This is a genomic window from Vibrio kagoshimensis, from assembly GCF_050337535.1.
GTDB lineage: Bacteria > Pseudomonadota > Gammaproteobacteria > Enterobacterales > Vibrionaceae > Vibrio > Vibrio gallaecicus.
Genome location: NZ_JAKJSZ010000010.1, coordinates 57,672 through 115,342, shown reverse-complemented (window position 1 = coordinate 115,342; position 57,671 = coordinate 57,672). Strand labels below are relative to the sequence as shown.

At 41.0% G+C, this 57,671-nt stretch carries 47 protein-coding genes, 1 other RNA gene, 1 pseudogene and 1 riboswitch (2 of these 50 cut by a window edge); of the genes and pseudogenes, 28 read left to right on the top strand and 21 right to left on the bottom strand.

The annotated features are described in order from the left end of the window. Nucleotides 1–288: the end of a chitinase gene (locus L4C37_RS11515; protein ID WP_429768657.1), read on the top strand. Its footprint begins 1,443 nt before the window's first position; 288 of the gene's 1,731 nt are visible here — the last part of the coding sequence; its start codon lies beyond the left edge, outside the window; its stop codon occupies nt 286–288. Between the two features lie 52 nt (nt 289–340). Here the strand turns inward: L4C37_RS11515 and L4C37_RS11510 are convergent, their stop codons facing one another. Further along, on the bottom strand, nt 341–1,315 hold the full coding sequence (locus L4C37_RS11510; RefSeq protein ID WP_429768656.1) for an ABC transporter substrate-binding protein: 975 nt from the start codon (nt 1,313–1,315) through the stop codon (nt 341–343). 98 nt (nt 1,316–1,413) lie between these two features. Between L4C37_RS11510 and L4C37_RS11505 the strand changes: the two genes are divergently transcribed. Beyond that, the gene (locus tag L4C37_RS11505) at nt 1,414–3,366 is read left to right on the top strand and encodes a PAS domain-containing sensor histidine kinase (protein WP_429768655.1); all 1,953 of its coding nucleotides are present in this window, start codon (nt 1,414–1,416) and stop codon (nt 3,364–3,366) included. A 31-nt stretch (nt 3,367–3,397) separates the two neighbouring features. On the opposite strand, the gene L4C37_RS11500 is transcribed toward L4C37_RS11505, so the two are convergent. Further along, nucleotides 3,398–4,942, bottom strand: a complete 1,545-nt coding sequence (locus L4C37_RS11500; protein WP_429768654.1) for a DUF3369 domain-containing protein — start codon at nt 4,940–4,942, stop codon at nt 3,398–3,400. A gap of 299 nt (nt 4,943–5,241) precedes the next feature. On the opposite strand from L4C37_RS11500, the gene L4C37_RS11495 reads away from it, so the two are divergent. Then, nucleotides 5,242–5,838, top strand: coding sequence for an acetate uptake transporter (locus L4C37_RS11495; RefSeq protein WP_137374946.1), 597 nt, complete (start codon nt 5,242–5,244; stop codon nt 5,836–5,838). Nucleotides 5,839–5,995: 157 nt separating this feature from the next. Here L4C37_RS11495 and L4C37_RS11490 read toward each other — a convergent pair whose 3' ends face one another. Together L4C37_RS11490 and L4C37_RS11485 are read right to left on the bottom strand one after the other, a co-directional pair. Next, entirely contained in the window at nt 5,996–7,543 is a 1,548-nt protein-coding gene (locus tag L4C37_RS11490; protein WP_137374945.1) for an alanine/glycine:cation symporter family protein, read from the bottom strand. A gap of 300 nt (nt 7,544–7,843) precedes the next feature. Further along, entirely contained in the window at nt 7,844–9,097 is a 1,254-nt protein-coding gene (locus tag L4C37_RS11485; RefSeq protein WP_429768652.1) for a D-amino acid dehydrogenase, read from the bottom strand. A gap of 135 nt (nt 9,098–9,232) precedes the next feature. Here L4C37_RS11485 and L4C37_RS11480 point away from each other — a divergent pair, with 135 nt between their 5' ends. The 3 genes from L4C37_RS11480 to L4C37_RS11470 all read left to right on the top strand — a co-directional run bounded on the left by L4C37_RS11480 (nt 9,233) and on the right by L4C37_RS11470 (nt 12,600). Next, nucleotides 9,233–10,120 carry a LysR substrate-binding domain-containing protein gene (locus L4C37_RS11480; protein WP_429768651.1) on the top strand — a complete coding sequence of 296 codons (888 nt, stop codon included), beginning with the start codon at nt 9,233–9,235 and terminating at the stop codon, nt 10,118–10,120. A gap of 88 nt (nt 10,121–10,208) precedes the next feature. Then, nucleotides 10,209–11,180, top strand: a complete 972-nt coding sequence (locus L4C37_RS11475) for an ion channel (RefSeq protein WP_429768650.1) — start codon at nt 10,209–10,211, stop codon at nt 11,178–11,180. Between the two features lie 643 nt (nt 11,181–11,823). Beyond that, a complete protein-coding gene (locus L4C37_RS11470; protein WP_429768649.1) occupies nt 11,824–12,600 on the top strand; it encodes a carbohydrate-binding protein in 777 nt (258 codons plus the stop codon). A gap of 201 nt (nt 12,601–12,801) precedes the next feature. Here the strand turns inward: L4C37_RS11470 and L4C37_RS11465 are convergent, their stop codons facing one another. The 3 genes from L4C37_RS11465 to L4C37_RS11455 form a co-directional block, all read right to left on the bottom strand. After that, nucleotides 12,802–13,749 carry a DUF1848 domain-containing protein gene (locus L4C37_RS11465; RefSeq protein WP_429768648.1) on the bottom strand — a complete coding sequence of 316 codons (948 nt, stop codon included), beginning with the start codon at nt 13,747–13,749 and terminating at the stop codon, nt 12,802–12,804. Then, entirely contained in the window at nt 13,746–14,549 is an 804-nt protein-coding gene (locus tag L4C37_RS11460) for a hypothetical protein (protein WP_429768647.1), read from the bottom strand. The genes L4C37_RS11465 and L4C37_RS11460 overlap by 4 nt, the downstream gene beginning before the upstream one ends. 304 nt (nt 14,550–14,853) lie before the next feature. Continuing rightward, complete coding sequence (locus L4C37_RS11455) at nt 14,854–15,372, bottom strand: hypothetical protein (protein ID WP_429768646.1); 519 nt, start codon at nt 15,370–15,372, stop codon at nt 14,854–14,856. A gap of 256 nt (nt 15,373–15,628) precedes the next feature. Between L4C37_RS11455 and L4C37_RS11450 the strand changes: the two genes are divergently transcribed. The 4 genes from L4C37_RS11450 to L4C37_RS11435 all read left to right on the top strand — a co-directional run bounded on the left by L4C37_RS11450 (nt 15,629) and on the right by L4C37_RS11435 (nt 19,104). After that, entirely contained in the window at nt 15,629–15,853 is a 225-nt protein-coding gene (locus L4C37_RS11450) for a helix-turn-helix transcriptional regulator (RefSeq protein WP_429768645.1), read from the top strand. Further along, nucleotides 15,843–16,688: a hypothetical protein gene (locus L4C37_RS11445; RefSeq protein WP_429768644.1), complete on the top strand. Its 846-nt coding sequence runs from the start codon at nt 15,843–15,845 to the stop codon at nt 16,686–16,688. The genes L4C37_RS11450 and L4C37_RS11445 overlap by 11 nt, the downstream gene beginning before the upstream one ends. A 296-nt stretch (nt 16,689–16,984) precedes the next feature. Next, nucleotides 16,985–17,926, top strand: a complete 942-nt coding sequence (gene gapS4a / locus L4C37_RS11440; RefSeq protein WP_429768643.1) for a GapS4a family protein — start codon at nt 16,985–16,987, stop codon at nt 17,924–17,926. Further along, a complete protein-coding gene (locus L4C37_RS11435) occupies nt 17,926–19,104 on the top strand; it encodes a GapS4b family protein (RefSeq protein WP_429768642.1) in 1,179 nt (392 codons plus the stop codon). The genes gapS4a and L4C37_RS11435 overlap by 1 nt, the downstream gene beginning before the upstream one ends. A gap of 256 nt (nt 19,105–19,360) precedes the next feature. On the opposite strand, the gene L4C37_RS11430 is transcribed toward L4C37_RS11435, so the two are convergent. From L4C37_RS11430 to smpB, 3 genes are all read right to left on the bottom strand, one after another. After that, the gene (locus tag L4C37_RS11430) at nt 19,361–20,584 is read right to left on the bottom strand and encodes an integrase domain-containing protein (RefSeq protein ID WP_429768641.1); all 1,224 of its coding nucleotides are present in this window, start codon (nt 20,582–20,584) and stop codon (nt 19,361–19,363) included. Between the two features lie 190 nt (nt 20,585–20,774). Next, nucleotides 20,775–21,141: a transfer-messenger RNA gene (gene ssrA, locus L4C37_RS11425) on the bottom strand. A 66-nt stretch (nt 21,142–21,207) separates the two neighbouring features. Then, nucleotides 21,208–21,693, bottom strand: coding sequence for an SsrA-binding protein SmpB (gene smpB, locus L4C37_RS11420; RefSeq protein ID WP_137374932.1), 486 nt, complete (start codon nt 21,691–21,693; stop codon nt 21,208–21,210). Between the two features lie 119 nt (nt 21,694–21,812). Here smpB and L4C37_RS11415 point away from each other — a divergent pair, with 119 nt between their 5' ends. Together L4C37_RS11415 and L4C37_RS11410 are read left to right on the top strand one after the other, a co-directional pair. Next, nucleotides 21,813–22,241 (top strand): SRPBCC family protein, encoded by a 429-nt coding sequence (locus L4C37_RS11415; RefSeq protein ID WP_372266649.1) that lies wholly within the window; start codon nt 21,813–21,815, stop codon nt 22,239–22,241. A gap of 3 nt (nt 22,242–22,244) precedes the next feature. Further along, nucleotides 22,245–22,553 carry an RnfH family protein gene (locus L4C37_RS11410; protein ID WP_273296484.1) on the top strand — a complete coding sequence of 103 codons (309 nt, stop codon included), beginning with the start codon at nt 22,245–22,247 and terminating at the stop codon, nt 22,551–22,553. A gap of 53 nt (nt 22,554–22,606) precedes the next feature. On the opposite strand, the gene bamE is transcribed toward L4C37_RS11410, so the two are convergent. The 3 genes from bamE to nadK form a co-directional block, all read right to left on the bottom strand. Next, nucleotides 22,607–22,966, bottom strand: a complete 360-nt coding sequence (gene bamE, locus L4C37_RS11405; protein ID WP_137374929.1) for an outer membrane protein assembly factor BamE — start codon at nt 22,964–22,966, stop codon at nt 22,607–22,609. Between the two features lie 166 nt (nt 22,967–23,132). Then, nucleotides 23,133–24,797 carry a DNA repair protein RecN gene (gene recN, locus L4C37_RS11400; RefSeq protein ID WP_429768640.1) on the bottom strand — a complete coding sequence of 555 codons (1,665 nt, stop codon included), beginning with the start codon at nt 24,795–24,797 and terminating at the stop codon, nt 23,133–23,135. A gap of 291 nt (nt 24,798–25,088) precedes the next feature. Next, entirely contained in the window at nt 25,089–25,973 is an 885-nt protein-coding gene (nadK, locus tag L4C37_RS11395) for an NAD(+) kinase (protein ID WP_137374927.1), read from the bottom strand. Between the two features lie 143 nt (nt 25,974–26,116). On the opposite strand from nadK, the gene grpE reads away from it, so the two are divergent. The 5 genes and pseudogenes from grpE (at nt 26,117) to dnaJ (ending at nt 32,181) form a co-directional block, all read left to right on the top strand. Further along, on the top strand, nt 26,117–26,698 hold the full coding sequence (gene grpE, locus L4C37_RS11390; protein ID WP_429768639.1) for a nucleotide exchange factor GrpE: 582 nt from the start codon (nt 26,117–26,119) through the stop codon (nt 26,696–26,698). Nucleotides 26,699–27,021: 323 nt separating this feature from the next. After that, nucleotides 27,022–28,296 (top strand): dicarboxylate/amino acid:cation symporter, encoded by a 1,275-nt coding sequence (locus L4C37_RS11385; protein WP_137374925.1) that lies wholly within the window; start codon nt 27,022–27,024, stop codon nt 28,294–28,296. A 159-nt stretch (nt 28,297–28,455) separates the two neighbouring features. Beyond that, nucleotides 28,456–28,584, top strand: a pseudogene (locus L4C37_RS11380) (polysaccharide lyase family 7 protein); the annotation flags it as partial. Between the two features lie 295 nt (nt 28,585–28,879). Next, nucleotides 28,880–30,793 carry a molecular chaperone DnaK gene (gene dnaK, locus L4C37_RS11375; protein WP_137374924.1) on the top strand — a complete coding sequence of 638 codons (1,914 nt, stop codon included), beginning with the start codon at nt 28,880–28,882 and terminating at the stop codon, nt 30,791–30,793. A 242-nt stretch (nt 30,794–31,035) separates the two neighbouring features. Further along, nucleotides 31,036–32,181, top strand: a complete 1,146-nt coding sequence (dnaJ, locus tag L4C37_RS11370; protein ID WP_429768638.1) for a molecular chaperone DnaJ — start codon at nt 31,036–31,038, stop codon at nt 32,179–32,181. A 128-nt stretch (nt 32,182–32,309) separates the two neighbouring features. Here dnaJ and L4C37_RS11365 read toward each other — a convergent pair whose 3' ends face one another. Then, nucleotides 32,310–32,741, bottom strand: coding sequence for a type IV pilin protein (locus L4C37_RS11365; protein WP_137375006.1), 432 nt, complete (start codon nt 32,739–32,741; stop codon nt 32,310–32,312). A gap of 102 nt (nt 32,742–32,843) precedes the next feature. Between L4C37_RS11365 and L4C37_RS11360 the strand changes: the two genes are divergently transcribed. From L4C37_RS11360 to tadA, 6 genes are all read left to right on the top strand, one after another. Next, nucleotides 32,844–33,344: a GspH/FimT family pseudopilin gene (locus L4C37_RS11360; protein WP_429768637.1), complete on the top strand. Its 501-nt coding sequence runs from the start codon at nt 32,844–32,846 to the stop codon at nt 33,342–33,344. Then, on the top strand, nt 33,322–33,924 hold the full coding sequence (locus L4C37_RS11355; RefSeq protein WP_429768635.1) for a PilW family protein: 603 nt from the start codon (nt 33,322–33,324) through the stop codon (nt 33,922–33,924). Before L4C37_RS11360 ends, L4C37_RS11355 begins: the two co-directional genes overlap by 23 nt. Next, nucleotides 33,921–35,216, top strand: coding sequence for a hypothetical protein (locus tag L4C37_RS11350; protein WP_429768634.1), 1,296 nt, complete (start codon nt 33,921–33,923; stop codon nt 35,214–35,216). The genes L4C37_RS11355 and L4C37_RS11350 overlap by 4 nt, the downstream gene beginning before the upstream one ends. Continuing rightward, nucleotides 35,206–35,616 carry a type IV pilus modification PilV family protein gene (locus tag L4C37_RS11345; protein ID WP_273295482.1) on the top strand — a complete coding sequence of 137 codons (411 nt, stop codon included), beginning with the start codon at nt 35,206–35,208 and terminating at the stop codon, nt 35,614–35,616. The genes L4C37_RS11350 and L4C37_RS11345 overlap by 11 nt, the downstream gene beginning before the upstream one ends. A 274-nt stretch (nt 35,617–35,890) precedes the next feature. Next, nucleotides 35,891–37,453, top strand: coding sequence for an AbgT family transporter (locus tag L4C37_RS11340; protein ID WP_429768633.1), 1,563 nt, complete (start codon nt 35,891–35,893; stop codon nt 37,451–37,453). A gap of 147 nt (nt 37,454–37,600) precedes the next feature. Continuing rightward, nucleotides 37,601–38,128 (top strand): tRNA adenosine(34) deaminase TadA, encoded by a 528-nt coding sequence (gene tadA, locus L4C37_RS11335; protein ID WP_137374917.1) that lies wholly within the window; start codon nt 37,601–37,603, stop codon nt 38,126–38,128. Between the two features lie 363 nt (nt 38,129–38,491). Here tadA and mltF read toward each other — a convergent pair whose 3' ends face one another. After that, a complete protein-coding gene (gene mltF, locus L4C37_RS11330) occupies nt 38,492–40,111 on the bottom strand; it encodes a membrane-bound lytic murein transglycosylase MltF (RefSeq protein WP_429768632.1) in 1,620 nt (539 codons plus the stop codon). Nucleotides 40,112–40,439: 328 nt separating this feature from the next. Here mltF and purL point away from each other — a divergent pair, with 328 nt between their 5' ends. Continuing rightward, on the top strand, nt 40,440–44,348 hold the full coding sequence (purL, locus tag L4C37_RS11325) for a phosphoribosylformylglycinamidine synthase (protein WP_429768630.1): 3,909 nt from the start codon (nt 40,440–40,442) through the stop codon (nt 44,346–44,348). A gap of 301 nt (nt 44,349–44,649) precedes the next feature. Here purL and cspE read toward each other — a convergent pair whose 3' ends face one another. Together cspE and dapD are read right to left on the bottom strand one after the other, a co-directional pair. Then, the gene (gene cspE / locus L4C37_RS11320; RefSeq protein ID WP_137374914.1) at nt 44,650–44,862 is read right to left on the bottom strand and encodes a transcription antiterminator/RNA stability regulator CspE; all 213 of its coding nucleotides are present in this window, start codon (nt 44,860–44,862) and stop codon (nt 44,650–44,652) included. Between the two features lie 423 nt (nt 44,863–45,285). After that, entirely contained in the window at nt 45,286–46,317 is a 1,032-nt protein-coding gene (dapD, locus tag L4C37_RS11315) for a 2,3,4,5-tetrahydropyridine-2,6-dicarboxylate N-succinyltransferase (RefSeq protein ID WP_429768629.1), read from the bottom strand. Nucleotides 46,318–46,831: 514 nt separating this feature from the next. On the opposite strand from dapD, the gene ushA reads away from it, so the two are divergent. Beyond that, complete coding sequence (gene ushA, locus L4C37_RS11310) at nt 46,832–48,532, top strand: bifunctional UDP-sugar hydrolase/5'-nucleotidase UshA (RefSeq protein WP_372266833.1); 1,701 nt, start codon at nt 46,832–46,834, stop codon at nt 48,530–48,532. A gap of 94 nt (nt 48,533–48,626) precedes the next feature. Here ushA and L4C37_RS11305 read toward each other — a convergent pair whose 3' ends face one another. The 4 genes from L4C37_RS11305 to L4C37_RS11290 all read right to left on the bottom strand — a co-directional run bounded on the left by L4C37_RS11305 (nt 48,627) and on the right by L4C37_RS11290 (nt 52,018). After that, the gene (locus tag L4C37_RS11305) at nt 48,627–49,604 is read right to left on the bottom strand and encodes a GGGtGRT protein (RefSeq protein WP_372266830.1); all 978 of its coding nucleotides are present in this window, start codon (nt 49,602–49,604) and stop codon (nt 48,627–48,629) included. An 11-nt stretch (nt 49,605–49,615) separates the two neighbouring features. Then, the gene (locus L4C37_RS11300; RefSeq protein ID WP_429768628.1) at nt 49,616–50,308 is read right to left on the bottom strand and encodes an iron-sulfur cluster assembly scaffold protein; all 693 of its coding nucleotides are present in this window, start codon (nt 50,306–50,308) and stop codon (nt 49,616–49,618) included. A 180-nt stretch (nt 50,309–50,488) separates the two neighbouring features. After that, nucleotides 50,489–50,573, bottom strand: a riboswitch (Fluoride riboswitch). 154 nt (nt 50,574–50,727) lie between these two features. Next, nucleotides 50,728–51,021, bottom strand: coding sequence for a YebG family protein (locus tag L4C37_RS11295; protein ID WP_137374909.1), 294 nt, complete (start codon nt 51,019–51,021; stop codon nt 50,728–50,730). A gap of 100 nt (nt 51,022–51,121) precedes the next feature. After that, nucleotides 51,122–52,018, bottom strand: coding sequence for a LysR family transcriptional regulator (locus tag L4C37_RS11290; RefSeq protein WP_273294159.1), 897 nt, complete (start codon nt 52,016–52,018; stop codon nt 51,122–51,124). A 252-nt stretch (nt 52,019–52,270) separates the two neighbouring features. On the opposite strand from L4C37_RS11290, the gene L4C37_RS11285 reads away from it, so the two are divergent. The 3 genes from L4C37_RS11285 to recB all read left to right on the top strand — a co-directional run. Beyond that, nucleotides 52,271–53,254, top strand: coding sequence for a TDT family transporter (locus tag L4C37_RS11285; RefSeq protein ID WP_273294160.1), 984 nt, complete (start codon nt 52,271–52,273; stop codon nt 53,252–53,254). A gap of 140 nt (nt 53,255–53,394) precedes the next feature. Next, a complete protein-coding gene (gene recC / locus L4C37_RS11280) occupies nt 53,395–56,874 on the top strand; it encodes an exodeoxyribonuclease V subunit gamma (protein ID WP_429768627.1) in 3,480 nt (1,159 codons plus the stop codon). 527 nt (nt 56,875–57,401) lie between these two features. Then, nucleotides 57,402–57,671, top strand: the start of a protein-coding gene (recB, locus tag L4C37_RS11275; protein WP_429768626.1) for an exodeoxyribonuclease V subunit beta. 3,489 nt of this gene lie beyond the right edge of the window; the window shows 270 of its 3,759 coding nt (coding positions 1–270); its start codon is at nt 57,402–57,404; the stop codon falls past the right edge of the window.

Here is a 57,671-nt window from a genome sequence, read left to right as displayed (position 1 = left end):
ATTTCTGGTGAGCCTGTTCCACCAGTTGTGACCGACCCTACGCCTGTAGACCCACCGGTTACCGAGCCGCCAGTCACTGAACCGCCGGTTGTTGAACCACCTGTCATTGAGCCACCTGTTGTCGTTGACCCATCAGAATTCATTACGTGGGTGCCAGGTGCTAGCCAGGTGAGCAACGGTGATAAAGTGACTTATAACAGCAAGTGTTTTGTTGCGAAAAATGGTCCAGGAACATGGGAAACCCCAACCCAATCTAATTGGTTCTGGGATGAGATTAGTTGTCAGTAATGATGTCTAATTTTTAAAGTAGAATAGGGAGTGTTTTGTCACTCCCTTTTTTTTATTCGTTAATTGCTTGCCAGTGAGGTGGCGGTGTTAATCCCCATCTTTCTATTTCTTCTTTGCTGTAAATAGCCTTACCCTGTTTACCAATCCGGATTGGTATCTGGTCAGTGTTCTTCCCCGACAGGATTTGATTGAGAATCTTCCCTGTTTCCATTCCTTGGCTTTGCCCAAATAGAACAACTCCTCCTAGAGCTTTACCTTTTCCAATGGAAAAATCCCAAAACCCGAATAAAGGCACAGGTGTATGTTGATGCGTCCATGCCATTAGCTCGTCTGCGTTAACATGGTGTCCTTTCTTATCAATTAAGGTGTGATATAACCCCATCACAATCGCAGAGTAGCCTTTTTCTTTGCTTTCACTGACGAGGTGTCTCCAACTACTTAAGGTTGTCACGTTTTCGATATCGACAGTGACAGATAACGAGTTTCTAATCGATTGATACTGCTTTGAAATATATTTTTCTGCAATTTTTGAAGTTGTACCTGAGTCGAATAAGACCAATATTTTCGAGTTCTTATTGTTAATTACATCGCCAATCTCATTGATGCTTTTTATCAATAATGGCTGTTCTAATATCCCTGTTATTTGCGCTTGCCCTTGATAACGAGCAAGGAGTTTTCTCGGGTTAGAATTGATACCCAAAAAGACGATGCTAATAGGCTCGTTATAAAGCTTTGGTAACATAAACTTCAGTGCGTTATCGTCGCCCAATACCACGACATCAGGCTTGAGTTCTTGATAGTGTAAAAAGGCTTTGTGGGCCATTTCTGAAAATTGGTGTTGTGGTAAACGCTTGGTGTCCATTTGGAAGGTCGTTACAGAATGCTCTTCATCTAATGTGTTCCGTATACCTTTTACGTAGTCTTTATCCCATGGATATTCAGAGTGATAACTTTCAATGATCAGCACATCTTCAGCGGAAACTGAAGGTGCAAGTAAAGTAAATAGAAACACCAAGAACAACTTCATCCCTGCTCTCCTTCAATAATCCATCTATTTAGTATAGCTAAGCTATTCGCTTCTATACTGAAAAGTATGCCACCAAGTGGGCATTGGAGTGCAAGGTTATGAGTCGTACTAAAAAATTTGAAGATAGTGATAGCAACCCCATTTATAGCCGTATAGGTCGCCGCATAATTCTGATTATGGTGCTTCTCAGTGGCATAGTGACGTTACTTGGTACTACTATTCAGCTGTATTGGGATTACAACCGAGAATTTAACGGTGTTGAACAAAGACAGCAGGAAATTAAATCTGTTCACGCTGAGTTACTCGCAGCCTCCTTGTGGAGTTATGATTTAGTTCTGCTTCAGCAAAAATTAGAAGGGCTAGTCAACCTCCCTAAGGTTAATTATTTGGAAATTCGTTCTGGCAGTTATACCTTTACTGCGGGAAAGAAAGTTACTAAGTACCCGATTCATGCTGAGTTTGTATTGCAATACCAGCCTCAGGTTGATGCTCCAATAGAAGCTCTTGGCAGTTTGTATATGGAATCCAATGGAGATGAAATCTACAGTTATTTACTTCGCCAGTTCTTGGTTACTTTAGTGATTAACGCTATCAAAACGACAATTGTTTGTTACCTGATCCTCATGGTTTTCCATAAAAATGTAAATCGACGTATTTTTGCTGTGGCAACCTATCTACGTAAGTTCAATCCAAGGCACCCAAGTGACCCATTAAAGCTGGCTTATCATCCATGGGTAATGGAACAGGATGATGAGTTGAATTGGTTGGCTGACGAAACCAATAAAATTACGGGTAATATTCGAACCCTTTACAACAATATTCGATTCGAACAAGAACGATTTGTCGATTTTGCCAATGTGTCTTCAGATTGGCTTTGGGAGACTGATGAAATTGGCAGGTTAGTGTTTGTATCTGAAGCTATGCAGAAAGCTCTGAATATTGATATTCATCAGCATCCTTTTATTAATGATGTCGATGGAATACATGATGCCTACAGCTTGATCTACCACCTAAGTAAGCAAGAAGACTTTTCAATGTGCGAAGTGAATCTAGAAATTGATGGGCAGCATTTTTATATGATCTTTCAAGGGATGAGCGTTCTTAAAAATAATAAATTCAAAGGGTACCGAGGCAGTTCTATTGATGTAACAGCGTTAAAAGATGCACAGTTTAGGCTTGAAGATTTAAATCAAAACCTAGAAATTAAAGTGGCAGAACGTACGTGTGACCTTGAGCGAAGTATGCAGTGTTTAGAAGAGACCCAAGAACAACTTGTTGAGTCAGAAAAGCTGGCGGCATTAGGCGGATTAGTTGCAGGTGTCGCTCATGAAGTTAATACACCGCTTGGTATTGCTGTCACGGCTTCTTCTCTGATTAAAGAGTCGTGTAATGAATTGAACAATGCGTTTACTTCACAAACATTAACGAGCCTGCAATTTGAACAAATCATGCAGCAGATGAACCAAGCAAGCGTTTTACTAGAAGATAATTTAAATCGTGGCGCTAAATTGATCAGAGATTTCAAGCAAACTGCAGTGGACCAAGTATCAGAAAGTCGCAGTCAATTTAACGTAAAACAAAGCTTAGATGCGCTTATTGCCAGTATTCATCCTGAAACGAGAAAAGTACCAGTAACTCCATGCTTAGACGGCGACCCCAGTATCACAATGAACAGTTTACCTGGCGTATTAACGCAAGTGGTATCTAACCTCATTTTGAACAGCGTGAATCATGCTTTCTATGAGAAACAAGATGCGGAGATAACACTGAACTTTCATGTCGAGGGTGATTTCATTATTTTTATTTATAGAGATAACGGCTGTGGCGTAGACAGAACCTTACATCAGAAAATTTTTGAACCCTTTTTCACAAGTAAAAGAGGGCAAGGTGGTTCTGGGCTTGGTTTGAACTTGGTTTTTAATTTGATTCATCAGAAACTTGCTGGGCAACTCAGCTTTGAATCTGAATTAGGGAGTGGAGTGACTTTTACTTTTTCATTACCTAGAAACTTACCGATGAACGATGAGAAACAAATGAGCCCTAAACCATGAATTATGAACATCGATGATGGATGCTGAAAGTCTAATCAGGGTGTGACTCTCTAATCTCAATAAATTCATTCCAATGTTCAACAAGTAGATCTACAAGTTTAGGTTCAAAGTGCTTACCTCTTTGAGCGAGGACTTCATTTTTAATGTCATCATCTGACCATGCTTTTTTATAACTGCGAATTGACCCTAGCGCATCAAATACATCTGCTAACGCAGTAATTCGACCACTAATAGGAATATCAAATTGGCTTAGTTGGGCAGGGTAGCCATTACCGTCCCATTTTTCATGGTGGTTTTGAGCGATCTCTTTAGCGACAGAAATGAGTTTTCGTTTTGATTTACTAAGAATGTCGACACCATATTCAACATGCTTTTGCATGGTTGCCCATTCCTCAGCATCTAGTTTTCCTGGTTTATGCAAAATGCTATCAGGTATGGCGACCTTTCCCACATCATGCAAAGGCGAGGCATGCTTTATCATCTGAACTTCTTGTGGAGGCAATCCATAAAGCTGTGCTAGCTTTTCACTAAAAAGTGAAACTCTTTGTACATGAGCACCAGTTTCTTTGCTTCTTGCCTCTACCGCATTTGCTAAGTTATAGACCAACTCCTTAGATGTTTCGCGTAGGTCGACAAGTAGGTTTAGGTTTTCAAAAGTTAGCCCAATATTGTGCATATAGATTTCGAGTAATTGCTTATCTAATTCACTCAGTTTATGGGATATATTGATATAGAGAAGGCTGTCTACTCCGGATTCATCAGTCATATGAAAAACATAGGCATCATCATAGCTTTGGCTACTTTGTTGGGTAAGCGCAAACTGACAACGGGCTGAGACAACCTCGGGTAATACTTCAAAGAGACATTCAGAGTAAGAATCTACATAATCCCCCGTCGCGGCTAATGTTAACGCTCGTGACTCTTCACCATCAGGTCGAGGTTTGACTAAGCAATAAAAGGCAGAGGCGTCTAATTGAATCAACGATGTTAATTGGCTCAAAACAGAAGAGGCATAATCTTTTAAAGTAGTTGTATTTTGGACGTTTGCTGAAGCTTGAATCACCTTGCTCAGCCCTTCTTTTTGGACTTCAATGGTGGTCAGATCTCGGTAGGCACGAAGCATTGAATAGAGGAGAGTCTTGAGTTTCTGTGTCGTCAACTCGGTTTTTTCTTTGTAGTCATCAATTTCATACTCTTGAATAACAAAATCTTCAGGCGCTTGCCCGGCTTGTCCCGTTCTAAGGACTAAACGAATTTTAGTATTTCTCAGCTCTTCCCTTATGTATTTGACCACATCTAACCCTGCATGATCATGCTCCATCACCACGTCTACTAACGCAAGAGCAATGTCTTTATGTTGAGCCAAAATGCTTTTGGCTTCAGCCGCAGAGTAAGCAGAGATAAGGTCTAAACCTTTCCCTTGGAATGTAAAGTTAGCTAGTACCAACTTAGTCACTTGGTGCATCTGCTCATCGTCATCGATTAACAATACTTTCCACTGTGCCACATCTAAAGGAGGTGGCACGGGTGTACTGGGAGATGAAGAGAGTTCCCTGTGATCGGTAAACAAATCCATATGCAATCTCGATTCAACATTAATAGCCCCTTTTATAGGTTTAGCATAGTTCAATGCTTCACGTATGGATTGGCACTGTGAAATCCCATCAAAGGATGTAAATACGAAAAATTTAAAATGCGTTATCACAGAATGTTATAAGAATGAATATTATCTAGTTCACATTTGTATATGTGATCATTTGTACAACCTTAGTTTTCGATAACTTAATTTTTGTTACTGAAGTTTATAGATTAAAATTTTCTTACAATTTGTATCGTTTTTTTTGATAATAAACACTTTAGTAAGGTAAATCTGCAATGTCGACCAAACTAGCTAACCCTGCGCCACTTGGCCTAATGGGGTTCGGTATGACCACTATTCTTCTTAATATCCACAATGCTGGGTTTTTCCCAATTGATTCAATGATTCTTGCGATGGGTATTTTCTACGGTGGTATTAGCCAGGTGCTTGTTGGCATGATGTGCTTTAAGCGTGGTGATACGTTTGGTACAACCGCATTTACTTCTTACGGTCTATTCTGGTTAACATTGGTTGGGCTTATTGTTATGCCTTACATGGGTTTACCAGCAAGCCCAGCAAGCTTTATGGGTTGGTACTTACTATTGTGGGGTATCTTCACTGGCTTTATGTTCATTGGTTCACTTTGTTACCCAGTGGCAAAGCAAGTGGTATTTGGTTCACTGACGATTCTATTCTTCTTGCTTGCTGCTCGTGATTTTACTGGCAGCGAATTAATCGGCACTATCGCGGGGTTTGAAGGTATCTTCTGTGGTGCATCTGCAATCTACTTTGCAATGGCTCAAGTAATCAATAATGAGTACGGTCGTACGGTGTTACCTGTTGGAGAAAAGAAACCAGCAGAACAATTAATGACTCAAGAGATTGCTGCTTAATAGCAATTTGCTTAACTGAAAGTCATGCTAGTGCTGCTTTAAAGCCTGGGTGACTTTGATACAAAAGAAAAGGGTTAGCATTTGCTAACCCTTTTTCATATCCACTGCTTATTTTAAATAAGTCATTTTATGTTTTTAAGTGCTTTCAAACTCACCATTATGTTGATGGTTGTTCTACAGCATCAGCTTGCTTAACTTCAGATTTTGGATCTATACCTGTTTTGCGTTTGTATTTTTCTTCCCAGTAAGTAGCACCTTTGATGCCAAGTTTTACTGGGTTAAAAGTAAACTCAGTCACGCCAGCTCGTTGCTGTTCTTCGTAATCATGTAAAGCTTTAATTGCAGGCTTCGCCATGAAGAAGATGATAAGAATACCAACAATGTTCAACCAAGCCATCAAGCCAACACCTACATCACCCATAGCCCAAGCAAGGTTTGCTGCTTTTACTGTACCGTAGAAAACAGCAGTGATAAGTACAAGCTTAAGTGCGAACATCATTCCAGGGATCTTAACGGTGCGTCTTAGGTACGCAATGTTAGTTTCTGCGATGTAGTAGTAAGCAAGAATGGTTGTAAATGCGAAGAAGAATAGAGCAAATGCGATGAACGGTTTGCCGATTCCTGGTAGCGCACTTTCGATCGCCATTTGAGTAAATACAGGGCCATTAGCACCGATATTTGCGGCTAAGTTCTGAACAAGGAAAACACCTTCAGCACCACCATGTACGTTATAAGCACCAGTGATGATGATCATGAATGCAGTCGCTGAACAAACAAGTAGCGTATCAATGTAGATAGAGAATGCTTGTACTAAACCTTGTTGAGCTGGGTGATCAACACTTGCAGCTGCAGCTGCGTGAGGACCAGTACCTTGACCAGCTTCGTTTGAGTAGACACCACGTTTCACACCCCAACCAATTGCAGCACCAAAGCCTGCCATAGGAGTGAATGCGTCGCCAATGATCATAGAGAAAACAACAGGTACTTGACCGATGTTCAATAGGATAATAACGAAGGCAACAATGATGTAAGCCAGCGCCATAAATGGAACAACGATTTGAGTAAAGTTTGCAATACGCTTAACACCACCAAAGATGATGAATGCTAGGATGACGGCGATGATTGTACCGGTTAAAATTTTGGCAAAACTAAAGGTACCGATAGCTGTTTCAATCATGTCACCAGAACCGAATGCGGCTTCTACTGCATTACCAATACTGTTCGATTGAACGCCCGGAAGTAAAATACCACAAGCGAAAATTGTCGAGATAGCAAAGATCCAAGCATACCATTTCTGACCCATTGCTTTTTCAATATAGTAAGCTGGACCACCACGGAATTGACCTTCATCTTCTTCTTTATAGATTTGAGCCAGTGTTGATTCTGCATATGCAGTTGCTGCACCGAAGAAAGCAACGACCCACATCCAAAATACTGCACCAGGACCACCAAAGCCAATCGCGGCAGCAACACCAGCAATGTTACCAGTACCAACACGACCAGATAGCGATACTGCTAATGCTTGGAAAGAAGAGATTCCTTTTTCAGAACTTTTACCATTAAGAAGCAAGCGCCACATTTCAAAGAAGTGACGAATTTGTACGAATCGAGTCATTATGGAGTAGAACAAACCTGCGCCTAAGCACAAGTAAATCAGCACTGGGCTCCATATAATTCCATTCAAAAAATCAACGAGTGACTGCATGAGTATTTTCCCTGTTATTAACTATTATGTTTATTTTTCGTTCGATATATTAATCTTTTTGTAACTTATTTGTTAATTTATTTATCTGCTTTTATCTTAATGCGTGATGCCAAGCACGAAATGCTAATTAAGTGTTAAAATTTAGTATTGGCATACCGATGCCCTTAATATCTGCATATATATGCGTCCATTCTGCAAAATGTCAGGATTAACGTCGGTTTTAAGTTTTTTGATATGCAACGAATTTAATTCTAAATGATGTTCACTATGTAACCTGTTGTGCTGGTGGTTTTATAAGCTCTAAAGGTACCTAGAAACAGAAAGATCTGAGTAATCAATATCAGGTTTGCGTTTTGACACTATGTCTGCGAGCAACTTTCCAGAGCCACAAGCCATAGTCCAACCTAATGTGCCGTGACCTGTATTCGTGAATAAGTTTTCTATCGGTGTTGCGCCGATGATAGGGGTCCCATCAGGTGTCATAGGTCTTAGCCCTGTCCAAAACTCCGCTTGCTGTAAATCCCCCGCATTTGGGAATAAATCTTGGATAACAAGTTCTATTGTTTTTCTTCTTTTTTCAGGAAGTTCTAAATTAAAACCGCTCAATTCAGCGGTACCAGCAACCCTTAACCTGTCATCAAAACGAGTGAGGGCAACTTTATACGTTTCATCCATCACGGTTGAGCGTGGTGCTTGTTCACTATTTTTGATGGGTAAGGTTAGCGAGTAGCCTTTTACTGGGTAGGTCGGAAGTGTGATACCTAAAGGGGCAAGAAGCTGCGCGGAATAGCTTCCACATGCCACCACATAACTGTCTGCGGTTAGCTCTCCTTTATCGGTGAGCACAGATGTAATGCGATTATTGTGGGTAGTTAGACTTTTGATTTGTGTATTGAACATAAAGTTCACACCTAATGAAGACGCTAACTTTTTCAGTTGCTGACAAAATAAAAAGCAGTCGCCAGTTTCATCTTCCGGCAGATGCAGCCCTCCTAGTATTTTATCTTTAACGCCTTTCAGAGCTGGTTCTTTATCAATACAGCCAGTTTGGTCTAAGAGCTCAAAAGCAGTATTCGCTTGCTTAAGAAGCTTCATGTCTTTTTGAACGGCATGTAATTGTTTGGCTGTTCTGAATACTTGAAGCGTTCCTAAGCGACGGCCCTGATATTCAATATTCGTTTGAGCGTTAAGGTCGTTTAAACATTGCTTGCTGTAGTTAGCAACACGCAGCATACGAGCTTTATTTTGGTCGTAACGCTGTGTGGTACAGTTGCTTACCATTTTTGAAGCCCACTTGATGGTCGCGAAAGAGAGTGGGGGCGTGATCTTTAAAGGAGCATGTTGTTGCGTGAGCCACTTTACCGCTTTTAGGGGGACTCCTGGAGCTGCCCAAGGTGACGAATACCCATAGGAAATTTGCCCTGCGTTAGCAAAGCTGGTTTCATTTGCTGCGACATCTTGCCTGTCAATAACTGTGACTTGGTGCCCTTGCTGAGCAAGATACCATGCACTTGTTAAACCAATCACGCCACTGCCTAACACAATAATTTTCATATTATCCCCTAAATTCTGTAGAGATAGAGTGTCTTGTTTACAAATTGCTAACAATCGATATAAATTAACAGCAGGTTATAGTTTTACTAAAGGCTGAGTGTGAAGTATTTGAAAAGTAATATGGCGGTGTCTCTGATGACATTCATAGAAGTTGGTCAGCACTCTAGCCTGACTAGTGCTGCTAAATCTATGTGTTTAACAACAGGAGCAATAAGCCAGCAGCTATTGCAGTTAGAGCAAAAGCTTGGGCTGACGCTAGTGGAAAGGCATTCTAGAGGAATACGCTTAACGGAAGTTGGTTCCCGTTTGCATCAAGTCGCTAAATCGAGCCTTGAGGATATAGATGCAGTATTAGCTCAGCTCGATTTTACAAGTCAGCAGAGTACAGAGATTCGCTTAAAACTCACTCCTTCTTTTGCGTTTAAATGGTTGGTCCCAAGACTTGAGGCTTTTCACAGGCTTTACCCTGATATCCAAGTTCAAACCTTTGCCGAAGGTGCCATTGTTGATAAATCAGGGGGAGACTTTGATATTGCGATTGATTATGGCGAATTACCTTATTTGGACTCACATGCAAGTTTGTTATTTGAAGAGTATTTAGTGCCAGTCGCCAGCCCACATTATTTGAAAACTCTATTAGCTAAAGGCTCGACTGAAAATTCTGCAGGGATTGTTGTCGACATTGATTGGACGAATGTCACCTTGTTGCACGATGCCCAACCTTGGCTAGGTTCTAACAGGGATCAAGAGTGGTCTTATTGGGCAAATAAAATGAATTTAGAGTTCGATACAAATCGAGGTCATTTTTTTAATCGAACAGATATGGCAATGGCAGCTGCGGAAGCTAGTGTAGGGGTTGCGCTTGCCAGAAAAGCATTGATTAAAGATGAGTTAGAGACTGGACGCTTAGTGGCATTATCGGTAGAGATTAAAGCAGACGCTGGATATTTTGCGTTAACCCATTCCTCTAGCAGAGCCGTTCAATCATTTTTGGAATGGTTATCGCAGCAAATTGAATATTAGTAATCGGTTTTTAAATCATATTTTTTTGCTCTGCCATACAACCTTGCTAGATAACTTCTACAATTATCAATAACTGTAAGGAGGAGCCATGGAAGAAGAAAAAATAACATGTGGTTACGTAAATCCCGACGGTTGGCATTGTGAAGAAGAATGTGGAGATTCAGGGCTCTGTTACTGGCATGATCCTAAAGTCGACAAAAGTAATGATGACGTAAAAGAAAAAATAGAACGATGGGCCATAGCTGGCAAACCACTTGATGGATTCCAATTAGCTAAAACGAACTTGCGTGATATCGACTTGGTTAATCGTGGGTGCAAGAAAGGTTATTCTTGCCGAAATGTTGATTTTTACAGAGCCGATTTAAGAGACGCGCATTTCTTTGGGCTTGATCTACGTGGCTCTTCACTGATGAAAGCAAAAATGGTGAATGCTAATTTACACTGCGCTCACTTGGACAATTGTAACTTACTTGGCTCTGATTTAGGGCGAGCGAGATTGGATAACATCAATTGGGGAAATTCATTAAAACAAGAGACTGAAGCTAAGAAATCAGAAAAACGCAAAGAGAGAAGTAAAGCCAGATCGTTGTATCAAGAAGCAGAAGAGGTATGTAGAAATATACGTAAGCAATGTGAAAAACAAGGGTTGTTCGAGACAGCGGGGATGTTTTTCACTAAAGAAATGCGATTTCGTCGTTACCAGTTACCTCGGTATAGTTTTCATCGTTTTATTTCTAAGCTGGTGGATTATTTTTGTGGCTATGGCGAGTCCCCATTGCGTGTTGTCCTTTTTTCTATCGTTCTTATTATTACTTGTGCAGTTGCGTATTTTTTCCTAGATACGACCATTACTTCCAATTCAGACACCAGTGCACCTTACTTTCTTCTTTTAGAGTTTTTTAATGCTCTTTATTTTAGCGTTGTGACGTTTACAACCCTTGGGTATGGAGATATATCGCCTGTTGGGATTGCTCGGTTTATTGCTGCAGTTGAAGCCTTTATGGGGAGTTTTATCATGGCATTGTTTGTTGTTGTATTTGTAAAGAAAATGACTCGATGAAAAATATATTACTTATTTATTAAGCCGGTTTTGTAGCTGAAGCTAATATGTAACAAATTTGTATGGCAATTGTCCATTTGGTCTTTTGTTATAGATACTTACATTATATTTGTCTTGTGTTTTAACCATGTACTGGGAGAATGTAAACTCGTACATTGGGTTATGGTTGAGGCATAAGTGAAATCATCAGGAAGTCAAAATCATAGCAAGAAAAAAACAAGTAATAAGAAAAAAAAGAAGAGCCTCGTTAGAGCTTGGGTTGAAGTTATGCTTTGGCTAATGCCAGTGACGGTTGGTGTCCTAACTGCCTATGCATTAAGTAAGTAAGAAAGACACTCTTCAAGCTTTAATACATTTATGAGCTGCTTAATCACATCCCCTCACACCATCCATAAACACTTTGTTTATATCATTCCTTTTACTTCGGACTCGGCCTCCACAGTATTGCATTTTTTGTGTTTGATTTTAGCTACACCTCAACTCTCATTTTTGGTGTAATTCACTGCTAGCAAGTCATTCAAATTAGATGAACAGGTCCATCTTTTGTTTTCCTGAATAAACATCATCCTAACTTACCTTCAAACTGCTCATACGATTTGTTTTGTGAGTAAACACTTTGAAACTAAAAAAACTATTGTTGATTATGAGTTGGTTTTTAAGCTTTTATGCATTGAGTGATAAATCTTGGGAAGAGCAGGTTGTTTACAGTGTAGGTGACCGTGTGGCTCATAATGGGGAAGCTTTTGTCGCGACACACTGGAATAAAGGTAACGAGCCTTATATTGGCAAGAGCCATTGGGAAGGTTGGGTACATGTAAATTCACCTATCCCACAGTTTGAAGTAGATAAAAATTATCATAGCGGGCTGGTGGTTTATGTAAACGGAGATTTATACCTATCTAAATGGGGCAACAAAGGAGAACACCCTGAAACGTCATGGTATTGGAGAAGGCTGGCTACTGATGGTGTCCTAGATAGAAGTACTAATGCGTCGGATGAATCATCTGACCCTAAATCTGCAGAAGTCATCTTAGGTACGGATCTAAACAGAAATAATATTAAAGACAGCTTTGAACTAGGTGTGCTAGATACATATCAAAATGAAGAACTTCGGAGAATGGCACTGAATATGTCATTTATTTATCGTGCTTTACATGAGTTAGAGCTTGATGAGTCGATTAACTTATTGGAAGAAGAGTCATACGAGCTGTTTAATTCTCTTTTTGCATGGGAAAACTGCATGGTAGAGATCAGAAAGCTTCATGATTTAAAGGACCCAATGTCTTTATATCTAGATTCTATCTATGCCTCTTTGCTATATCGATTCGGTCAAAATGAAGCTTACCGAGATTTAAATGGCGAATTCAATTTCTCAGAGGAAGTGCTTACTAGAAGTAATTGCAGCTATTATGAATTTTGATTTGATATACAAAAAAGCCCAACTCTTGCGAGTTGGGCTTTTCCAAACGTTTGGTGGGCTGGCGTCATCTGAACGTTATCACTAGTGATTTGATCTTAAAGGAAAAATTATACTTGTTCTTTCTCTTTGGGTAACTTATTGGGTACTAAAAGAAAAGCTGGGGAAAATTTGAAAAATGTGATCAATACTAAACTAATTCATTTAAAACAATGTGCCTTGTATTAGCTTATTTTCAGGTATTAAGAGGTGAGGGTCAATACCATCTGTCCCACCGATAAGAAAAGGACTTTTACTATCATGCTTTTGTTTATTTTTCTGAACGGTGTTGTCACTGAAAGTAGCATAACAATATGAACACCCATGTAGACAGGTATTGTAAGTACCAATATCAATGCTTTTTATACATCCACATGCTTCCCTTTGCCCAGCATCCTTTCGAGAATCAAGCGCGATACCAAACACATCTTTGATTAGTCGATCATCAATACACTTGCCGTGTTGAACACCAGCTTCTGATATGTCTATATCTTCTGCACAACTTTCAATTTCCATATCTAAAGAACTCGCCACCTTATGCATATAGTGAACAAGATCTAATAACATGTCAGGACTCTGAGTGATATCTACATAATTAAGTGACTCAATTTTAATGAGGTTTCTATCAGTTTTACTATATAAGTCAGCAAAGCTGATAACAACTTTGTTCGTTTTTCCTGAAAGTAAATTAGCTATTTTATGAAAAATCCTTTTGTGCTCATTAATATCAATAAGGTTACATAAAAGAATCGGATCGTATCTCCATATAACCTTCTCTGAACCAATCAAATTGCTTAACTCACTAAAGGTCTCAATTGCTTTGTGTGGTCTAGGTACATTGCTCTCTAAAATTTTAGGGTAGCCTGTTATCGTATATTGGAAATAGTACTGATATCCCATTTGATCCAGTTCGCTCAAATGATGCATTAGCATCTTAGGGTTTCTTGTCCAAAAAACCATAAGATCAACGTCATCAGGACTTAAAGACACTCTCTTAATCTGATGTGCATTAAAAGGGTTTCTGGTTAACAAGAAACCCTCTCTGACTCGATTCATAAACCAAGGCGTATAAAATGCTGGGATATCAGTCCTTCTGCTAGCACTAATAATCAATTGTATTTCCTGTATTCGAATATAACAGTTTTGTTAGTATGAGATATGCTATCCACTATAAGGTTATGATTTAAAGGGTAAATGATGTTAGTTGACTCTATCTCAATCCAATCTGGTCTTGTATATGTCGCCCCTTGCTGTTCTAATCCTTCAAAGTAGTATTGTCTCTTATATGGCATTCCAGTAATACCTCTATCGAACACGTCTCTACCAAAATTTTGAAGATTAATATCTACAAACACAACGATTGCCCCATTTTCTAGGTCACGATTTATTGCTGTATTAAGGTTTGTTAAGAAACGCTGACCAATACCGCTTCTATGCATTGTAGAGAAACTCTTGCATACAAATATGATGTTGGCTCCTCGTAAGCTAAAGTCCTGAGTTAAATCATGATGGATGAAAGTACAATTCGGGGTAATTGGCCTAGCAAAATTCCATGAAGTGCTGATATCTAATCCCGTATAGCTTATGTCAATGTTTAACTGATTTTCTGCGTTATATTTCTGAAGAGCAAAGTAGTCAGGAGCAAAACCACATCCTAATGAGGTAACATTAACAACTGTACCAGCAAAATCATCAAGCACTCTAGATTTAGTCAAATAGTGGTATATCTCACTGACATAACTGGGACCATATTTGATGACGTAAGTGTTCATTTTTTTCTGACAGTTATACGTATCAAGTCGCCTAAAGTAGTCTTCCCAAAGGGAATCTTCACAGTTACATGGAGTACGATCATTACAGCAAGTTAGTTGCGCGACATTACCACTGCATCTTCTCAAAACGTCTACCAACATCAGTGTTTCCTTTGATTCAACTTTGAATCTATTTGATTATAATTATTGAAAACAATGGCTAAAAATAGCCATATGTGCACTGATTTATATGATATATCGTAACTGTCGTTTTCCATAGATGGGTTGGAACTAACTAATTAAATAATATAACTTTTTGTTATTAAAGGTCGCTGTTAGCAACAGTTAGTATTGAGATACTAGCGAACTAACCAAACTGCCCATGCTTAGAGAAGCAAATTCATTTTTGCTCGCTCAAGAAAGCAAGACTCCGCAAAGTGCGCTTGGCTTACTCAGCTGAGTTGAGTTAGTTCTTTCCCAAAAGTGCTTTTATTTTTAGTTCACTCCATTCCTCAGAATTCAACTCGGGAATAGGAAGGTATTCCTTTATTGAGGTTGTAAAAGTCGGAACTGGATAGTTACTTTGAATCAGAAAGTTAACTACCTTTTGGTATCTATTACTTCGGTTTCTCTCTCTCTTTAACCTGTACCGGATAATGTTTTTCACTTTTAAGCGATACAATTTTTCTTCAGAGTCAGGTTTGGACACTTTTAATAGGTTATGTTCTGAAGTGGTGACTGCCACGCAGTAGCCTACGATAGCTGAAAGATCTTCGAGTCCAAGCTCTTTTCCCTCCGGAATCTCAAATCCCAAAACGTCAGTAGCGATTGCATGTAATCGAGATAGATCTTTAGAAGTAAGGTGTAGACGTTTAGGAATCAATCCGGATTTTTTACGTCTCTTAGCCATCCTAGCCTGTCTAATTGCATCTGAGGATCTTGTTGATTCCTTAGCTTCTTCTTCAGTCTGATTTTTGTTTGTCATAGCAGATACGCTTTTAGAGAGTAAAAGAAGTATCTAGTATGCCTATGAGTTCAAGTATTACCAATGTGAGTCTCACGTTTTAATGTGAGACTCACAAATTCATTGTTTTTAAGTTCTTATAAAACAGCTGGTTGCATTTTTTTTTGCAAAAAAGGATATTTTTTTGCGCATATTAAATATTGGAAGTTAAAAAAACTAATTCCGCCTCTGGGTTAATAACTGAGGAAGTCCAATGTGCGGAAACGAACTTACATATTTGAATAAAAAACTTGTAGCAAAGAAGGTAGGTGTATCGGAGTCATCAATAGAAAGGTGGGCAAAAGCAGGAAAGTTCCCTCCGCCTCGAGAGTTTGGAGAGGTTCGTGTTGCATGGCTATCAAGTGAGGTTGATGAGTGGATGTTAAGTAGACCTGTTGCTCCTAGCTACACTGTTTCAGAACAGGATCGTTTACTCAATGGAGTGCTCAACGATGACCAATAAAAAATACTCCAAATACGAAAAGTTAGTTGCCGGAGTGATAGAAACTTACTTAGAAGCTTGCGATGAAGATGAGCTTAGAATCAAGTTTCTAGAGAGTCAGGGTAAAGGGAAGCACTATGAGTTAGAAGAGAAGTTAACGAACTGCGCTGATGAGGATCCTTGTAGTAGCCTTGCTTGTAAGAAGTGCAATCGCGATTTCAGAATTGAACATGTAGCTAAGTTGGTTAGGTTGTATAGACGATATCACCTGAAAGCCAAAGTCATAAACTGGAAGAGAGCGCTGAATGGTAAAAACCGTCAAGCAGTCCGTCCTTGGTACGTGCTAACTATTATTGACTATAATCGTGCGTTTACTGCTTATGATTTTCCTTCTCAAACAGATTTGGAAAACACCAAAAAGCGGTTGTACTCGATGCTCAATCGGTCTGGTTTTGAGGGAGCAATTGTAGGTGCATTTGAAATTGATTTTCATCGTAAGGAAGAACTCTGGTTACCTCATTTTCATTTAATTGTATTTCCTCATTCAGGGAACGATGATTGTATTGAAACTCTTAGGAATAAGTTGAAGAAATCTCAAACATGTCATATCAAAGACGGACGGATACCAAGACCACTAATGGTTCAAGAAGTTTGCGATCCAATTGAGCAGTTCAGCTATATTTATAAATTACTGTATGCAGAAGTTATCGACCGAAAGTCATTTAAGAGTGGCGGGTATGAAACTAAAAAACAAAGACTGGAGAAGTTACTTTTTTGTGAGCATCTTTGTTGGTTGGATAGTCTGAGACTGAGAAAGAAGATGTTGTTTAACTACAGAGCAAAAGGAAAGGTATAAAGAGAATCGATTTGGAATACAGTTATAGCTATATACGCCATTGTGGGAGGTTGTTAAGGGTATAACTGGCTGAAATTGATACTGTACCATAGAACACTAAACAATGGCTTTTCGGTAGCCGAGAAGCCCAGTTGGTACAGACGCTCGGCGTTGTTGACTAAATCGATGCAACCTTTCCGTTAACCAGCGCTCTGATTCTTTGAGTACTCATTTAAAGTAAGCTCGATTGCAACTAGTGTAACTGGAATCAATTGAGTATCATGTGTTTCAATTAGTTACGAACGGTATGATGACCAATGGGTGAGTATTCAAAAAGGGTAGGTGAAGTCGGTGAGAAGATAGTCGCAGACTTTTTAAGGTTGTTCGGCTGGAAAAATATGTGCAGCAACAATCAGTTGAATTGTATCGTTGGGGAACACGGTTGCAACACACATGGAATTGATGCTCTTTTTGCTTACAAATCCCTCCTTCAACAGCAGACATTAACTAGTGTTATTGTGTCAGCCAAGTACTCAGGTAATGCATATGAGAAGGTTCCTTCGATGTTTAAGGCTCATTTTAATGATGTAGCTAAAACAGTAGAGTGTTACTCACGCTCTGACATCAAGAGGAACTTGGCAAACGGGATCAAAGGTACTTCTAAGAAAGAAGATATTGGAGTGCTGTTCTATCTAAACAACGTAGAAGATCCTGAAGCAGACAATATCAAATCAAAGATTCTAAAGAGTCGGATTTCACCAGATATCACATTTAATACGATCCATTTGATTGATAATGCTAGAGCGTCATTTCTATATTCTGCGTTGGGGTTTATAAAAAACAAGTACAAGCATGAAAAGCCAAGTTTTTTCTGTAACATTACAACACTAAATGTTAATTCCAACACGAGGCATACACCTGTAATGCCTGTTGAGTATATTACTTCACCTATCATTCCTATGTCAGTTCCACACCAAGATGGTAAGAAGCTCATCATACTTTGCGACTTTGATTTTAGTAAAGATGCTTTGATTTTGGTCTTCAGGCTAGCTAAAAAGCTTTGTGCTGACTTTAGCAACCATTACGAAATCTACTTCAATACATACAACACATTAGATCATTCACCTATCGTTGACGAGGTCAAAATGACAGCAATGTTCGATAACCAATATGATGAAGACGATAATTATGAGTCCACAGAGGTCGACGTAACTCTCGAGGTAGGAACTTATAACGATAACTTTAGGAATGACTTTTAATGAGCAGACAATTCATACCTTCAGGAGATGAGCTAAAAAACCTGTTGAGTCAGACTCGATGTACCCCCGGAAGTATTAACTCGGTCCTTAGAGCAAGAGGAGTGTTTTGTCCTAACTCTGATAAGACTAATACTATTCCATGCCTCATGAAGTCGTTCCTAAGCCCTAGTGAATCATTGGAGTTGATGGAAAGCATAAAGACTTCGGAGAAGCTTGACCGTGTCAATTTTAGGAACTTCAGTATTGATAAAGACACTGAGATCTTAGATGTTATCAGCGGTGTGATTGATGATGACGCTATTCGTCCTCAACATTTTGAAAACTATAGAATTACAGACTTTACTGATTTTGCTATCGAGACAAGTGACATAGGTGAATCATATGTGCTTGGGTTTGAGATTCAACGAGAAGATATTCTGGATGATTGGCACGAAAGCACAAAGGTATTTAGAGGGTCTGTTGAGGTTAAGAAACAGACCGAGGACAGTGATCTTCTGTTGAACATACAGTTAAATCATACCACACCAGAATGTAAAAAAGTGGCTAACCAGTTTGTAGATCGCATTGAGAAAGAGCTGCTAGCTAAGCAAGTTATAACTGAATCCCCGACTGGTGGTAAAGTGCTCTTTGACAGTTTCGAGAACGAAGAACGAGTTAGGTTTCTTGAAGATCTCTCATCTCAACACACGGATTATATATTCTATTATGAGAGGCTGGATGATGTTAGCTTTCAACCGGATAAAGAGAACGAAGAGTTTGAGAGCTTTAGTAAGGATGCGAACATCCTTGAGAAGGACATTGATCAGTATCGCTTTCGTGGAGACTTGAGAAAGATCATTTCTCGCAGGTGGAAGAAAATCCATCCATTCATAAAGGTCACGAAATTCTTAGCTACTTACTCAGTTTCCTACAAAAAATATAAAGGAAACTGTAAAGTCTCTTATGAGTTCAGTGAGTACAATAAAAGGAAGCTGGAAAATCCAGAGTTTGGCATCAATATTGTGAAGCTGACTCTCAAAGGAGCTACCGCCAGCGACCTCGATTATGTACAGAATAAGATTCTTCATGAGATAGAATTAAAGAAAACAGAGTTGGTTAAAAAATACCAAAAGGTAGTAACTGAAGAACCAGAATCAGAACCTATAGAGTCAGGCGATACTGCTCCCTTAGAATCTTAATAAGAAATCACGAGTGAAAGCTGCTCTTTTAAAAGGACAAAAACTCTTGAACAGATCTAACGTTTTACTATCTGAGGTTGTGGCTTACATTCCTTAGTTCAATGCACGGAGATAGATAAAAAACTACTCCTAAAAGCGAGTTTGGTGGCAGAGGGACAAGCTGTACGATTAGGTTACATACTGGTTTGGGTCTTCTGACTGCTAATCTAGATAGGTACGCTCTGCATTAATACCAGAACTCTACACATGTATAGAGTTATATTGCAACTGCTAAAGACACATTTGTACCAGAAGCTTCAACAATATGCTTGCTCCACCAATCCATCAAATCTCTTCTGCGCTCAAGGTAGTCAGTACGACTATATGCACGATGAGTATCACTCCCAATTAAATGAGCAAGAGCAGCTTCAATCAAGTAGTAGTCATGTCCCGCTTCATTTAATGTGGAGCTGGCTATAGAGCGCAATCCATGTGAAACCAAGCGTCCTCCGAAACCCATACGTTTGAGAGCCATATTGGCTGTTTGACTATGCATGGGTTTCTTAGGATCTTTCGCAGACGAAAAGACATAATCACTATTTACTTTCATCGAGTCCATTATACTTAACAGTCCGATGACTTCTTCAGTCAAAGGTATACGGTGCTCCTTGCGCTTTTTCATTCTTTCTGCGGGTATTGTCCAAATTCGGTTATCTAAGTCGAATTCTGACCATTTGGCACCTGCTGCTTCATTTGGTCGTGTCATAGTATGAAGTTGAAATCGAATTAAACAGCGTGTAGAACGCTTAATGCTCGCCTCAGCTAGAGTAGCCATCAATTCTGGCAATTCTTGCGGTTCCAGCGCTTTCATATGCTGTTTCTGAGGTTTTTTAAAAGCAGCTAAGATGTTGCTTATAGGATTTGCCTCAATAATTCCGCAGTTCATAGCGTAGATCATGATTTCATTCAGCCGTTGAGATAATCGTTTCACAGTTTCTAAGGAACCTTTGGCTTCTACAACCTTTAGAGTTTCGATTACAACTTGAGCTGTAATCATAGAGATAGGTTGTGATCTCAAAGATGGAAAAACATGTAGCTCAAAAGAGCGCCAGATATCTTTCGCATAATCCTCAGTTACTTCTGATTTTTTTAGTTCCATCCACTTCAGTGATACATTGAATAGCGTGTGCTGGTGTAGCGCTTCGTTCTTCTTCTTCTCCTCTATTTCGTGGTGTTTCGGATCTATGTCTAGTGTTACTAGCTCACGGTAGCTTTCTGTTTTCTTTCTAGCATTAGCTATCGATAGTGTTGGATAAGTTCCTAAAGTTAGGTTTGTCCGTTTACCAGTAGCAGGACTCTTGTATACAAAGCGCCATGACTTCGTTCCATTTGGCATTATTCTAAGTTGCAAGCCTTGCCCATCGCTGAACAATTGTTCTTTGTCCAGTGGTTTAATGCTCTTAACTTTTTTGTCTGTTAGTGGAACTACTCGTCTTGCCATCTCTATTACCTTGATTTAGTACCCAAAAAAATCATGGATTTGAGTATAGGGTAAATCATTGGGTACTAAAAATGTGAGTTGATATGGGGTGCTATGAGGTTGTATGGGATGATAACTTCGGGTAAGTCATTGATTTTACGATGATGTAGATACAAAAAAGGACACCCGAAGGTGTCCTTTTCCAAACGTTTGGTGGAGCTGGCGGGAGTTGAACCCGCGTCCAGAAATCATTCATCATTGGTACTACATGCTTAGTCGATCTTTAATTTCACCAGCAACCTGCGAACCGACACGCTAGTTAAAGGCTAACCTGAATTGTTATTCGCGCTTTTCCTCTCAGGTGGGAGAATCCGCGCTAGCTAGTTTGGGTTTGATCTCTTATTGGTCCCCGTCTTACGAGCGGAAGCTAGGGTAAGAGAGCTCTGAGCAGGTTATTAAGCTGCTAGTGCGTAGTTTTCGTCGTTTGCGACTATTTTTTTGCGGCTTTTTACGTGGCCAACCGCCCCACGGCATGCACCTCAGACTTCAAAATTCCTGTCGAATCCTAAATCAGCCCCAAGTGTTATTTGCATAGTACCAGAAAAGCTTTGCCTGTCTAGCATTGTGCGTTTAAGTGCTTAAATTTAGCGCAAATTACTCTTCATAATTCGTGCTTTATCTCTAGCCCAATCTTTTTCTTTCATATCAGTACGTTTATCGTGCAGCTTTTTACCTTTAGCGACGCCAATTTTGATTTTCGCCCATGAGCGAGACCAATAAAGCGCGGTTGCTACTAAAGTCATACCTTCACGGTTTATACGCCCGATAAGGTTATCGAGTTCTTTACGTTTTAAAAGAAGTTTACGAATACGTGTTGGGTTTGCAACGGTATGAGTACATGCTTGAGTAAGCGGAGTAATCGTCATACCACTGATGTATGCTTCACCATCTCTGATGTAAACATAGCTTTCAGCAATGTTGGTTTTACCTTCACGTAAGGATTTTACTTCCCAGCCTTGTAGCTCAAGCCCTGATTCTATTTCATCATCGATGAAATATTCGTGGCGAGCTTTCTTATTAAGCGCAATGGTATTGCTACCAGCTTTGGATTTTGATTTATTCTTTGCCATAATGGCCTCATTATACGGATTGCGCCTCTATTGGGGAATCCTTTTGTTTGCGCGCTAGCTCAATAGAATTAGAATTGCTGACAGCTTTTAATGTAACGCTGTCTTTAACAGGAGTCTATATGCCAAAGGTTACTCGTTCAGCATTGGTGTCATTTAGTGCTGAACAAATGTTTAATTTGGTCAACGATGTTGCTCGTTATCCAGAATTTTTACCAGGATGCTCAGGCTCTCGTGTGATTGAGTCATCAGATACATCCATGGTGGCATCTGTTGATGTTTCAAAAGCTGGCATAAGTAAAACATTTACCACTTCTAATCACCTGACTCAAGGGGCGATGATCATGATGGAGTTGGTGGACGGACCTTTTAAAAAATTACAGGGTGGATGGCACTTTACGCCATTAGATGATCAAGCATGTAAAGTAGAGTTAAAGTTAGAGTTTGAATTTTCTAGCCGAATGATCGAAATGGCATTTGGAAAAATCTTTAATGAACTCACAGGAAATATGGTCAGTGCGTTCACTCAACGTGCCAAACAGGTTTACTAAGCCATGACAATTGAATCAGATATGATCCATGTAGAGGTGGTTTATGCGCTTCCTCTAGAGCAACGTGTTTTTACTTTAGTAGTGAATAAGAACACCAATGTTAGCGATATTATTGCGCAATCTGGCGTGTTAGAACTTTACCCTGAGATTGATCTTGCGAAAAATAAAGTCGGCGTATTTAGCCGAAATGTTAAGTTAGATGCGACCGTTAGAGATAAAGATCGTATTGAAATATATAGACCTTTACTTGCTGACCCGAAAGAGATTCGCAGGAAACGTGCAGAACAAGCTAAGAAAGCTGCCGCAAAATAACTTATGTTAAAGTTTTTAAAATAAAGCTCGCCAGTTGCGAGCTTTATTTATATTTATCGTAGGCTTTCGAAAAACTCATCACCACTTTCAAAATCACCCGCTACAGCTACTAATGTGCCATCAGCGTTGAAGTCGACAATGAGGTTTTTTTGGATCGAGTCTTTATGACCTTCTGTGTGATGGTAAATATAATACCAAGTATCAGGGTAGCCATTCTCAATCAACATTGGGGAGCCCATAACATAACGAACTTGAGTTTTGGTCATGCCAAACTTTAGTTGGTTTACGGCTTCTTGCTCAACATAGTTGCCTTGGTTTACATCAATACGATAAACCAACTTTTCTAATACAGAACAACCCGTCAACATTGTGAGAGCTAGTGGAACGGCGACTAGCCACTTTTTAATTCGCATAGTTTGAGATCTTAATTCGCTAAAATACTGCCTGATAATAAACAAGCTCTCGCAAGAAGTAAAAAGCTCCTTGCGTATTGAGCTTGTTATGACTAGCAAATTTGAATTAAGTTGCAAATTTTATGAACAAATTAGTCATACTTGAGAATAAAGGTATGTTTAAACGCTACGCTGCAACTAAGAGCTCTTTTGCATTGGCGAGGGTTGACTCTGTAATTTGGCTTCCCCCAAGCAGGCGTGCGAGTTCTGATATACGTTGTTGTTCATCTAGTGTGCGCATCTGAGTTTCTGTTTTTCCTGCTTTGGTACTTTTTGCGACAAACAGTTGTTGATGTCCGCAACCTGCAACCTGAGGTAAGTGAGTCACACACATCACTTGGGTCGATTCCCCTAGAGTGCGTAACATTTTACCGACTACTGCTGCAGTCGGACCGCTGATTCCCACATCTACTTCATCAAAAATGAGGCTCGGAGTATCAACTTTTTGTGCTGTAATAACTTGTATAGCAAGTGAGATTCGAGAAAGTTCACCACCAGAAGCTACTTTTGCGATAGGTTGCATTGGTTGACCTGGGTTGGTGGAAACTACAAAAGTCACACTGTCCATACCTAATGGTGAGGGGTGAGTATTGGTATTGCTTACCTGTATTTCAAATTGTGCTTTTTCCATGCTGAGTTCATGCATACTCTGCGTAATAAGCTTATTGAGCTCTTTAGCATATCGAATTCGTGATTTATGCAGCTTCTCAGCTTTTACGACGAACGCTTGATATTGCAATTCTACATCTTGAGCAAGCTCTTCAAGTTTTTCGTCAGAGCAATCTAAGCTTTCAATTTGTTGTAATAGATCTTGGTGATGTTGGTATAGATCTTCAGGCAGTACTTGGTGCTTACGGGCCATAGACATGATTTTGGAATAACGCTCTTCGACATACACCATTCGAGCCGGATCAACATCGATACTATCTAAATACGTTCTGAGCTCACTGTTGGTTTCTTCGATTTGAATAATGGCTTCAGCAAGTAAATTCGGAAGTTCAACGAGTCTTTCATCTAGCTCAGCTAATTCTATCAATGATTGGTTTGCTGATTGTAAGATACTTAGTGCATTTACACTCTCACCTTCATAAATCAATTCAATTGCTTGTTGGCAAGTAGATGCGAGCTCACCACTATTAGAAAGGCGCTTATGTTCCTGTTCTAACTCTGTAAATTCATCTTCATTGATTGATAGCTCATTAAATTCTTTTATTTGATACTCAAGCAACTGTTTTTGAGCTTGGTTTTGTTGGCTATTTTCAAGAAGTTGTTTTAAGTGATTATCAGCCTGACGCCAAGTTTGGTAAGCCAAGCGGGTAGATTTGAGAAGATTGAAATGACCAGCATACTGATCAAGCATAGCCATTTGGTAATCACCTTTCATTAACTGGTGGTGTGCATGCTGACCATGGATATTGATTAAGCATTGCCCTAGAGATTTGAGCTGAGCTAGAGGCACCGGGCTGCCATTGATGAAAGCCCTTGAACGACCTTCTTTTGAAATTGTTCGGCGTAAAATACATTCACAACCATCTAGCAGATCATTATCTTCTAGCCAGCGAGTCGCATGTAAATTGTTTTCGAGTAAAAATGCAGCGCTGACTTCGGTTTTATCTTCACCTTGCCTAACCATTCCTGCATCAGCTCTTCCTCCAAGACACAAACCTAACGCATCAATTGCAATAGATTTACCTGCACCGGTTTCTCCGGTAATTGTTGTCATGCCTTTAGAAAGTTCTAGCTGTAAAGACTTAACAATAGCGAAATTATTAACACTTAAATGAGCCAGCATTTTATTTACCTGTATAACTGAACAATACTGTATATAAGCTCAGTATATACTGTTTCTTTATACAGTAAAGTCAGCGATTGAAAAATTTTTGTGATAGTCATCAGAAATTGGAGTTCTCTATAGAGCACTGAAACTACTATAGATTCCTGATTCAATCGTTTCCAATGAAGGGATCTTGATACAGGGCGTAAGGATAAGTATTGATTTGATGAGAGTTCTATAGGTAATAAAAAAGGCTGACGAACTCCGTCAACCTTTTTTAAATTATTCGCTGAAAGCCAATCTATTGCTTTAGAAAAGCTTGCTTGACCAGCCTAACTTGTTACGTAGAACGTGGTAATAATTGTAGTCTTTTGGGTGAATAAGCTTGAGCACGTTAGGGCTTTGGTAAATATGAATCTCGTCGCCTGGTGAAACAGGTAGCGAAATTTGACCATCGCAACTGATTTCTTGAGTGCCTCGATTATCAGGTGAAACGATAAGCTTAATACGACGTTTACCATCGACTACAAGAGGACGGCTTGAAAGGGTATGCGGGAACATTGGTACTAGTGAGATCGCATTAAGGCTTGAAGATAAAATAGGACCACCACCAGACAGTGAATAGGCAGTAGAGCCCGTAGGCGTTGAAACAATTAAACCATCGGAACGCAGTGAAAACGCAAAGCTATCATCAATATACACCTCAAATTCGATCATATGTGCGACTTGCCCTGGGTGTAACACGGCTTCGTTGAGGGATGCATTATGACTTTTTATTTGCCCGTGGCGATGTATTTCGGTCTCAAGTAGGAAGCGCTCTTCTTCTATAAATTCGCCTTTTAAAACATCGGTCAGCGACTCTTGAAAGTTTTCTGGGTTTAGATCCGTTAGAAAACCAAGGTTCCCTCGGTTAACACCGATCACTGAAATATCAAAACGAGATAGAATACGAGCGGCGCCGAGCATGTTTCCGTCGCCACCGACAACGATCGCAAGGTCTGCTCGTTTGCCCAGCTCAATAAGACTAGAAAAATGTTCTTTCGGGATATCGTCTAAAATACTGGCAAGTCGGTCATCAACAAATACTTGATAACCTTCAGCACTTAACCACTGATAGAGCTCCCTATGAGTCTGAATTGCTTGCTGATCTCGAGGTTTACCTATAATGGCGATGACTTCAAATAGCTTTTTCATAACGTTTCCAAACGAATTAGGCTTGAATCAAAATTCTTCATCCCCATAATAAAGGCAAGTTGAACGTCTATGCGAGTGTTTTATATCAATTTGGGGCGCAAACACGCCTGTCACTTGCATTGAAAACGAATTCTGGAGATATCATGAGCAACGAAGAAAACAAAGTAACCGAAGCAGAGCTAGATCAGATCATTGCTGAAGCTGAGAAAGTGGAAGAAGCTGAACTGAATGAAGACGCTGCTGATGAGCAGGAAGCAAAGATTGCTCAACTAGAAGCTGCATTATTATCTAGTGAATCTAAAGTGAAAGAACAGCAAGATTCTGTTCTTCGAGCGAAAGCTGAAGTTGAAAATATGCGCCGCCGTAGCGAGCAAGAAATAGATAAAGCACGTAAATTCGCTTTGAATAAATTTGCTGAGGGCCTGCTTCCGGTTATCGATAACTTGGAGCGCGCTATCCAAGCTGCTGATACAGAAAATGAAGCGGTTAAGCCAATCCTTGAAGGTGTTGAATTAACGCATAAGACTTTTGTTGATACTGTTTCTAAGTTTGGTCTTAAAGAGATTAACCCTGAAGGTGAAGTTTTCAACCCTGAATTCCACCAAGCAATGTCGATTCAAGAAAGCCCTGATCATGAAGCAAACACAGTTATGTTCGTGATGCAAAAAGGCTATGAGCTAAATGGTCGAGTTGTTCGCCCAGCGATGGTTATGGTTTCAAAATAAACCACTAGTAAGACCGATATAAAAAGAGAGGCATATGCCTCTCTTTTTTTATGCCTGTTAGCTAGATACCCTGTTAAATAAGCACATTCTAATTTTATGGGTGCTCGTTCTTTTAAAATGCAGTTTTTCAATCATTTAGTGTTTTATTTTATGAAACTAATTGTTTTTAACTAAATGCTTCAATGTCACAGTTGTAATTATTTTGTAAAAAAATGCTTTTAATTGTTATTTCTGTATGTAAAATCCTCTGCAATATAGCGATTTTACTCGCATATATAACTATAAAAGTACATTTTTCAAACACAACAAACTGGAGAAGAACGATGGATAAATCGCTCTCAAGTAAGATTTTTGTAGGCTTGTTTGCTGGCCTACTTATTGGTACTGCTATTCAGTATCTATTTAGCGGAATTGCAATTTTTGATACTTACCTATTAGGCGCAGCAGAAGGTGCTGGTGGTATGTTTGTATCGCTGATTAAACTTCTTGTTGTTCCATTGGTATACGTATCGATTGTTTGCGGTATTGTTGAACTGAAAGATATTCGTTCATTTGGTCGTCTAGGTGGTAAAACCTTTGCTCTTTACATTATTAACACCATCATCGCGATCTCAGCTGCTTTAACGATTGGTCTGATTTTCCAACCTGGTGCAGGTGCAAACCTTGCAGGTACGGTTTCTGAAACTATTGCGCTGACTACAACAGAAACGCCAGATATCTTCTCTCTAGTTGTTAATATCGTTCCAAGCAACCCTGTTCAAGCGTTTGCAAGCGGCGATATGCTACAAATCATCTTCATGGCAATCTTGACTGGTCTTGCTATTCAGGCGCTTGATTCTCGTGGCGGTCCAGCTATCAAGACTTTCAAGATGGCTAACGAAATCATGATGAAGCTGATTGGTCTAGTTATGAGCCTAGCGCCATACGGTGTATTTGCGCTTATGATTCAACTAGGTGCGACACTTGATGCTGATACATTAATGTCGGTAGCGGGTTACGTAGCACTTGTTGTTGCAATGCTAGTATTCTGGATCTTCTTCTTCTATCCAATGATGGTTGGTTCTTTCACTGGTATTTCACCAAAACAGTTCCTACGTGCGACTCGTGAGCAAGTTCTTTTCTCACTTTCTACAGCAAGTTCGAACGCAACAATCCCAGTAACAATGCGTACTCTAACTGACAAGCTAAACGTATCTAAATCAGTTGCTGGTTTTGGTGTACCGCTTGGTGCAACGATGAACATGTCTGGTGTATCTATCTACATCGCACTAGCAACTATGTTCGTAGCAAACGCATTTGGTCAACCTATTAACACTGCTGACATCTTCACTCTAGGTCTAACTATTTTGCTACTGTCTATCGGTGCTGGTGGTGTTCCTGGTGGCGGTGTTGTTATGGTCGGTGTTCTATTGCACCAACTAGGCTTACCACCAGAGGGTCTAGCGATTGTTGCTGCTGTTGACCGTATTTGTGACATGTTCTGTACTTCTTCAAACGTTGTTGGTGACACTGCGGTAAATACAATCGTAGCGAAATCTGAAAATGAGATTGGCGTTGAGAAAGAAGAAGGTGCTGAACTTAAAAATGCAGAAGCTTAAGTTTACTTAAAGCTTGATAACTTGAAGCCTCGCTCAAATAGAGCGGGGCTTTTTTGTGCCTGTAATATTTTGTGTTTGTAACGACAGTTCATGGTTGAACTTAATAGAGTAATTGAAAGTAAGCGTCTTATTTAGTGCTAGAACTCACTTTTATAGTTACTTCGATACGGTCAAAATTGGATGTATTTCAAAGCTGATGCATATAACTAATGTAATACTAAAAAGTCGAGTTCTGCCTGTAAATGGCGTGGTATGGAAGCGGGGAATTGCATGCAAGCAAGCTTCTAGCAGTTAATTCTCAATCAATAACTTTGCCTATGTTGAGCTCTCGAATATCCAACCTTTCAAGCCTTAACCTGTAAGGGATAATCTATTTTCCATCGCTAAGTAAAAAGATGCAGGAAAAATGATATTTTTTTCACTTGTTCCCTTGAAAACCAGTTTGCAGCCCTTATCTATGGTGCATACGAAAGCAAAATACATTTGCACTTTAATTTTGTGTATTAGGGTTGAATCCCTGATTACCATCCCCCACATAGTGGGTATAGCAAAAACTAAATAGAATTTATTCGGAGATAGCCTGATGGGTCGAATCATTGGTATTGATTTAGGTACTACTAACTCTTGTGTTGCTGTTTTAGACGGCGATGCACCACGCGTAATTGAAAATGCTGAAGGCGAACGTACTACAGCATCTGTAATCGCATATACAGACGGCGAAACGCTAGTTGGTCAACCTGCGAAACGTCAAGCAGTGACTAACCCTCAAAACACACTGTTCGCTATTAAGCGTCTAATCGGTCGTCGTTTTGAAGATGAAGAAGTACAGCGCGATATCGAAATCATGCCTTTTAACATTGTTAAAGCTGATAACGGTGATGCATGGGTTGAAGCGCAAGGTCAAAAAATGGCTGCTCCTCAAGTATCTGCTGAAGTTCTTAAGAAAATGAAGAAAACAGCTGAAGACTTCCTAGGCGAAGAAGTAACTGGCGCAGTAGTAACTGTACCTGCTTACTTTAACGATGCTCAGCGTCAAGCAACGAAAGATGCTGGTCGTATTGCTGGTCTTGATGTTAAACGTATCATCAACGAACCAACAGCTGCTGCTCTAGCTTACGGTCTAGACAAGAAAGGCGGCGACCGCACTATCGCTGTTTACGACCTTGGTGGTGGTACTTTCGATATCTCTATCATCGAGATTGACGAAGTTGAAGGCGAGAAGACTTTCGAAGTTCTTTCTACTAACGGTGATACTCACCTAGGTGGTGAAGATTTCGATAACCGCATGATCAACTACCTAGTAGATGAGTTCAAGAAAGAGCAAGGCATCGATCTTAAAGCTGATCCACTAGCAATGCAGCGTGTTAAAGAAGCAGCAGAAAAAGCGAAAATTGAGCTTTCTTCTACTACTCAAACAGACGTAAACCTACCTTACGTTACTGCTGATGCAACTGGTCCTAAACACATGAACGTTAAAGTGACTCGTGCGAAGCTTGAGTCTCTAGTTGAAGATCTAGTTCAACGTTCTCTTGAGCCACTAAAAGTTGCTCTAGCGGATGCTGACCTATCTGTTGGCGAAATCACTGACGTAATCCTAGTTGGTGGCCAGACTCGTATGCCTATGGTTCAAGCTAAGGTAACTGAGTTCTTCGGTAAAGAACCACGTAAAGACGTTAACCCTGATGAAGCAGTAGCAATGGGTGCGGCAGTTCAAGGTGGTGTTCTTGCTGGTGACGTTAAAGACGTTCTACTTCTTGACGTTACTCCTCTATCTTTCGGTATCGAAACGATGGGCGGCGTAATGACTAAGCTAATCGAGAAAAATACGACTATCCCTACTAAAGCGGATCAAACGTTCTCTACAGCTGAAGACAACCAAAACGCAGTAACTATCCACGTTCTTCAAGGTGAGCGTAAGCAAGCGACTTACAACAAGTCTCTTGGTCAGTTCAACCTAGAAGGTATCCAACCAGCACCACGTGGCATGCCACAAATCGAAGTAACATTCGACCTAGATGCTGATGGTATCCTGAACGTATCTGCAAAAGATAAAGCAACGGGTAAAGAGCAGAAGATCACTATCCAAGCATCAGGCGGTTTGTCTGAGGAAGAGATCGAAGCAATGGTACAAGAAGCTGAAGCTAACAAAGAAGCGGACAAAAAGTTCGAAGAGTTAGTAACAGTTCGTAACCAAGCTGACCAAATGATCCACGGCACTAAGAAGCAAGTAGAAGAAGCTGGTGAAGCTCTACCTGCAGACGAGAAAGAGAAGATCGAAGCGGCAATTACAGCACTAGAAGAAGTTAAGTCTGGTGATGATAAAGAAGCTATCGACGCTAAAGTTCAAGAACTTATGCAAGCTGCTCAAAAGCTGATGGAAATTGCTCAACAGAAAGCTCAAGCAGAACAAGCTGGTGCTGATGCTGGTGAGCAACCTAAGCAAGACGACGATGTTGTTGACGCTGAATTTGAAGAAGTGAAAGAAGATAAGAAGTAATTCTTATTGATTAAGGGGCTTTTAACAGCTCCTTTTCTTCATGAATATTTTTGCGGGCGTCAGAGGTAACTCTTACGCCCGCATATTTGTAATTAGCTTGTCGATCTAGATAATGGCTCTCGAATTTCGAATCTCGAACCTTTATCTAGATTGATACATAAACCGCCGATTGTAGTGATAGCTTACTGAATAGTAGTGAGTATTAAATGCAATATGGTAGCAATAACTTGGTGACTTAAAACATGTCAAAACGTGATTTTTACGAAGTATTAGGCGTTAGCCGCGATGCATCAGAGCGTGATATTAAGAAAGCGTATAAACGCTTAGCAATGAAATTCCACCCAGACCGTAATCAGGGTGATGAGAGCGCAGCCGATAAGTTTAAAGAAGTAAAATTAGCGTACGAAATCTTAACCGATTCGCAAAAGAAAGCCGCTTACGATCAATATGGTCATGCTGCTTTTGAACAAGGCGGAATGGGTGGTGGCGCTGGCTACGGCGGCGGTCAAGGTGATTTCGGCGACATCTTTGGTGATGTTTTTGGTGATATCTTCGGTGGTGGTCGCCGTGGTGGCGGTCAGCAACGTGCACAACGTGGTTCAGATTTACGTTACAACATGGAATTAACGCTTGAAGAAGCGGTCCGTGGCGTTTCTAAAGAAATCGAAGTCCCTACGCTTGTTGAGTGTGACACATGTGATGGCAGCGGAGCGAAAAAAGGCTCATCTGCACAAACATGTGGAACATGTCACGGTCACGGTCAAGTTCAAATGCGCCAAGGTTTCTTTGCTGTACAACAAACATGTCCAACATGTAACGGTAAAGGTAAAATCATTAAAGACCCTTGTAACTCTTGTCATGGACAAGGTCGCAAGCAAAAGACTAAAACGCTTAACGTTAAGATTCCTGCAGGCGTGGACACTGGCGATCGCATTCGTTTATCTGGCGAAGGTGAAGCGGGAGAGCAAGGAGCTCCAGCTGGTGACTTGTATGTGCAAGTTCATGTTAAAGAGCACCATATCTTCGAGCGTGACGGCAACAACCTTTACTGCGAAGTGCCAGTAAGCTTTGCTATGGCAGCATTAGGTGGTGAAGTTGAAGTTCCAACACTAGACGGTCGTGTAAACCTTAAAGTGCCTGAAGAAACGCAAACTGGTCGTATGTTCCGTATGCGCGGCAAAGGTGTTAAAGGTGTTCGTGGCGGTGGTGTTGGTGATTTAATCGTTAAGCTTGTTATTGAAACTCCAGTGAAGTTGAGCTCTCGTCAGAAAGAACTTCTAAAAGAGTTTGAAGAAACATGTGGCGGCGAAGCTGCTAATAAGCATAAGCCTAAATCTGAAGGTTTTTTTAACGGTGTTAAAAACTTTTTTGATGACCTAACTAAGTAATTAGATAGTGGTTTGAAATTTTAAAAGCCTGCCAGTGTGCAGGCTTTTTTGATCTTCTTGTTTACTTAAAAATGCAGTTATGTATATTCCTAATCATTCTTTACTCATATCAAGGATATTAATTTTTATTAGTTCCAGCAATCTACAGGGGATTCTTCACCTGAAGATTTTAGCGTCATTGTTTTGGGAGTGCCTAAGCAAGAGTCACCACTTTGCCCTTTAGTTGACTGCGCTGTAGCGGTTATTGTATATGCCATGCTGCTTGAACTTGCAACAGAAAATACATAGCGATCACTTGATGATTCACACATTGTACAAGCCCCCCCTGAAATAATACTTCCCCAGCTATATGCACCATTGTAAGACTGCTCAAGTGTGAGTTGTATTTTTGCCATATCAGCCAATGCTGCTGTTCTGTGAGATTTAATAACATGATCGGTATAGCTTGGGTAGGCAATAGCGGTCAGCACTCCAATAATAGCCACAGCGATCAATAGTTCGATCAATGTCATCCCTTTGCGACTTAAGTTGTTGTTGTTACATTTATTTTTTCGAATCATCACGAGTAGTTCCTTCTCAATATTCTGCCTATTTTTCTCCGGTGATAGCATCCTTGCAAGATTAAATACGGTTACGTATCGGTTTACATAGGAATTTGGGAAATGTCTCGCGGGTTTACCTTCTTAGAGCTACTTATAACCATATCAGTGCTCTCAATATTATTGGCTGTTGCTGCTCCAAGTTTTAGTTCAGTCTCGGAAACGGTGAAGATGCAACGGTTAGCTACAGAGTTGAATGGTTTTATGATGCAAGCGAAATCTGAGGCGGTCATGAGAAATACAGATCTTTGGGCTCATTTTCTAATGAGTGGTAACTCAAATGACACCGGTGATTGGAAAATTGAATTGACCGAATTCGATGTTCCAAATACTGGTACGGCAATACTTTCAATGGAAGGGAATTCATTTCGAAACGTAGATTTCACCGTTAACTACAGTTCTGAACAAATTAAATTTAGTGGAGTAAACGGTAAGGCTAAAGATGGGCATCTCTTATTTGATATGAACTCTAAGCCTTTAAAGTTCATAACATATAGCGCTTCTGGAAGAATGAGAATCTGTGGTGTAGAAGGGGACTTTTATGGTTATCAGACCTGTACTTAAGAGTGGCCAACTCGGTGCAACATTAGTAGAATTTATGATCTCTTCCATTTTGGGAATTGTAGTTATTGGGAGCGTGGGATCGGTATTTATATCCGGACAAAACATCGCATCCGAGAGAAGTAAAGAATTACTATTATTACAACAAGTTTCAGGTGCTCTTCAATACTTTAAAGAGGATATCCAGCGGGCGGGCTACGATGGAGGTGCTGGTGTATCTCTAAAATTATCAGGCTCCACTGATACTTTATATATTTCTCCAGACTCAAAAACGGTCGCATATGCTTACGCTCATCAATCAGAGATCCGAAATGTCGCTTTTGTATTTGATTCAGGTTTGGTCAAGGTTTGTGATAGCCCTTCCAGTATCGTAAAAACAGTATCAGCGGCGATTAGTGGATGCTCTTCTATCTTTGAGCCTAATCAAATTCGAGTAGTTGACTTTAATGCGAACCAGTCAAGTATTGAATCACAAGGGGTTAGTTCAGGTATTACAACTATTACGATCTCTGCAGAATTAGTAGGAGATACATCAGTGAACTATTCATCAAGTGTGATTGTACAAAATAGGAATTGGCGATGAATAAAAATCAACAAGGTGCAGTTGTTTTACTTGTAACAAGTGTATTGCTGGTCTCTGCTTTAATGTTAACTTTTGGTAGTTATCGTTCTGTTTTTTATCAAATAAAAAGAGCACAAAATGAAGTTGAAGCTCGGCAACAGCAATGGAAATCTGAAGGGGGATTAGAGTGTGGATTTACTTACATTGTGAATCAAAAACTGCAATCAATTCCCAATAACTTGGCAACAGTTTGTAACTCTTATAATTTTTCCTCTTTAAATGCAGATCTTACAAATCCAGAAGTTTTGCTATCTCAAGTTGGTCATAGCAGTGTTAATAAAGCGATAATCTTTTCATCTTCAGGTGGTTCTGGAGCAATGAGGTCAACTTCTGATGTTATTTCTTTTGGCTCCGCTCTTTTTTCACCACCAGACCCTGGTGAATTTAACTCGGCAGCAGATGCCTATGAGTGTATAGGAGCAGTGGTTAAATATAGGTTTATTGCGACTGGTATTACAAACCATGGAGTAGGTAGTGCTATTGAATCTCCAGGTACAGGTCATGACTCCTCGAAAGATTGTAAGGCATCTCATAAAACATCAACAGCAGTTAAATCAGGGATATGGGAGAACTCTTCTGGAGTTATAAGCTCTCATAATGTTGGGTTAGATATTCAGCGAGATGACACTATTGACCCTTTTAAAGATTTTTTCGGAGTCGATAAAAGTAAGTGGCAAGAGGTTCGTGATGATGTAGATAACGATTTTATTAAAGTCTCTATGCCTTCTAGTAGTGTTGATTGCTATAGCCAATTTTCTGGTTCAATCGTGAATGGACAGCCCAATAAGATTTGGATTGATGGCTCATGCCAACTGGCATCAGCGGATGTAACGAATATTGTAAATTTACAGGCTGCACATCCGGGAACTGATTTGTTTTTACTTGTTCATGATGGTGTTTTTGGGGTCACTGGGTCCGGTGATATAAGCGGTGTCTTTTTTCATTTCAATAATACTTATTCACCAACTCCTTCTCAGTGGGACCCTATGACGGAAGTGAAACCTTTTGTAAATACTGTATTTAGCGATTTAATTAACACTATGTATGGTCCTTCAAGCACTCTTACGCCATACCATGCAACTTATGCTCAAGCTGGATCGTTCAGTTTTACTGGAGGGCAATTCTTTGACACTGAAGGGCAAATGGCGCTATTTAATAACTCCCTGAATTTTTCATTTAACTCAGATGTTATTAATGAGTTCGGTTTTTCTCCTAAGCCAAGATGGAAAAAAGGTTCATGGAATGATTTGTAAACAAAAAGGTTTTAGCTTAATAGAAGTACTTATTTCATTTTTATTGATCGGAGTTGGCTCTCTTGGGTTAATCAAGCTGCAGACGTATGTTGAGCAAAAGTCTGACTTTGCTATTCACAGTGTGGAAGCTCTGCATTTGGCTGAAAATAAGCTCGAATGGTTCAGAACTCGTGGCGCGTCTGCTGCTTTATCGAGTATAACGCCTGCGGATTTTGCTACGGATATTGTTGATGGTATTGATCACTCGCATGTGAAATATCAACTTGATTGGACAGTTGCGAATAGTTTATCAGGTGCGTTAAAGACCATTCAGATAACAAGCTCATGGGAAGACAGGTTTGGTAATAATCAGGCTATCGAATTACAAACCATGATCTCTAAATACAGCGAATTCGATTGATTGCTGGGAGTTATAACTTCAATGTAGTGATAGTTTGCTATTCTCGGACATTGTTTACGTGCTAGTTAAAATCATGTATCCAGCATGGTGTTCTTTTTGTTTTTACATTGTTACTGCATTATGGTGTTTTTGCAAAATATGTCTCCATTTATGGAAATATAGATGGAATCTTGTGCTTTTTGATTGCGGTTTTAATAGAATATATGTGAACCAATAGGTCGTGGTCATAACTTTAATTAGACCTAAAGAAAACAACATCACATATGGAGTTACCATGAGTAACCAAGCCGTAAAACAAGCACCAGACACTGGCAAAATCAGTGGGATGGACCGCTTTTTAAACTTCATTGAACGTGCAGGTAATAAGATTCCAGATCCAGCAATCTTATTCTTCTGGGCGTTAGTTATTGTATGGGTATTATCTGCACTTTTGTCGAATGTATCATTCGATCTTATTAACCCTCGAACGGGTGATGCTCTAGAAGTTAATAACCTATTAACGGGTGAAGCTCTTGCGAGTTTCCTTGCGAACATGGTGACTACTTTTACCGGATTTGCACCATTAGGCATTGTACTTGTTGCTATGTTAGGGGTTGGCGTTGCTGACTCTTCTGGCTTCATTACTACCGGCCTAAAGAAGATGCTGAACTTCACGCCAGCTAAACTTCTTACACCAATGCTAATTTTGGTTGCAATTGTATCTCACACTGCAGCCGATGCTGGTTATGTACTCGTTATCCCTCTTGGCGGTATCATCTTCCATGCTGCAGGTCGTCACCCTCTTGCGGGTATCGCAGCAGCATTTGCTGGTGTATCGGGTGGTTTCTCAGCAAACTTCATCCCTTCAGGCATTGACCCTCTTCTAGCTGGCTTCACACAAACTGCGGCAAATGTTCTTGACCCTGCCTATGTGATTAACCCTCTAGCGAACATATTCTTTACTGGCTTATCTTCAATTTTAATTGTTGCGATTGGTTGGTATGTTACTGAGAAAATCATTGAGCCACGCTTAGCTAAACTTCCAATTGATGAAGATGCAGAAACTGCACCAGATCTTGGTACGTTTACGGATATTGAAGCAAAAGCATTTAGATACGCTGGTTGGGCAATGGTTGCTGGTATTGGTTTGCTTATTGCTGCATTAATGCCTGAAAACTCAGCACTTCGTTCTCCAGAAGGTGAGTTAACGTCATTCTCTGCGCCAGTCATGAAATCAATTGTTCCTTTGATTTTCATCTTGTTCATCATTCCAGGCATTGTTTATGGTCGTGTGTCGGGTACTTTTAAAAGTAGTAATGATGTAATCAGAGCAATGTCAGAGACAATGGCAACAATGGGTGCTTACATTGTAATGTCATTCTTCTGTGCGCAATTTCTTTCTGCATTCGGTCAATCAAACATCGGTACTATGCTAGCGTTGTACGGTGCTGAAGGTCTGAAAGCAATGGACCTTCCTGGTGAGGCAACTGTTGTTGGTATGATTCTTCTGACTGCATTTGTTAACTTGCTTGTTGGCTCGGCATCAGCAAAATGGGCACTGATTGGTCCTATTTTAGTTCCAATGCTAATGGTTGTTGGTATTTCTCCAGAGCTTTCTCAAGCGGCTTACCGTGTAGGTGATTCTGTATCGAATATCATTTCACCTCTGATGGTATTCTTCCCGCTAGTGGTTGTTTACTGTCAGCGTTACGTTAAGTCGACAGGTATTGGTACTCTTGCTTCTATGATGATGCCATTCTCGATTGCAATGCTAATCGGTTGGAGTATCTTCCTACTTGCTTACTGGGCTCTAGGTATTCCACTGGGTATCCAAGCTCCTTACACTTACACAATGTAAGGAAAATTCCTTTCTGATTATTATCAAGAGAGGATGAAGCTGAACAAATAATTGATAAGGCCCGTACAGATATGTACGGGCTTTTTTATTGAATATTCAAAAGATCGCGTTAATCTACGCGTATAAAGAAAACTTGAGGAACAAGCATTGCCAGAGAACCACTTTACTGCTCAAGATGAATTGTTTATGCGTAGAGCTATTGAGCTTGCTTCACAAGCCGAAGATAACGGGGAAGTCCCAGTTGGTGCCGTTTTAGTTAAAGACGGAAATATAATTGCCGAAGGGTGGAATCGCTCGATAGGTGGGCATGATGCAACTGCACATGCTGAAGTTGAAACACTTCGTAAAGCGGGTCAAACGCTTAAAAATTATCGACTGCTTGATACAACGCTCTATGTCACTTTAGAGCCTTGCCCTATGTGCGCAGGTGCTTTGCTCCATAGCCGTGTTAAACGAATTGTATTTGGTGCCCCTGATTTGAAGTCTGGCGCAGCAGGGACAGTGTTAAACTTATTTGAAAGCCAAGCATCCTACCATTATGCCGATGTTGACAGTGGTTTATTAGAGAATGAATGCCGAGAGCAGCTGCAGGCTTTCTTTAAAAGACGACGTAAAGAAATTAAAGAGAAAAGAAAGCAAGAGAGATTATTAGATGAGAAAGAAAGCCGCTCTTAGCGTGTCTATTCAACTATCATTTGCATAAATGCGCGATTGCGCCAAATGATTTTCTTCTTATTGTTTGCAAGCATACGCTTCCGACGATTAGCAGCAACAGTCTTATCAAGGCGCTTTGGCTTTAGTCGATGTCTTAATTTCATTCTTCGTGTAATCCTATTATTCAATTGTAAGTGGAGATACGTTGTTTGTTTCTAACTTTATGAGTATAGCGACGTTATAGAACGATTTTATTACCACAATATGACATAGGGTGCGGCTGCTTGAATTTTTAGTAAATATATCTTTAGAAAAGTGGGAGGTTTAAGGATAACGACGATAAGTCGGCTCTTTACCCCACATAACTTATTTTAAGATTTTGCTTTATTCCTTAGGCTTTTCTTGTTGTTCAGAGTCATCAAGTTTAATGATTGGTTGCGCACTTGATATTGAAGGTGTTGGAGTGATGACAATGAGGTCGTCCATTTCCACAGTTTGCTCTGCTAATGCTTGTTTATCAACATGGCCTATGATGCTTTGATAGTAACGTCGTATATTCTCAACGTAATTCTGCGCTTCATCACCTCGCGCATACCCATAACGAGTTTGGCTGTAGTACTTTTTCTGTCTGAGTAAAGGAAGCCGCTCTTTTACATCCGCCCATGAGTCAGGGTTTGCACCTTGTGATTTGGTTAAACGTCGAGCATCCATCATGTGACCAAAACCAACATTATAGGAGGCGAGGGCAAACCAAATTTTTTCGTGTTCTGTAATCGAATCTGGCACTCGTCGCACAATCCTGCCTAAGTATTTTACGCCACCTTGTACTGACTGTTTCGGGTCAAGCCGGTTAGTCACTCCTACACTTTTGGCGGTGGGTAAGGTCAACATCATCATACCGCGTACGCCAGTCGGGGATTTAGCCACTGGGTTCCAATGCGATTCTTGGTAGGCTAAAGCTGCGATCATTCGCCAATCAAACTCTTGAGAGTATTTTTGGAAAAGAGGTGACCATTTTGGCAGTTTACTATCTAGTGCACGGATGAAAGCTCGTGTATCGACATAGTCAAAAGTACCTATGTGACCAATGTATTTTTCTTCTAAGCTTGCTAGCTGCCCTGATTGTTTATAATTTCCAAAAAACTCAATGAGTAAGGCGTATAAGCTTTCATCTTCAGACTTATTCAAGTACCAAGAGATCGGTTGATCTTCAGTTAGTTCAAAGGCAAGAGCGAGATCAGGATATAAGCGTTGGGCTAAAGATAGCTCAACTGAATCTGCCACCGTAAATAGAAGCTCATTTTTTGATACCTTTCTAAGGAGATCATTTATGTCTGCATTATTCACAGCTTGGTAAATAAAGTCGCTGTGTTCTTTTTGAAGCTCTTTCAGAGTGGGCTCAAAGTGCGATTCTTTCACGACAACTAAAGAAGGGGAAAGTGGTTGAATTATATCAGGCTTATTGGCTGGGAAAGCACTGCTCACACTATCATCCAACTCTACATTTAATGCAGCTTTCTCAAATTCGGCGGTATGCTCTAGTTGGCGATTATTTTCAAACTCAATCAGTTGTTTTAGATTTCTTGGACGCCACTGACCTTTTTTATACACCACCTGCTGGCTGACATAATAATAAGCAGGGGTTGCCCTGAATGATCTCGTCAAATTTGAATTTTGGGTTAATCCTGTTGCGATTATATCTATTTCACCTTTTTTCAGGGCTGGAAATAGTTCTGATAAGCGGTAGGCGGGTTTGATCTCCATCTTCACGCCAAGCTGACTCGCAAATTCTTGAGCCAGTTCATAGTCTAAACCAGCAGGACCGTCTGGTCCTATATAGTAGGAAAGTTGATTGTTGAGGGTGCCAACTCGAAGCACGCCGCGTTCCCTTATTTGGTCAAGAACACTTTTTGGTTCAGATTCAATCTGACAGCCTAATAGCCCTAGAGCACTTAACGTTAGAATGAGTAATTTAGAGAAAAAAGAAGAAGTAAACTTTGGCATCAAATGAAATCTCGAAAAGTTGAACTCCCTTTATATCAAACCCCGAGAGGCTGGCAAAGCGGCTTTAAATAAACACTTATAAAAGAGGTGATTTCACCAGCAAATTTACCATTTACACTCATGAATAAAAAAAATAACGCAAACGGTTGCTTTTGGTGTTACGTCACAAAAAGAAATGCTTTATAATGCGCTCGCATTGAAGAGGTGGAATCGGCATAGGTTTGGCAACCTTCGGGAATAGCTTCGAAGAAAACAGTTAGGTTGTTCCTATAACCCACTGAATTTATTCCAATACTACCTTAATCAACTGCATAAGAGACCTAAGCACATGAGAATTTTGCGTGGCTCCCCAGCTCTATCTGAGTTTCGTGTTAACAAGCTTTTAGAGCTTTGTCGTGAATTAAGCTTACCTGTAACAGGTATTTACGCTGAGTTTGCCCACTTTGCTGATTTAACGGCAGACCTAGATGCGTCTGAAGTTGAGAAGCTAGAAAAGCTACTGACTTACGGTCCAACGATTGAAGAGCATGAACCTGAAGGTTTACTGCTGCTTGCAACGCCACGTCCAGGCACTATCTCGCCTTGGTCTTCAAAATCAACTGATATCGCACACAACTGTGGACTGGCTAAAGTGTCACGTCTAGAGCGCGGTACCGCTTTCTACATTGAAACTTCTTCTGAACTTTCTGAGCTTCAACTTGTTGAGCTGAAAGCAATCCTGCACGACCGTATGATGGAAGTGGTTTTCACTGACTTCGAATCGGCAGCAGCACTATTCACAGTTGCTGAGCCTGCTCCTTATGCGGAAGTTGACCTATTAACTGGCGGACGTAAAGCGCTTGAAAAAGCAAACGTTACCTTAGGTCTTGCACTAGCAGAAGATGAAATTGATTACCTTCTTGAAAGCTTCACTGAAAAGCTAGGTCGTAACCCGACTGACATCGAGCTAATGATGTTTGCACAAGCGAACTCAGAGCACTGTCGTCACAAAATCTTTAACGCTGATTGGACTATCGATGGCGTTAAACAAGATAAATCATTGTTTAAGATGATTAAGAACACCTTTGAAACGACGCCTGAGCACGTTCTGTCTGCTTATAAAGATAACGCAGCGGTAATGACGGGTTCAGAAGTCGGTCGTTTCTTCCCAGATCCTGAAACTCGCCAGTACAACTACCACCAAGAGAAAACACACATCTTGATGAAAGTTGAAACGCACAATCACCCAACAGCAATTTCCCCGTGGCCTGGCGCATCAACAGGTTCAGGTGGTGAAATTCGTGATGAAGGCGCAACAGGTATTGGTGGTAAACCAAAAGCAGGTCTGGTTGCTTTCTCTGTATCTAACCTTAAGATCCCGAACTTCGTTCAACCTTGGGAAACCGACTTTGGTAAGCCAAGCCGTATTGTTACTGCTTTGGATATCATGCTTGAAGGTCCTCTTGGTGGCGCAGCGTTCAACAACGAATTTGGTCGTCCAAACCTATTAGGTTATTTCCGTACTTACGAAGAGAAAGTAAATTCTCACGCAGGTGAAGAAGTACGTGGTTACCATAAGCCAATCATGCTGGCTGGTGGTCTAGGTAACATTCGTGATGATCATGTTCAGAAGAAAGAGATCCCAGTAGGTGCAAGCCTAATCGTTCTTGGCGGTCCAGCAATGAACATCGGTCTTGGTGGCGGTGCTGCATCTTCAATGGATTCGGGTTCTTCTTCTGAAGACTTAGATTTTGCTTCTGTACAGCGTGAAAACCCAGAGATGGAACGTCGTTGTCAGGAAGTTATCGACCGTTGTTGGCAGCTTGGTGATGCGAACCCAATCGCATTCATCCACGATGTGGGCGCGGGCGGTATCTCGAATGCACTTCCAGAGCTAGTCGATGATGGTGAGCGCGGTGGTATCTTTAACCTACGTGACGTGCCAAACGATGAGCCGGGCATGAGCCCACTTGAGATCTGGTGTAACGAATCTCAAGAGCGTTACGTTATGGCGGTTGCTGATAAAGATATGGCAACATTCGACGCGATTTGTAAACGTGAACGCGCACCATATGCCGTGGTTGGTAAAGCAACAGAAGAACGTGATCTTAAATTAGAAGATTCACATTTTGACAACACGCCAATCGACATGCCAATGGACATCCTATTAGGTAAAACACCTAAGATGCACCGTGACGCGAAGACGCTAAAAGCAAATAACCCTGCGATTGACCGTTCTGGTATCGAACTAAACGAAGCGGTTGATCGTATTCTTCGCCTCCCAACAGTGGCAGAGAAAACATTCCTTATCACTATCGGTGACCGCTCGGTAACAGGTCTTGTAGCTCGTGACCAAATGGTTGGTCCATGGCAGGTTCCAGTAGCAAACTGTGCAGTAACAGCTGCAAGTTACGATTCTTACCATGGCGAGGCAATGTCTCTTGGTGAGCGTACGCCAGTGGCACTTCTAGACTTCGGCGCGTCAGCTCGTCTAGCCGTTGGTGAAGCAATCACTAACATTGCTGCGACTAACATCGGTGATATCAAACACATTAAACTGTCGGCTAACTGGATGTCTCCAGCGGGTCACCCAGGTGAAGATGCAGGTCTTTACGAAGCGGTGAAAGCAGTCGGTGAAGAGCTATGTCCAGCACTGGGTCTAACTATCCCTGTGGGTAAAGACTCAATGTCGATGAAGACTAAGTGGGAAGAGAACGGCGAGCAGAAAGAAGTAACGTCTCCGCTATCTCTTGTTATCACTGCGTTTGCTCGTGTTGAAGATGTGCGTAAGACGATTACGCCTCAGCTTCGTACTGACAAAGGCAATACGTCACTGGTTCTTATCGACCTAGGTAACGGCAAAAACCGTATGGGTGCTACAGCACTAGCGCAAGTTTACAAGCAGCTTGGTGACAAGCCTGCAGATGTAGACAACGCAGCTCAGCTAAAAGGTTTCTACGAAGGCGTTCAAGCGCTTGTTGCAAACGACCAAGTTGTGGCTTACCACGATAAAGGCGATGGTGGTTTATTCGTTACTCTTGCTGAGATGGCGTTCGCTGGTCACTGTGGTGTTAACGCAAATATTGAAGCGCTAGGCGAAGATGTTCTAGCTGCACTATTCAACGAAGAGCTAGGTGCAGTAATTCAAGTTCGTAACGACGACCTAGATGCAGTTCTTTCTACTCTTGCTGCAAACGGTCTAGAAGCATGCTCACACGTAATCGGTAGCGTTGTTGGTGAAGGGGAAGCGTCTGATGAGCTAGTAATTAAGTCTGGTGAGACTGTAGTAATTGAACGTAACCGTACTGAATTACGTACTATCTGGGCTGAGACGACGCATAAGATGCAAGGTCTACGTGATAACCCAGTTTGTGCTGACCAAGAACACGAAGCGAAGAAAGACAATTCAGACCCAGGTCTAAACGTGAAACTGAGCTTTGATGTTAACGAAGATATCGCTGCGCCGTTCATCAACACAGGCGCTAAGCCTAAGATGGCAATTCTACGTGAGCAGGGTGTTAACTCTCACGTTGAAATGGCAGCGGCATTCGACCGTGCAGGTTTCGAAGCAACTGATATCCACATGAGCGATATCCTAACGGGTCAGGCGGTTCTAGAAGAGTATAACGGCCTTGTAGCATGTGGTGGCTTCTCTTACGGTGACGTACTAGGTGCAGGTGAAGGTTGGGCTAAGTCAGTTCTGTTTAACGACTCTACGCGTGACCAATTTGAAAGCTTCTTCAAGCGTGAAGATACGTTCTCTCTAGGTGTGTGTAATGGTTGTCAGATGTTGTCTAACCTGCGTGAACTTATCCCAGGCGCTGAATACTGGCCGCGTTTCGTTCGCAACGAATCAGAGCGTTTCGAAGCTCGTTTCAGCCTAGTAGAAGTTCAGAAGTCAGACTCTGTATTCTTCAACGGCATGGAAGGTTCTCGTATGCCAATCGCTGTTTCTCATGGTGAAGGCCGCGTAGAAGTGCGTGACAACGACCACCTAAACGCGATTGAAAACTCAGGTACGGTTGCTCTACGTTACGTTGATAACAACGGTAACCAAACGCAGCAATACCCGAACAACCCGAATGGTTCGCCAAACGCTATCACAGGTCTAACAACAACTGATGGTCGTGTAACTATTATGATGCCTCACCCAGAGCGTGTATTCCGTACGGTTGCAAACTCATGGGCTCCAGAAACTTGGGGTGAAAACGGTGCTTGGATGCGTATGTTCCAAAATGCACGTAAAAACATAGGTTAATGACCACGGGTTAATTAAAGTAGCCAAATATATGAAAGGGCAGTGCGAAAGCATTGCCCTTTTTTCTTTGTTTAGGCTTTAACTCGTAAGAGACAGAGACAGAGACAGAGACAGAGACAGAGACAGAGACAGAGACAGAGACAGAGACAGAGACAGAGACAGAGACAGAGACAGAGACAGAGAGTTGGATCGTGGCAGGTGTTTATCTTGTTTACCTAAGAGGTAAATCCCAGATACAAAAAAGGCCGCCTTAGAGGCGACCTTTCATTTATTCGTATTAGCTACGACATTAAAGTTCTAATTAAAGAGCGATAACGTTGCTAGCTTGAAGACCTTTTTGGCCTTGCTCTACTTCGAAAGACACTTTTTGGCCTTCTTTAAGAGTTTTGAAACCCTCAGAAGCGATAGCACGGAAATGTACGAATACGTCTGCGCCGCCGTTATCTTGAGTAAGGAAACCGAAACCTTTCTCTTCGTTAAACCATTTTACGATACCAGTATTTGAGTTAGACATGTTATGTCCCTTATTTTATTTAATTGAAAAACGTTCAATATTAACAGATTGTTAATGTATTGAATTATATAATGTGATGCTAAATAAAAGGGAAACGCCTAACTACAAAAACTAAGTTTTAATAGTGGAAGTTTTACTTGTACTTGATGCTGCATTTAATAACTCTCTGAACAACTGGCGCTATGATAACGCTGGATGGTTTTTTGTACAGAGTTTTTTTCGTTTTTTTTAAAATTATTCAGTTTGACAAATGACAGTATTTTTAGGTTTTTTATGAATTGGAATACGCCATTAAGTTCTATTGTTGCGAGTGCTTATTTTTTAGCTAAAAAAGCCGTTAAATCTCTCGAATTAACGGCTTTTTAATCAAAAACTTAAACTTATAAAATTGTCAGAGTTTGATTTCGCAATTTAAACTATCTATTAATTGTTGCTGTGTAGCTCACTGTTTAGTTCAACTGCTGATTTGTTAGCAAGACATTCAATCTGACCTGTCACAGAGTTACGACGGAACAATAGATCTGAAACGCCAGCTAGATCGCGAGCTTTAATGATTTCGACTTCGTTGCCTTCTTTATCTAGCATGCGAACTTTAGTTCCTGCAGTAACGTAAAGACCAGATTCAACAGTACAACGATCGCCCATTGGGAAGCCAAGACCTGCGTTTGCGCCTAGTAGGCAGTTTTCGCCGATAGAAATAACCATAGTACCGCCACCAGACAGTGTACCCATGATAGAAGCGCCACCGCCGATATCTGAACCGTTACCGACCACAACACCTGCAGAGATACGACCTTCAACCATGCTCACGCCTGTTGTACCCGCGTTAAAGTTAATGAAACCTTCGTGCATAACTGTTGTGCCTTCACCAACATGTGCGCCAAGACGTACACGAGATGTATCAGCAATACGGATACCAGCTGGTACTACGTAATCCACCATTTTAGGGAACTTGTCTACGCAATCTACAGATAGAGTTTCACCTGCAAGGCGAGCTTCGATTTGACGATCTGCTAGTTCAGGAAGGTCGATTGGACCTTTGTTTGTCCACGCGATGTTGTGCAGAAGACCGAAAATACCGTCTAGTACTGTACCGTGTGGTTGAACTAGGCGGTTAGAGATAAGTTGTAGCTTAAGGAAACCTTCAGAAACAGAAGCTGGCTTTTCGTCAGTTGCTAGAACAACAAGAACAAGAGGCTGCTGTGAAGCTGCTGCTTTTTCAGCAAAAGAGGCACTGGCAGCTTCGCCATTCGCTGCGAATGCTTTTGCAAGCTCTGCACTTTGTGCCGCAGAGATTTCAATAGCTTGGTTGCCTTCAGTGTAACCAGCAACTTCTGCTACCGCAGAGACTAGCGCATCGCTTGGATTTAGAAGTGGGTTAGGGAAAAACGCTTCAATGATTTTATTGTCGCGGTTTTTGGTTGCCGTACCGAAGGCCAGTGAAAAGTAAGCCATGTTGAATCTCCATGTATTGAATTGGTCTATGGATAGCGAGCAGCTATCGCATGATATTTTCATCTTAGGAACATCATAAAGAGAGCGCTCTTGTTATGAAAGAGTGTATGGGGAGAAAGTCTGTAAAATGATATTGCTTGTCTTTTTAGAGATATATTTCATTTATTGGATATTGCTTGCTTTATTGCTTCACTTTGATCATGCGGGATTAAAAATAGAGGCAGAATTTCAGATAGTGCGAAGTTAAAGCCGATAAAACACCCAATATAGGGAAATAATCAATCAATTATGATGACTTCAAAATTATTCAATAAGGCAGATCTCAATTTCTATAAAAAAGGTCATAAACCATTTAGATAATACGACTTTTGTTTATTTCTAGTAGTGCCTAGCAGCGACTGAAAAAAGCCCCACTCATACCAAGAAAAGTAAGATGGTGATCACTAACACACTGCAAAATATCAGTATATTACCCGCCATATTGATATCTATAACGATAAATGAAGGATCTGCTATGAATTTTACTAAGTCTCTATTGGTACTTTCTATTGGTGTCGCAATGGTCGGTTGTGGCTCAGATAGTAACGATGCACCTTTGACATGTGATACTGCTGAATCTTGTACAAAATTTACAGTTTTGCACACAAACGATAACCATGGTCGTTTCTGGGAAAACAGTAAAGGCGAGTACGGCATGGCTGCGCGTAAGACACTGATTGACAGCATTCGAGCTGAAGTGACTGCAAATGGCGGCGAGACTATCTTATTATCAGGCGGTGATATCAACACTGGTGTGCCAGAGTCAGATATGCAAGATGCAGTGCCAGATTTCGTAGGTATGAACTTGCTTCAGTATGATGCAATGGCGCTAGGTAACCATGAATTCGATAACTCCTTAGATGTACTGAAAATGCAAGAAGAGCTTGCAGATTTCCCAATGCTAGCGGCAAACATCTACGTAAAAGATGGCGATACTGTTACTGAAGAAAGACTGTTTGACCCATACAAAGTATTTACCATTAACGGCTTAAAAGTAGCGGTTATCGGTCTTACGACAAAAGATACTGCAAAACTAGTTAATCCAGATAATGTCGCAACGGTTCACTTCGGTGATCCTCAAGTAGAAATCCGTAAAGCGATTGACGAAATCAACGCTAATGAAAAGGTTGATTTAATCTTTGCTACGACACACATGGGTCACTATGTAAACGGTCTGCACGGTAGTGAAGCACCTGGTGATGTTTTACTGGCGCGTTCTTTGGAAGAAGGACAACTTGATGCGATCATCGGTGGTCACTCACAAAACCCAGTTTGTATGGAAGGTAATGAGTACGCAGATTTCAAACCGGGTGACGATTGTAAGCCTGATCAGCAAAATGGTACTTACATCATGCAAGCACATGAGTGGGGCAAATATGTAGGTCGTGCTGATTTTGAATTTTACGGTGGTGAGTTACACCTAGCGAAATATGACCTTGTACCGGTGAACTTAAAAGAAAAAGATGAAAATGGTGATTACCAGTTCATTGAATCTGAAATTAAGCCAGATCCAACAGTTAAATCAATCCTTTACCCATACCAACAACAAGGTCAAGAGTTACTTGACGTGATCATCTCTAATACTGATGGAAAATTAGAAGGTGAACGTGGTGTGGTTCGTGCTGAGCAAACTAACCTTGGTCACTTGCTAGGCGAGGCTTACCGCACGTATGAATTAGTGAATGCTGATTTTGGTGTGATGAACTCAGGTGGTGTTCGTGCTTCTATTGAAGCGGGCGACGTAGCGTACCGTGACGTATTGACGGTTCAACCATTTGGTAACTTCGTTACAAAAGCAACAATGACCGGTGCTGAAGTTAAAGACTACTTAGACGTAGTTGCAACGAAGACTGCGGGCTCTGGTGCTTATGCACAATTGGATAATATTAGCCTAACGGTTGACTGTGATTTGAGTGATGTAACGATTCGCGACATCAACAATAAAGGTTTTGATCTAGCAGAAACGTACACTTTCTCTGTTATTAGCTTCAGTGCTGCAGGTGGTGATGATTACCCAGTGATTGATGTTGAATCTACCCAGTTAACAGATGCATTTGTACTGCGTGAGTTTTTTGCTGCTAACCCGCAAATCACTGCTGCAGATTATGCTCCAGAACCTGGCAAACTTATTTATATGAGTAACGGCCAAGAAGTGAAAGGCTGCCCAGCAAGCTAATCACTGACATCTAAATTGATGATATTGATACCAATCAGCCAGCAATTTGCTGGCTGATTTTTTATATACAGCTTCTACATTGGGTAAAGCGATACTATGCTTGGCTCACTGCAACAGCTAAGGCAACGGTTGCTCCCACCATAGGGTTATTACCCATACCAATGAACCCCATCATAGCCACATGAGCAGGCACAGAAGAGCTACCTGCAAATTGTGCGTCTGCGTGCATTCTTCCCATTGTATCTGTCATACCATAAGAAGCAGGACCGGCAGCTACATTATCAGGGTGAAGCGTTCTGCCAGTACCGCCACCAGAAGCAACGGAAAAATAAGGTAACCCTTGATTGTTACGCTCCATTTTGTAGATGCCAGCAACAGGATGCTGAAAGCGAGTTGGGTTAGTTGAGTTTCCAGTAATGCTTACGTCCACTTGTTCTCTATGCATAACTGCCACACCCTCACGGACATCATCAGCGCCGTAGCAAAGAATGTCACCTCGCGGACCTTTAGAGAAATGTCTACGTTCTATTTCAACCAGTTCATTCGTGTCGTAGTTGAATTGAGTGCGCACATAGGTAAAACCATTAATCCGTGAAATCAAATAGGCAGCATCTTTACCTAACCCGTTAAGAATGACTTTCAGCGGTGTTTCTCGTGATTGGTTGACGTTTAATGCAATTTTTATTGCTCCCTCAGCAGCGGCAAAAGATTCATGTCCTGCTAAAAAAGCGAAGCATTGGCTTTTTTCATTAAGTAGACGAGCCGCGAGATCGCCATGCCCAATGCCCACTTGACGCTGCTCAGCCACGCTGCCTGTCTTGGTGAATGCTTGTAAGCCTTCACCAATGATCGTCGCTGCTTGCTCTGCATTCTTGGGGTGTCGGAAAAGTGCTAGTGCAGTTCCTAAAGTATAAGCGTTTACTGCGCTTTCAAACGCGATAGGTTGAGTTTCCATTACTGTTGTCTTTGGGTCGATATTTCGTTCCATGCAGTACTGATAGGCTTGCTCAAGAGAAGATAAATCCATTTCATTCAATATATTGAGTGCATGTTCTGGTAATTGATTATTCATAATAGAAATCTCTAAGCTTGGCGTGGGTTAATGGTTTTAACGGCTTCATCGAATCGACCATAGGTTCCGGTCGCGAGTTTAGCGGCTTGATCAGCAGGAGTACCTTCATTGATGGCTTTCATCATTTTCCCAAGGTTGAGGTACTGGTAGCCAATTACTTCGCTACTTTCATCAAGCGCTAAGAGTGTGACGTAGCCTTCTGCCAATTCCATATAGCGAACGCCTTTGGCTTTTGTCGCGTAACTGGTACCAACTTGGCTGCGCTGCGTCAGCCCTAGGTCTTCTAGGGCTGCGCCTACTTCTAAACCTCCTTTAGAAAAGGCAGATTGAGTACGTCCATAGACAAACTGCAAAAATATCTCACGCATTGCGACATTTATAGCGTCACACACCAAATCAGTATTTAGAGCTTCAAGAATGGTTTTTCCAGTGAGGATTTCAGCTGCCATTGCTGCAGACTGAGTCATACCTGAGCAACCTATTGTTTCGATTAGCGCTTCTTCTACAATGCCACTTTTAACATTTAAGGTGAGCTTTGCTGCGCCTTGTTGAGGAGCACAACTGCCAACGCCATGGCTAAGACCTGATATGGCAATCACATCTTTTGGGCTGACCATTGCTCCTTCAACAGGAATAGGTGCAGATGCGTGTAGTTCGCCCCTTTGAATTGGGCACATAGATTGAATTTCTGAAGAGTAATGCATAATGTTTTCTCACTAATAAAGTCATTTAAGACCTAGGCGTTGAGAAAGCAGGACATGTTGGAAGAGGTGTGGCTAAATTCACTACAGATCTTTTGTGCCGATATTCCAAATGTCGTTGCGAGCTTATGCTCACATAAAGTGATAGGAATAACGATACACCCAACAGTTTTACCTGTTTTCGATTCTGTAGGAGTCATTAGCACTGTTCGAAAAGAACGGGCGGTTGAAGCGAAAGCTTAGGTGGAACCCCATCACCTGATGACAATAGATTAGATCTTTATCACACTTTCATGCAAGTGAATATTTAGAGCAATTTCGACTATAAAAAGTGCTTATTATATTTCGATAATTATAAAAAACGCCAATAATGAACTCTAAATAAAGTTAACTATTAGCGCTTTTATAAAGAAATTAGCTAGTTATGCTGCATCTTCTTCTGCGTCTTCAACGGCTTCAAGCTTCTGAGCTTTTTTCGGAGCCGGTTTGCGCTTAGCACCTAAAGCGTAAAGAACTTCTTCTTTGTTCTTCGCTAGGTACATTGCAAGTTCTTCTTGCTTACCTTCATCTTCGATTAATTCACTTCCACCAAGTAAAGTGAATAATTCATCTGCCATATCCAGCATTTTGTCATAAGCGTCAGCTTCGGCTTTAGAGGTAAAAGTCATTTTCTCTTCTCCGTTGCGTTCGACCACGTACTTAACGATAACAGCCATGGTTAGTCCTCAAAGTTTGGTTGATTTTTACTGGCTTTTTATACAGTTTTACAGGCTTAAAGTCCAGTTGAATGCCTATGGGATCCCTATCATTGGGAGCCTAGTCTATTTGTTGCTGCCAGTGTTGGCAGTATTCCATAAAGGATTTGAGTAAGGGGCTTTGATATTTGTCTTTATGAACCAGTAACCAAAATCTTCGCTTCATATCTAATGGCACATTCAATACTTTTACTCGCCCATCTTGAATGGCTGGTTGTACCGCGAGTTGAGATAAGCACGCAAAACCGAGCCCTGCAGAAACGGAGTTGATGATGGCTTCAGTCGTATTCAATTCAAATGATTCGTACCAGTGCTCTAAACGAGGCGCAACGGTTCGAAGAAAAAATTCACGAGTCCCAGAGCCGGATTCTCGCAATAACCAATAGCTGCTTTCTAAATCGTGCAACGAAACTTGATCTAGTTGGGCGAGAGGGTGATTAGCTTGAGCAACGATACACATTTCATCATCACTAAATTGGCTGGAAATAAGTTCATTATGCTGAGTCTTTCCCTCAATGAGCGCAATGTCGAGTTCGTAGTCGACCAGTTTTTGGCAAATGAGTGCACTATTGGAAATGAACAAGCTTTGATCTTGATGCTGAGTTTGCTGGCGAAAACCTGACAAAATATAGGGCGCGACTTGATTACCAATTGTATCGCTTGCACCAACTTTCAGTAAGCCACTTAAGGCTTGTTTGTCACCGAACAGTTCATCAATCCCAGCGGCTCGGTGCAATATTTCATCTGCAAGTGGTAATAACTTTTGACCTTCTTGATTGATCACAAGGCGGTTATTAACACGATCAAATAAAGAGTGACCGAGTTGTTTTTCCATTTCGCCCAACGCCATGCTGACCGCAGCTTTAGATAAAAATAAAGCTTCTGATGCGGATGTGAGCGTTGAGTGCTGAGTAATGGTGACAAACACTTTTAGCTGCTTAATTGAAATATTGGACATAGCTTTCCTAATTCATAGAGGCATGGTTTTTCTAGCTCATAGAGGCGCTGTTTGTTGCTCATAGAGGACTATTTTTTAGCTCTATAAGAAATAGTTTGTAGCTCATAGGAATAGTGTTTAGTTATTCTGAACGCTTGTTATATATAATTGGATATTAGTAAACATTGTGCAAGCGTATTATAGCTTCAACAAGCTGATGAGTTCGCAAGTTAAGGTGAATGAATTAAGTGAGAGAGTTTAAGAGAGGCTAATATGATTCAACGCATACAACATAGTTTGACAGGTGCCCCAACCCCAATGGCAGGCTTAGCATTAGCCATTGCGAGTTTAGGGTGGTGCTGGGATGGAGTGTTAATCTCGCAAGGTGTTATGCATACACCTGGTGTCGTTCAGTGGGTTAGCGCTGCAATCGCCGCGAGTTTGCTGCTCATTTTAGCCGTTAAATTTTTGATTCACGGACATTTGCTACGTGAAGACTTAGCTCATCCTGTTGTTGGCAGTGTTGTTCCAACTTTTGCTATGGGCTGCATGATTGTTTCTGCATCATTAGGTCCTATTTCTCAATTCTTGCAAGAGGCGGTATGGCTAGCATCTGTTGCTTTACACGTTATTTTTCTAGCGAGCTTTTTGTACCACAGAGCAAAACAGTTTGAGATTCACCATATGGTGCCAAGTTGGTTTGTGCCACCGATTGGTATTATTGTGGCGGATGTTTCTTTCTCTGGGAATCCAACGTTGGAGCCGGTCGCGAATACTGTCTTGATTTTTGGCTTGATCGTTTATGCGGTAATGCTGCCACTTATGATTTATCGATTAATGTTTCGTAATGAAATTCCAGATGCTGCGAAACCAACGATTGCGATTATGGCTGCACCGGCAAGCTTATCGTTAGCGGGCTATTTAACGGTTTCTCCAGAACCATCGCCAGTTATTATTAGCTTGTTGTTTGGTATTGCAATACTCATGACATTCATTATTTATGTCGCGTTCTTTAAGCTGCTTCGTCTACCATTTAGCCCGGGTTATGCGGCTTTTACTTTCCCAATGGTTATCGGGGCAACCGCATTATTTAAAATGGCGACTTGGATGCAAGGTGTGGGTATTGAGGCTCAGTTTATCAATCAAATCTATGTCTTAGCGTATGTAGAATTAGTCATCGCGACTTCTGTTGTAACTTATGTCGCCGTGAGATATTACATGAATTATCAGCCACACCGTATCCTTCGAACTTTGTAGGGTGGATTCTGACCAAGCACTCGTTCAAAACGTAAACAGACGTTAAGTTTTCAGTATTTCATAAGCTTATATTCCTCATCCGAACTCGGCACTTATGCTAATCTGGCTGTATATTGTGGCAAGATTAACGTGAGTGCACTTTGTTTACTGTTTACCATTCCAATAAAGTTGATACTTTAAAAATTATCCTCGTTCATTTAATTAAGAATGATCCCTTAGCTAATCCATTTGATAAAGAACAGATTCTTGTTCAAAGCCCTGGTATGTCTCAGTGGCTAAAAATGGCGTTGGCAAAAGAGTTTGGTATTGCGGCTAATTTAGAGTTCCCACTACCTGCCACATTCATCTGGGAAATGTTTACCCAAGTCTTACCTGATGTCCCTAAACGCAGTGCTTTTAATAAAGAAGCGATGACGTGGAAGTTGATGAGCCTCCTCCCTGCTAAGCTCGAATTACCCGAATTCTTACCATTACAGCGTTATTTAGAAAACGATGACGATAGCTCTAAGCTATATCAACTGGCTGAAAAGATTGCCGATATTTTTGATGGTTATTTAGTGTACCGACCTGAATGGATGGCGAGTTGGGAACTTGGGGATTCTATTGCTGAATTGCTAGATGAAGAAGGGCAGCAAGAGCATCCTTGGCAGCCTATTTTGTGGCAAGCTTTGTATGAACAAACGCTATCTCAAGGGCAATCTAAATATCACCGTGGCAACTTATACCATGATTTTATTGAAGCGCTGATTGCCAATAAAATCAACTTAGACAAGCTTCCTAAGCGATTGTTTGTTTTTGGCATTTCTTCGCTTCCACCTCGTTATATGGATGCCTTAAAAGCTCTGGGTGAGCGTATAGATGTTCACTTAATGTTTACCAACCCTTGCCAGCACTACTGGGGAGATATTCGAGATAGAAAAACCATCGCTCGGATTGAAGCAAACCAAAGAAAACAATTTGCACTGGTTAATGGTGCACCTCAATTAGAAAGAGAAGCGTCACCATTAAAAAATGGCATAGAAGCGAATATCGTAGAAGATGAATTGCATACTGGGCACGCCGTTGGGAACAGTTTACTAGCATCGTTAGGTAAACTAGGACGTGATAATTTACTTTTGTTATCGCAATCGGAATGTGAAGAGCATGAGTTTTTCATTGATGTGCCACGCGATACTCTATTACACCAGCTCCAAGCCGATATTTTAGAGCTAGAAGAACATCAAGACGATCACATACTAGATTCAAGCCAACATAAGCAAGCTATTCAACTTGGTGATAGCTCGGTGACTGTGCATGCCTGTCATAGCCCAATGCGAGAAGTCGAAGTACTTCATGATCAACTTCTAGCGATGTTCGATGCAGATCCATCCTTAAAACCACGCGACATCATTGTGATGGTGGCAGATATTAATGCCTATAGCCCTGCCATTCAGGCGGTGTTTGGTAATGCTCCTGGTGAGCGATATATCCCTTATTCCATTTCAGATAGAACCGCCGACCAAGAAAGCCCAATTCTTGCTGCTTTCATGCAGCTGGTGGCGTTACCTAATACACGTTGCCTTGCTTCTGAGCTTCTTGAGTTGCTTGAAATACCCGCAATGATGGCAAAGTTCGAGATAGATGAATCTCAATTTGAACAAGCTAAGCAATGGGTAGAAGAAGCAGGGATCCGTTGGGGAGTGGATGCTTCAACTGCTGAAGAGTTCGAACTACCCGCAACTGAGCAAAATACTTGGTTATTCGGGATTCAAAGAATGTTACTGGGCTATGCAATGTCTGACTCTGCTGGCTTATTTGAAAGCCATGGAGACTCCATTGCCGCTTACAATGAAGTTCAGGGTATAAACGCAGAACTTGCCGGGAAATTAGCCCATTTTATTGAATGCATTGCCCATTATCGTGATTTGCTTACTCGTTCTCAGTCTATTGATGCGTGGCGAGAAGTATTGCTTTCTATGATTGATGATTTCTTTGCGGTTGAGCTTGAGGGTGAAGTTGTACTGAAATCAATCCGAGATGCGCTTTCTCAACTCAAAGAGCAGTTGGATGATGCACTATTTGAAGAAGAGTTGTCTCCAAGCATTATCTACCAATATCTAAATAACAAACTATCCGGTGCTCGAATCAGCCAAAGATTCCTTGCTGGTCAAGTTAACTTCTGCACCTTGATGCCAATGCGTTCTATCCCTTTTAAAACCGTGTGTTTGTTAGGAATGAATGATGGAGTGTACCCGCGTTCAGTGCCACCCGAAGGGTTCGACTTAATGAATGGCCGAATCCGCCCTGGTGATAGATCTCGCCGAGATGATGATCGTTACCTCTTTTTAGAAGCCATGCTATCGGCTCAAGAGTGTCTATATATCAGCTTTGTTGGTCGCTCAATTCAAGATAATACAGAGCGTGTTCCTTCTGTCTTAGTGGCTGAGTTATTGGAATATTGCCAGCAGAATTATTGCTTGGAAGGGCAGCAAGCATTGCCTAGTGATGATTCGGGTGAAAACTTAGAGCAAGCCATAACGTTTGAACATTCAATGACGCCATTTAGCCCTTCTGCTTTTAATCATGAATTGGCACCAGCTCTGAATAGCTATGCGAAAGAGTGGTTACCTGCTGCCAACAGACAAGGGCAAAGAAGTGGTGATTTTAACCGGTCTTTGGATGAGTACTTACATGGTGCGATTTATCCCTTAGAACTTGATTTGGTTGAACTGCAACGATTCTGGCGTTTACCTGTGCAGTATTTCTTCAATCGTCGTTTAAAAGTAATGTTCGAGCCACCACTGCCAGTTATGGAAGATGATGAACCATTTGTATTAAATGGGCTGGAAAGCTTCCAACTTAAAAATGGCTTGTTGCAAGTATTGCTTGAGAACTCAGAAAATATTGATGAAGCCGTTTCGCAATTTGTAGCAGAACAAAAAGCGCAAGGTAAGTTACCAATAGGTGCATTTGGTGACATTGAGTTTGAAACAAATAGAGTCCAAGCCGAAGAGTTAGCAAAAGAGATCCGTTTTGTTAGCGGTTCTATCCAAAGCGATATAGACGTCAATATCGAGCTCAACGTTCTTGGTGAAGGTAAACCAGTCCGCTTAACGGGTTGGTTAACTCAAAACTACCGCTCAGGCTTAGTTCGTTACCGAAGCGGAAAAATACGCTCACAAGACTACTTATCAGCATGGATTGATCACTTGTGTTGCGCTGCCATGGGGAATACAAAATCCACTCACATTATTGGCTACGATAGAAAAGAGGGCGTTGTGCATTTAACTTATGCACCACTTGATAACGTTCAGAAAGCGGTTGAGTTATTAGGTGAATTGGTTGAACTATTTTATCAAGGAATGACAGCACCGTTGCCTTACTTCCCTAAAACAGCATTAGCCAATGTTGAGGCGGGCTTTAGCCGAGGTAAATGGGTAGATGATGAAGAAAAGTCATTCAAGAAAATGGCAGACACCTTTAACGATAGTTATGCATTTACTGGTGAAGGTCGTGATACTTATATTTCGCGTATCTGGCCGCAATGGAATGATGAACTTGCCGCTCAAGCTCGTTTATATTCCAGCCGAATCTTACAAGCTCCTCGCTTATCTGCCATCGACCCTAAAGATCAGGAATAACCAATCATACAGTCATAGGTCTGTGTCTAGAAATAAGGCTTAAAGAGCTGATTTTAAAGAGACATGTCTAAAGAGCTTGGGGAAGATAAATAAAGCATTAGGTAAGCTGAGTTTGGAAACAGAGAGTTAGAAAGCTAGGAAAACAGAAGGCTAGAAAGCAGAAAAGTAAAGTGGCCGCCAGTAAATCATTATTAGTGTAGGGCGTTCGCTGTGCGGCCATAGGTCAGAGGGACCATGATTCTTTTGGTTAGCAAAATGTAACAAAATATAGCTAACTCATGGCGCGCATAGTAACGGGCACATGAAATGTTAACCGTGAGTGAGATCTCACAACATTCTATAGAGTAAATAAATATTCATAATTCCCTCCATTTTATGGGAAAGATCACATGCATTTAGAGCGACTGTTATTTGCTATGGGGTCTGAGGTAAAGGAAACCCTCGCGATTTAAGCTGGGATCACCCAATTTAGATAATTGAATGATGACAATAACGAAAACAAAATTGATAGTGAAAGGTGTGCATTTATGACAGTAACGTCTCAGGCGAATTCAATAGTGGCGACGCCTCTTCAAACCATGACATTTCCTTTGCATGGTGCACGGCTCATTGAAGCTTCTGCGGGCACAGGTAAAACCTTCACTATTGCAGGTTTGTATTTACGCTTGTTATTAGGTCATGGCTCTGTGACTTCAGAAGAATCAGAAGAATCAGAAGAATCAGAAGAATCAGAAGAATCAGAAGAATCAGAAGAATCAGAAGAATCAGAAGAATCAGAAGAATCAGAAGAATCAGAA

Coding starts and splice junctions, on each gene's coding strand:
- L4C37_RS11510 (WP_429768656.1), bottom strand. CDS start 1,315: ATGAAGTTGTTCTTGGTGTTTCTATTTACTTTACTTGCACCTTCAGTT.
- L4C37_RS11505 (WP_429768655.1), top strand. CDS start 1,414: ATGAGTCGTACTAAAAAATTTGAAGATAGTGATAGCAACCCCATTTAT.
- L4C37_RS11500 (WP_429768654.1), bottom strand. CDS start 4,942: ATGGATTTGTTTACCGATCACAGGGAACTCTCTTCATCTCCCAGTACA.
- L4C37_RS11495 (WP_137374946.1), top strand. CDS start 5,242: ATGTCGACCAAACTAGCTAACCCTGCGCCACTTGGCCTAATGGGGTTC.
- L4C37_RS11490 (WP_137374945.1), bottom strand. CDS start 7,543: ATGCAGTCACTCGTTGATTTTTTGAATGGAATTATATGGAGCCCAGTG.
- L4C37_RS11485 (WP_429768652.1), bottom strand. CDS start 9,097: ATGAAAATTATTGTGTTAGGCAGTGGCGTGATTGGTTTAACAAGTGCA.
- L4C37_RS11480 (WP_429768651.1), top strand. CDS start 9,233: ATGACATTCATAGAAGTTGGTCAGCACTCTAGCCTGACTAGTGCTGCT.
- L4C37_RS11475 (WP_429768650.1), top strand. CDS start 10,209: ATGGAAGAAGAAAAAATAACATGTGGTTACGTAAATCCCGACGGTTGG.
- L4C37_RS11470 (WP_429768649.1), top strand. CDS start 11,824: ATGAGTTGGTTTTTAAGCTTTTATGCATTGAGTGATAAATCTTGGGAA.
- L4C37_RS11460 (WP_429768647.1), bottom strand. CDS start 14,549: ATGTTGGTAGACGTTTTGAGAAGATGCAGTGGTAATGTCGCGCAACTA.
- L4C37_RS11455 (WP_429768646.1), bottom strand. CDS start 15,372: ATGACAAACAAAAATCAGACTGAAGAAGAAGCTAAGGAATCAACAAGA.
- L4C37_RS11445 (WP_429768644.1), top strand. CDS start 15,843: ATGACCAATAAAAAATACTCCAAATACGAAAAGTTAGTTGCCGGAGTG.
- gapS4a (WP_429768643.1), top strand. CDS start 16,985: ATGGGTGAGTATTCAAAAAGGGTAGGTGAAGTCGGTGAGAAGATAGTC.
- L4C37_RS11435 (WP_429768642.1), top strand. CDS start 17,926: ATGAGCAGACAATTCATACCTTCAGGAGATGAGCTAAAAAACCTGTTG.
- L4C37_RS11430 (WP_429768641.1), bottom strand. CDS start 20,584: ATGGCAAGACGAGTAGTTCCACTAACAGACAAAAAAGTTAAGAGCATT.
- smpB (WP_137374932.1), bottom strand. CDS start 21,693: ATGGCAAAGAATAAATCAAAATCCAAAGCTGGTAGCAATACCATTGCG.
- L4C37_RS11415 (WP_372266649.1), top strand. CDS start 21,813: ATGCCAAAGGTTACTCGTTCAGCATTGGTGTCATTTAGTGCTGAACAA.
- L4C37_RS11410 (WP_273296484.1), top strand. CDS start 22,245: ATGACAATTGAATCAGATATGATCCATGTAGAGGTGGTTTATGCGCTT.
- bamE (WP_137374929.1), bottom strand. CDS start 22,966: ATGCGAATTAAAAAGTGGCTAGTCGCCGTTCCACTAGCTCTCACAATG.
- recN (WP_429768640.1), bottom strand. CDS start 24,797: ATGCTGGCTCATTTAAGTGTTAATAATTTCGCTATTGTTAAGTCTTTA.
- nadK (WP_137374927.1), bottom strand. CDS start 25,973: ATGAAAAAGCTATTTGAAGTCATCGCCATTATAGGTAAACCTCGAGAT.
- grpE (WP_429768639.1), top strand. CDS start 26,117: ATGAGCAACGAAGAAAACAAAGTAACCGAAGCAGAGCTAGATCAGATC.
- L4C37_RS11385 (WP_137374925.1), top strand. CDS start 27,022: ATGGATAAATCGCTCTCAAGTAAGATTTTTGTAGGCTTGTTTGCTGGC.
- dnaK (WP_137374924.1), top strand. CDS start 28,880: ATGGGTCGAATCATTGGTATTGATTTAGGTACTACTAACTCTTGTGTT.
- dnaJ (WP_429768638.1), top strand. CDS start 31,036: ATGTCAAAACGTGATTTTTACGAAGTATTAGGCGTTAGCCGCGATGCA.
- L4C37_RS11365 (WP_137375006.1), bottom strand. CDS start 32,741: ATGATTCGAAAAAATAAATGTAACAACAACAACTTAAGTCGCAAAGGG.
- L4C37_RS11360 (WP_429768637.1), top strand. CDS start 32,844: ATGTCTCGCGGGTTTACCTTCTTAGAGCTACTTATAACCATATCAGTG.
- L4C37_RS11355 (WP_429768635.1), top strand. CDS start 33,322: ATGGTTATCAGACCTGTACTTAAGAGTGGCCAACTCGGTGCAACATTA.
- L4C37_RS11350 (WP_429768634.1), top strand. CDS start 33,921: ATGAATAAAAATCAACAAGGTGCAGTTGTTTTACTTGTAACAAGTGTA.
- L4C37_RS11345 (WP_273295482.1), top strand. CDS start 35,206: ATGATTTGTAAACAAAAAGGTTTTAGCTTAATAGAAGTACTTATTTCA.
- L4C37_RS11340 (WP_429768633.1), top strand. CDS start 35,891: ATGAGTAACCAAGCCGTAAAACAAGCACCAGACACTGGCAAAATCAGT.
- mltF (WP_429768632.1), bottom strand. CDS start 40,111: ATGCCAAAGTTTACTTCTTCTTTTTTCTCTAAATTACTCATTCTAACG.
- purL (WP_429768630.1), top strand. CDS start 40,440: ATGAGAATTTTGCGTGGCTCCCCAGCTCTATCTGAGTTTCGTGTTAAC.
- cspE (WP_137374914.1), bottom strand. CDS start 44,862: ATGTCTAACTCAAATACTGGTATCGTAAAATGGTTTAACGAAGAGAAA.
- dapD (WP_429768629.1), bottom strand. CDS start 46,317: ATGGCTTACTTTTCACTGGCCTTCGGTACGGCAACCAAAAACCGCGAC.
- ushA (WP_372266833.1), top strand. CDS start 46,832: ATGAATTTTACTAAGTCTCTATTGGTACTTTCTATTGGTGTCGCAATG.
- L4C37_RS11305 (WP_372266830.1), bottom strand. CDS start 49,604: ATGAATAATCAATTACCAGAACATGCACTCAATATATTGAATGAAATG.
- L4C37_RS11300 (WP_429768628.1), bottom strand. CDS start 50,308: ATGCATTACTCTTCAGAAATTCAATCTATGTGCCCAATTCAAAGGGGC.
- L4C37_RS11295 (WP_137374909.1), bottom strand. CDS start 51,021: ATGGCTGTTATCGTTAAGTACGTGGTCGAACGCAACGGAGAAGAGAAA.
- L4C37_RS11290 (WP_273294159.1), bottom strand. CDS start 52,018: ATGTCCAATATTTCAATTAAGCAGCTAAAAGTGTTTGTCACCATTACT.
- L4C37_RS11285 (WP_273294160.1), top strand. CDS start 52,271: ATGATTCAACGCATACAACATAGTTTGACAGGTGCCCCAACCCCAATG.